The sequence below is a fragment of the Agrobacterium rosae genome (genome assembly GCF_002915175.1).
Lineage (GTDB): Bacteria > Pseudomonadota > Alphaproteobacteria > Rhizobiales > Rhizobiaceae > Agrobacterium > Agrobacterium rosae.
Genome location: NZ_NXEJ01000006.1, coordinates 56,678 through 113,192 on the forward strand (window position 1 = coordinate 56,678; position 56,515 = coordinate 113,192).

51 protein-coding genes and 1 tRNA gene (2 of these 52 cut by a window edge) are annotated in these 56,515 nt (G+C 57.2%); 28 read left to right on the forward strand and 24 right to left on the reverse strand.

The features are described 5' to 3' along the window. Both CPJ18_RS11405 and CPJ18_RS27455 read left to right on the forward strand, forming a co-directional pair. Positions 1-975, forward strand: partial view of a BaiN/RdsA family NAD(P)/FAD-dependent oxidoreductase gene (locus tag CPJ18_RS11405; protein ID WP_103658377.1) — the 3' portion only. Its footprint begins 210 nt before the window's first position; the window shows 975 of its 1,185 coding nt (coding positions 211-1,185); its start codon lies beyond the left edge, outside the window; its stop codon occupies positions 973-975. A gap of 142 nt (positions 976-1,117) precedes the next feature. Next, complete coding sequence (locus CPJ18_RS27455; RefSeq protein ID WP_281063040.1) at positions 1,118-1,249, forward strand: hypothetical protein; 132 nt, start codon at positions 1,118-1,120, stop codon at positions 1,247-1,249. A gap of 213 nt (positions 1,250-1,462) precedes the next feature. Here the strand turns inward: CPJ18_RS27455 and CPJ18_RS11415 are convergent, their stop codons facing one another. Beyond that, positions 1,463-1,708 (reverse strand): SMc00767 family acetate metabolism repressor, encoded by a 246-nt coding sequence (locus CPJ18_RS11415; protein WP_045229770.1) that lies wholly within the window; start codon positions 1,706-1,708, stop codon positions 1,463-1,465. Positions 1,709-1,739: 31 nt separating this feature from the next. After that, the gene (gene aceA / locus CPJ18_RS11420; RefSeq protein ID WP_103658381.1) at positions 1,740-3,029 is read right to left on the reverse strand and encodes an isocitrate lyase; all 1,290 of its coding nucleotides are present in this window, start codon (positions 3,027-3,029) and stop codon (positions 1,740-1,742) included. 227 nt (positions 3,030-3,256) lie between these two features. Here aceA and CPJ18_RS11425 point away from each other — a divergent pair, with 227 nt between their 5' ends. From CPJ18_RS11425 to CPJ18_RS11445, 5 genes are all read left to right on the forward strand, one after another. Beyond that, complete coding sequence (locus CPJ18_RS11425; RefSeq protein WP_103658383.1) at positions 3,257-4,675, forward strand: helix-turn-helix domain-containing protein; 1,419 nt, start codon at positions 3,257-3,259, stop codon at positions 4,673-4,675. A 135-nt stretch (positions 4,676-4,810) separates the two neighbouring features. Then, entirely contained in the window at positions 4,811-5,911 is a 1,101-nt protein-coding gene (locus tag CPJ18_RS11430) for a polyamine ABC transporter substrate-binding protein (RefSeq protein ID WP_103658385.1), read from the forward strand. Between the two features lie 79 nt (positions 5,912-5,990). Next, positions 5,991-7,133: an ABC transporter ATP-binding protein gene (locus CPJ18_RS11435; protein WP_103658387.1), complete on the forward strand. Its 1,143-nt coding sequence runs from the start codon at positions 5,991-5,993 to the stop codon at positions 7,131-7,133. An 11-nt stretch (positions 7,134-7,144) separates the two neighbouring features. Beyond that, on the forward strand, positions 7,145-8,053 hold the full coding sequence (locus CPJ18_RS11440; protein WP_077118798.1) for an ABC transporter permease subunit: 909 nt from the start codon (positions 7,145-7,147) through the stop codon (positions 8,051-8,053). A gap of 2 nt (positions 8,054-8,055) precedes the next feature. Then, a complete protein-coding gene (locus CPJ18_RS11445) occupies positions 8,056-8,868 on the forward strand; it encodes an ABC transporter permease (RefSeq protein ID WP_103584987.1) in 813 nt (270 codons plus the stop codon). Positions 8,869-9,092: 224 nt separating this feature from the next. On the opposite strand, the gene CPJ18_RS11450 is transcribed toward CPJ18_RS11445, so the two are convergent. The 4 genes from CPJ18_RS11450 to CPJ18_RS11465 form a co-directional block, all read right to left on the reverse strand. Continuing rightward, positions 9,093-9,812, reverse strand: a complete 720-nt coding sequence (locus tag CPJ18_RS11450; protein ID WP_103658389.1) for a hypothetical protein — start codon at positions 9,810-9,812, stop codon at positions 9,093-9,095. Continuing rightward, the gene (locus tag CPJ18_RS11455) at positions 9,805-10,902 is read right to left on the reverse strand and encodes a GSCFA domain-containing protein (RefSeq protein ID WP_103658391.1); all 1,098 of its coding nucleotides are present in this window, start codon (positions 10,900-10,902) and stop codon (positions 9,805-9,807) included. The genes CPJ18_RS11450 and CPJ18_RS11455 overlap by 8 nt, the downstream gene beginning before the upstream one ends. Positions 10,903-11,020: 118 nt before the next feature. Then, the gene (locus CPJ18_RS11460; RefSeq protein ID WP_103658393.1) at positions 11,021-12,607 is read right to left on the reverse strand and encodes an ABC transporter permease; all 1,587 of its coding nucleotides are present in this window, start codon (positions 12,605-12,607) and stop codon (positions 11,021-11,023) included. A gap of 194 nt (positions 12,608-12,801) precedes the next feature. After that, positions 12,802-16,410, reverse strand: coding sequence for an ATP-binding protein (locus tag CPJ18_RS11465; RefSeq protein ID WP_103658395.1), 3,609 nt, complete (start codon positions 16,408-16,410; stop codon positions 12,802-12,804). Between the two features lie 399 nt (positions 16,411-16,809). Here CPJ18_RS11465 and CPJ18_RS11475 point away from each other — a divergent pair. From CPJ18_RS11475 to CPJ18_RS11485, 3 genes are all read left to right on the forward strand, one after another. Then, positions 16,810-16,886: transfer RNA gene (locus CPJ18_RS11475), tRNA-His, on the forward strand. Between the two features lie 199 nt (positions 16,887-17,085). Beyond that, complete coding sequence (locus CPJ18_RS11480; protein WP_245445395.1) at positions 17,086-18,615, forward strand: Ppx/GppA phosphatase family protein; 1,530 nt, start codon at positions 17,086-17,088, stop codon at positions 18,613-18,615. A gap of 1 nt (position 18,616) precedes the next feature. Further along, positions 18,617-19,342: an RlmE family RNA methyltransferase gene (locus CPJ18_RS11485; RefSeq protein WP_103658399.1), complete on the forward strand. Its 726-nt coding sequence runs from the start codon at positions 18,617-18,619 to the stop codon at positions 19,340-19,342. Positions 19,343-19,391: 49 nt separating this feature from the next. On the opposite strand, the gene CPJ18_RS11490 is transcribed toward CPJ18_RS11485, so the two are convergent. Further along, positions 19,392-20,789: a DHA2 family efflux MFS transporter permease subunit gene (locus CPJ18_RS11490; RefSeq protein ID WP_103584983.1), complete on the reverse strand. Its 1,398-nt coding sequence runs from the start codon at positions 20,787-20,789 to the stop codon at positions 19,392-19,394. 214 nt (positions 20,790-21,003) lie between these two features. On the opposite strand from CPJ18_RS11490, the gene CPJ18_RS11495 reads away from it, so the two are divergent. From CPJ18_RS11495 to CPJ18_RS11510, 4 genes are all read left to right on the forward strand, one after another. Continuing rightward, positions 21,004-21,987: an MBL fold metallo-hydrolase gene (locus CPJ18_RS11495; RefSeq protein WP_103659076.1), complete on the forward strand. Its 984-nt coding sequence runs from the start codon at positions 21,004-21,006 to the stop codon at positions 21,985-21,987. Between the two features lie 174 nt (positions 21,988-22,161). Continuing rightward, a complete protein-coding gene (guaB, locus tag CPJ18_RS11500) occupies positions 22,162-23,667 on the forward strand; it encodes an IMP dehydrogenase (protein ID WP_077118806.1) in 1,506 nt (501 codons plus the stop codon). Between the two features lie 89 nt (positions 23,668-23,756). Further along, positions 23,757-24,176 (forward strand): MAPEG family protein, encoded by a 420-nt coding sequence (locus tag CPJ18_RS11505; protein ID WP_103658401.1) that lies wholly within the window; start codon positions 23,757-23,759, stop codon positions 24,174-24,176. A gap of 97 nt (positions 24,177-24,273) precedes the next feature. Next, positions 24,274-25,152, forward strand: a complete 879-nt coding sequence (locus CPJ18_RS11510) for a dienelactone hydrolase family protein (protein ID WP_103658403.1) — start codon at positions 24,274-24,276, stop codon at positions 25,150-25,152. Between the two features lie 222 nt (positions 25,153-25,374). On the opposite strand, the gene CPJ18_RS11515 is transcribed toward CPJ18_RS11510, so the two are convergent. Beyond that, on the reverse strand, positions 25,375-26,325 hold the full coding sequence (locus CPJ18_RS11515) for a LysR substrate-binding domain-containing protein (RefSeq protein WP_077101765.1): 951 nt from the start codon (positions 26,323-26,325) through the stop codon (positions 25,375-25,377). Between the two features lie 191 nt (positions 26,326-26,516). Here CPJ18_RS11515 and CPJ18_RS11520 point away from each other — a divergent pair, with 191 nt between their 5' ends. Next, positions 26,517-26,798: a DUF1127 domain-containing protein gene (locus tag CPJ18_RS11520; protein ID WP_103658404.1), complete on the forward strand. Its 282-nt coding sequence runs from the start codon at positions 26,517-26,519 to the stop codon at positions 26,796-26,798. 108 nt (positions 26,799-26,906) lie between these two features. On the opposite strand, the gene CPJ18_RS11525 is transcribed toward CPJ18_RS11520, so the two are convergent. The 6 genes from CPJ18_RS11525 to CPJ18_RS11550 all read right to left on the reverse strand — a co-directional run bounded on the left by CPJ18_RS11525 (position 26,907) and on the right by CPJ18_RS11550 (position 33,556). After that, positions 26,907-28,280, reverse strand: a complete 1,374-nt coding sequence (locus CPJ18_RS11525) for a glutamate--cysteine ligase (RefSeq protein WP_103658406.1) — start codon at positions 28,278-28,280, stop codon at positions 26,907-26,909. A 140-nt stretch (positions 28,281-28,420) separates the two neighbouring features. Continuing rightward, entirely contained in the window at positions 28,421-29,158 is a 738-nt protein-coding gene (locus tag CPJ18_RS11530) for a 16S rRNA (uracil(1498)-N(3))-methyltransferase (RefSeq protein WP_103658408.1), read from the reverse strand. Positions 29,159-29,198: 40 nt separating this feature from the next. After that, positions 29,199-30,707 (reverse strand): inorganic phosphate transporter, encoded by a 1,509-nt coding sequence (locus CPJ18_RS11535; RefSeq protein WP_103658410.1) that lies wholly within the window; start codon positions 30,705-30,707, stop codon positions 29,199-29,201. Positions 30,708-30,770: 63 nt separating this feature from the next. Beyond that, complete coding sequence (locus CPJ18_RS11540) at positions 30,771-31,274, reverse strand: NUDIX hydrolase (RefSeq protein WP_103584976.1); 504 nt, start codon at positions 31,272-31,274, stop codon at positions 30,771-30,773. A gap of 207 nt (positions 31,275-31,481) precedes the next feature. Further along, a complete protein-coding gene (locus CPJ18_RS11545; RefSeq protein ID WP_103658412.1) occupies positions 31,482-32,222 on the reverse strand; it encodes an HAD-IIB family hydrolase in 741 nt (246 codons plus the stop codon). After that, complete coding sequence (locus CPJ18_RS11550) at positions 32,219-33,556, reverse strand: glycosyltransferase family 4 protein (RefSeq protein ID WP_103658415.1); 1,338 nt, start codon at positions 33,554-33,556, stop codon at positions 32,219-32,221. Before CPJ18_RS11550 ends, CPJ18_RS11545 begins: the two co-directional genes overlap by 4 nt. A 215-nt stretch (positions 33,557-33,771) precedes the next feature. On the opposite strand from CPJ18_RS11550, the gene CPJ18_RS11555 reads away from it, so the two are divergent. From CPJ18_RS11555 to glcF, 3 genes are all read left to right on the forward strand, one after another. Then, on the forward strand, positions 33,772-35,211 hold the full coding sequence (locus CPJ18_RS11555; protein ID WP_103658417.1) for an FAD-binding oxidoreductase: 1,440 nt from the start codon (positions 33,772-33,774) through the stop codon (positions 35,209-35,211). 5 nt (positions 35,212-35,216) lie between these two features. Then, positions 35,217-36,416, forward strand: a complete 1,200-nt coding sequence (locus CPJ18_RS11560; RefSeq protein WP_103659077.1) for an FAD-binding protein — start codon at positions 35,217-35,219, stop codon at positions 36,414-36,416. A 208-nt stretch (positions 36,417-36,624) separates the two neighbouring features. Further along, positions 36,625-37,932 carry a glycolate oxidase subunit GlcF gene (glcF, locus tag CPJ18_RS11570; protein ID WP_103658418.1) on the forward strand — a complete coding sequence of 436 codons (1,308 nt, stop codon included), beginning with the start codon at positions 36,625-36,627 and terminating at the stop codon, positions 37,930-37,932. A 180-nt stretch (positions 37,933-38,112) separates the two neighbouring features. Here the strand turns inward: glcF and CPJ18_RS11575 are convergent, their stop codons facing one another. Then, positions 38,113-38,823, reverse strand: coding sequence for a L,D-transpeptidase (locus CPJ18_RS11575; protein WP_103658420.1), 711 nt, complete (start codon positions 38,821-38,823; stop codon positions 38,113-38,115). A 188-nt stretch (positions 38,824-39,011) separates the two neighbouring features. Between CPJ18_RS11575 and CPJ18_RS11580 the strand changes: the two genes are divergently transcribed. Next, a complete protein-coding gene (locus tag CPJ18_RS11580) occupies positions 39,012-39,641 on the forward strand; it encodes a DNA-3-methyladenine glycosylase I (protein WP_103658422.1) in 630 nt (209 codons plus the stop codon). Beyond that, entirely contained in the window at positions 39,638-40,081 is a 444-nt protein-coding gene (locus tag CPJ18_RS11585; protein ID WP_103658424.1) for an SH3 domain-containing protein, read from the forward strand. The genes CPJ18_RS11580 and CPJ18_RS11585 overlap by 4 nt, the downstream gene beginning before the upstream one ends. Before the next feature lie 22 nt (positions 40,082-40,103). Here CPJ18_RS11585 and copM read toward each other — a convergent pair whose 3' ends face one another. Genes copM through relB form a run of 5 tightly spaced genes read right to left on the reverse strand, consistent with a single transcriptional unit; the run spans position 40,104 to position 42,182 of the window. Then, positions 40,104-40,475, reverse strand: coding sequence for a CopM family metallochaperone (gene copM, locus CPJ18_RS11590; RefSeq protein WP_103658426.1), 372 nt, complete (start codon positions 40,473-40,475; stop codon positions 40,104-40,106). A gap of 55 nt (positions 40,476-40,530) precedes the next feature. Then, a complete protein-coding gene (locus CPJ18_RS11595; protein ID WP_188348515.1) occupies positions 40,531-40,872 on the reverse strand; it encodes a hypothetical protein in 342 nt (113 codons plus the stop codon). Between the two features lie 58 nt (positions 40,873-40,930). Then, positions 40,931-41,692, reverse strand: coding sequence for a hypothetical protein (locus tag CPJ18_RS11600; protein WP_103658430.1), 762 nt, complete (start codon positions 41,690-41,692; stop codon positions 40,931-40,933). A 3-nt stretch (positions 41,693-41,695) separates the two neighbouring features. Next, a complete protein-coding gene (locus CPJ18_RS11605; RefSeq protein ID WP_077118830.1) occupies positions 41,696-41,965 on the reverse strand; it encodes a type II toxin-antitoxin system RelE family toxin in 270 nt (89 codons plus the stop codon). Further along, a complete protein-coding gene (gene relB / locus CPJ18_RS11610) occupies positions 41,949-42,182 on the reverse strand; it encodes a type II toxin-antitoxin system RelB family antitoxin (protein WP_103658432.1) in 234 nt (77 codons plus the stop codon). The genes CPJ18_RS11605 and relB overlap by 17 nt, the downstream gene beginning before the upstream one ends. A 154-nt stretch (positions 42,183-42,336) precedes the next feature. Between relB and hisS the strand changes: the two genes are divergently transcribed. From hisS to CPJ18_RS11630, 4 genes are all read left to right on the forward strand, one after another. After that, entirely contained in the window at positions 42,337-43,857 is a 1,521-nt protein-coding gene (gene hisS, locus CPJ18_RS11615) for a histidine--tRNA ligase (RefSeq protein ID WP_103658434.1), read from the forward strand. Positions 43,858-44,058: 201 nt separating this feature from the next. Then, a complete protein-coding gene (locus CPJ18_RS11620) occupies positions 44,059-45,180 on the forward strand; it encodes an ATP phosphoribosyltransferase regulatory subunit (RefSeq protein ID WP_103658436.1) in 1,122 nt (373 codons plus the stop codon). After that, positions 45,177-45,872, forward strand: a complete 696-nt coding sequence (hisG, locus tag CPJ18_RS11625) for an ATP phosphoribosyltransferase (protein ID WP_103658438.1) — start codon at positions 45,177-45,179, stop codon at positions 45,870-45,872. The genes CPJ18_RS11620 and hisG overlap by 4 nt, the downstream gene beginning before the upstream one ends. A gap of 55 nt (positions 45,873-45,927) precedes the next feature. Continuing rightward, positions 45,928-46,341 (forward strand): GFA family protein, encoded by a 414-nt coding sequence (locus CPJ18_RS11630; protein ID WP_103659078.1) that lies wholly within the window; start codon positions 45,928-45,930, stop codon positions 46,339-46,341. A 53-nt stretch (positions 46,342-46,394) separates the two neighbouring features. Here the strand turns inward: CPJ18_RS11630 and CPJ18_RS11635 are convergent, their stop codons facing one another. From CPJ18_RS11635 to groES, 4 genes are all read right to left on the reverse strand, one after another. Further along, a complete protein-coding gene (locus tag CPJ18_RS11635) occupies positions 46,395-46,841 on the reverse strand; it encodes a DoxX family protein (protein WP_103658440.1) in 447 nt (148 codons plus the stop codon). Between the two features lie 145 nt (positions 46,842-46,986). After that, complete coding sequence (locus CPJ18_RS11640; RefSeq protein ID WP_146258681.1) at positions 46,987-47,730, reverse strand: hypothetical protein; 744 nt, start codon at positions 47,728-47,730, stop codon at positions 46,987-46,989. Between the two features lie 147 nt (positions 47,731-47,877). Then, positions 47,878-49,512, reverse strand: a complete 1,635-nt coding sequence (gene groL, locus CPJ18_RS11645) for a chaperonin GroEL (protein ID WP_077118844.1) — start codon at positions 49,510-49,512, stop codon at positions 47,878-47,880. Between the two features lie 64 nt (positions 49,513-49,576). Next, positions 49,577-49,873 (reverse strand): co-chaperone GroES, encoded by a 297-nt coding sequence (gene groES / locus CPJ18_RS11650; RefSeq protein WP_045229730.1) that lies wholly within the window; start codon positions 49,871-49,873, stop codon positions 49,577-49,579. 226 nt (positions 49,874-50,099) lie between these two features. Here groES and chrA point away from each other — a divergent pair, with 226 nt between their 5' ends. From chrA to ileS, 4 genes are all read left to right on the forward strand, one after another. Continuing rightward, positions 50,100-51,374 (forward strand): chromate efflux transporter, encoded by a 1,275-nt coding sequence (gene chrA, locus CPJ18_RS11655; protein WP_245445405.1) that lies wholly within the window; start codon positions 50,100-50,102, stop codon positions 51,372-51,374. Between the two features lie 90 nt (positions 51,375-51,464). After that, positions 51,465-52,313 (forward strand): TIGR01459 family HAD-type hydrolase, encoded by an 849-nt coding sequence (locus tag CPJ18_RS11660; RefSeq protein ID WP_103658444.1) that lies wholly within the window; start codon positions 51,465-51,467, stop codon positions 52,311-52,313. Between the two features lie 14 nt (positions 52,314-52,327). Next, positions 52,328-53,308 (forward strand): bifunctional riboflavin kinase/FAD synthetase, encoded by a 981-nt coding sequence (locus CPJ18_RS11665; RefSeq protein WP_103658445.1) that lies wholly within the window; start codon positions 52,328-52,330, stop codon positions 53,306-53,308. Between the two features lie 251 nt (positions 53,309-53,559). Beyond that, positions 53,560-56,515: the 5' portion of an isoleucine--tRNA ligase gene (gene ileS / locus CPJ18_RS11670; RefSeq protein WP_103659079.1), read on the forward strand. 80 nt of this gene lie beyond the right edge of the window; the window shows 2,956 of its 3,036 coding nt (coding positions 1-2,956); its start codon is at positions 53,560-53,562; its stop codon lies off the right edge, out of view.

Sequence of the window (56,515 nt, forward strand, 5' to 3'; positions counted from 1 at the left end):
GCCAAGTCTGCTTTGGCCCGCTACACGCCGCGCGATTTCATCGCCCTTGTAGAGAAGCATCGCATCCCCTGGCACGAAAAGACGCTCGGCCAACTCTTTTGTGATGACAGCGCCAAGGATATCATCCGTATGCTGCTGGCAGAAATGCAGGCGGTGGGTGTGAAGCTGAGGCTGCAAACGGAGATTTCCTCGGTGGAAGTAATTCCAACCGGTGGCTTCCGCGTTGCGACCTCATCTAGCATCATTGAGACCGATAGTCTGGTTCTGGCGACCGGTGGAAAATCCATTCCCAAAATGGGTGCGACGGGCTTTGCCTATCGTATCGCCGAACAGTTCGGCCTTGGCATTATCGAAACACGTCCCGGCCTTGTGCCGCTGACACTCGAGCCAACGCAGCTGGAAAAGCTCTCGGCCCTCTCCGGCATCGCCGTTCCCGCCGAAATTTCCCACGGCAAGACATCGTTCAACGAGGCGTTGCTGTTCACCCACAGAGGCTTGAGCGGCCCATCCATCCTGCAAATCTCGTCCTATTGGCGCGAGGGGGACGAGGTTCGCCTCAAGATGGAGCCTGATCTGGACATTGTCGGCCATCTGAAAGCGGCAAAAAAGACCAACGGTCGCCAGTCTGCCCAGACCGTGCTGGGCGAAATCCTGCCGAAGCGACTGGCGCAGCATGTGGTGGAGCGGGCAGGGGGTACCGGCACTCTCGGCGACATGTCTGACAAGACGTTGTCTGCGCTGACCGCTGCCGTGCAGGATTGGTCCATAAAACCTTCCGGATCGGAAGGGTACCGCACGGCTGAAGTCACGCTCGGCGGTGTCGATACCACCCATCTCGACTCCAAATCCATGCAGGCGAAAACCGTGTCGGGCCTTTATTTCATTGGTGAATGCGTGGATGTCACGGGCTGGCTGGGCGGCTATAATTTCCAGTGGGCATGGGCATCCGGCCACGCCGCCGGTGAATATGTGTAAAGCCTCGACATCTTAATGCCTTATTAAGAGACGCGGAGTCATGCTGATCGAATGCCAGCACAACGCAAGTTGATACATGATGTCCCGCTGGACGCCGGAACCCGGCATCGATCGGTTATGTTTCTCGTTCAGGAAGCCGCTCATGATGATGTCCAAAAAACCCGCCCGCGCCATCGCAATTGCTCGCACCGCCAATGATAATGCTGTTTATGCATTCCGTTTGAGCCTGATTTCGGCTGGTGCGATTGCTGCGTTTCTGGTGCTGCTGTTTTAATTGATCGGCATACCAAATGCTGACGGCATAGCTGAACGGGCTCGATTTCCTTGAAAGCTCTTCTTCGTCATGCTCGTGCTTGTCCCGAGTATCTGCAACGTCTCAATTTAATTCGACGTGATTGGATCCTTGGGACAAGCCCAAGGATGGCGTAAGGGCATGTCTGCGATCAAGTGAGCCGGACGGCACAACCGTCCGGCTTGAGACATTGGTTCAAGCCGCCGCCTTGCCCTGTGCAACGATGACAGGGATCAGCAGATCACCCCAATTTCCATCGCCACCGTGGTGGCGGGCGGAGCGGACGAGCTCGACGGATACACCGGCTTCGACCGCATTCATGACCGCCTGATTGAGGCGGTGCAGATCGTTGGCCAGCATGCGGATCGCGCTTTGCTGATCCTGGCTCATGGATGAGGATTGCTCCTCTGTGCGTTCCTTAACTCTCGAAATCGAAGCCATTGGTTTTCCTCCGTTCAATGGGCTGGTTTACTTATTCCGCAGCGGGGCGGAACTGGTCGTGTTCGGTCGATTCCTTCATCGCCGTAGTGGATGAGGTGCCGCCCGAAATCGCGACGGAGACCGCATCGAAATAGCCGGTGCCGACTTCGCGCTGGTGCTTGGTGGCGGTGTAGCCGTTGATTTCAGCCGCAAATTCCGCTTCCTGAAGCTCCGAATAGGCTGCCATCTGCCGGTCCTTGTAGCCGCGTGCCAGTTCGAACATGCCGTAGTTGAGTTGGTGGAAACCGGCAAGGGTGATGAACTGGAACTTGTAGCCCATGGCACCCAGTTCGCGCTGGAACTTGGCAATCGTCGCATCGTCGAGATGCTTCTTCCAGTTGAACGACGGCGAGCAATTGTAAGCCAGCTTCTTGTCCGGATGCACCTTGTGCACGCCTTCCGCAAAGCGCTTGGCCTGCTCTAGATCCGGTTTGGAGGTTTCGCACCAGATGAGATCGCAAAAAGGCGCATAGGCGTTGGCGCGGGCGATGCAGGGTTCCAGACCGTTCTTGACCTGATAAAAGCCCTCGACCGTACGGCCTGCATCATAATCCACGAAGGGCCGGTCGCGCTCGTCGATATCTGAGGTCAGAAGCTTGGCGGCTTCGGCATCCGTGCGGGCGATGACCAGCGTCGGCGTTCCCATGACGTCTGCGGCAAGGCGCGCCGCCGTCAAGTTGCGGATGTGCGCCGCTGTCGGGATCAGAACCTTGCCGCCCAGATGGCCGCATTTCTTTTCAGACGCCAACTGGTCTTCATAATGAACACCCGCAGCCCCAGCCTCGATAAAAGCCTTCATGATTTCGAACGCATTGAGCGGCCCGCCGAAACCCGCCTCGGCATCGGCAACGATGGGCGCAAACCATGTGTCGACGGACAGACCCTTGCCTTCGGCGGTCTCGATCTGGTCGGCGCGCTGCAAGTTCTTGTTGATGCGCTTTGCCAGTTCAGGTGCTGCATTGGCCGGGTAAAGCGACTGGTCGGGATACATGGCGGATGCCGTGTTCGCATCCGCCGCAACCTGCCAGCCGGAGAGATAGATCGCCTTCAGGCCGGCACGAACCATCTGCATGGCCTGATTGCCGGAGAGCGCGCCAAGCGCATTGATGTAGCTCTCTTCATTGATCAGCTTCCATAACCGGTTCGCACCCATTTCCGCCAGCGAGTGCTGGATGGTTACGGAGCCGCGCAGTTTTTCCACATCCGTTGCCGTATAGGTGCGCTCGATACCGTCGAAACGACCCTTTGGCGCGTTTGGAACCAGTTTGTAAAAATCAGTCATCTCTCTCCCTTGTCAAATAATCCGCACATCCTTACTCCATTGAGATGTGCGATCCGATGTGACTGAATTTACAGTTTCGAGAATTTTCGCGCCAGATAAAAAGGAAAATCAGTGACTTGAAAGAGGTCATGCTGTATCGTCTTTGACAGGATGGAGTTGTAAAACTGTAAAAATTGTAAAAACCGCAAGCGCCTTGCGTTGTGTGGATTTTGTAAAGAGAGGAGGTTTTGGTGGAGGCCAAGATTTTTGCAGGGCCGCGCGTTCGGCGCGTGCGCAACGGGTTGGGTCTGACGCAGACGGCCATGGCCGAGGCGCTGTCGATCTCGCCGTCCTATCTCAATCTCATCGAGCGCAATCAGCGTCCGCTGACGGTGCAACTGCTGTTGAAACTCAGCTCCGTCTATAAGGTCGATCTGGACGACTTGCAGGGCGAAAGCGGCGGCCTTACCAGCCAGTTGCGCGAAGTTTTCGCCGATCCGCTGCTGGCGGGCGAGGTGCCATCGGGGCAGGAACTGGTCGAGGTGGCGGAAGCTGCACCCAATGCAGCCAGCGGCATCACCAAGCTTTATCGTGCCTATAAGGAGCAGGCGCAGCGCCTCAGCGATCTCTCCGATCTGCTGGCGCGGGAAGGTCACCAGACCACGCTATCGGCCACGCGGCTACCTATCGACGAAGTCAGGGAAATCTTCGAGCGGCGTCCGGCGCATTTTGCGCAATTGGATGTAGCAGCGGAAGGTTTTCATGCCGCATTGTCTCCGGGTGATGATCTGGCGCAGGCGCTGAAAAGCTGGCTTCAGAAAAACCACGGCATCGTCGTGCGCTCCATGCCCGTCCACGCCATGCCCAACCTGCGCCGCCGTTATGACCGCCACTCCATGCGGCTGTTTCTCTCCGAGCGCCTGTCGCCGCAAGACCAGTTGCGGGAGATGGCGATGGAGGCCTGTCTTCTGGCCCTGACGGACGAGATCGGCACGGAGCTGCAAGCGCTGGCTCTCTCCGGCGAGGAGGCAAAGCGCATCGCCCGCTTCGAGCTTGCCCGTTACGCCGCCCACGCGCTGATGATGCCCTATGGCGCATATCTGGCTGCCGCCCAGCGCGCGCGCTACGATATCGATATCCTGCGCGGGCGCTTCAACGTGTCCTTCGAGCAGGCGGCAAACCGCATCGTCACGCTGGCGCGCCCCGGCGCATCAGGCATTCCATTTTTTCTGATGGAAATCGACAGCGCCGGGAACCGCTTCCGCAAGGCCGGTGCGCAAGGCTTTCCGCAGGCGCGGTTCGGTGGTCTCTGTGTAAAGCTCAATGTCCACGCCGCCTTTGCGCATCCGGGGCAGGTGCTGGCCGAGCAGGTGGAGATGCCGGACGGCGGGGCGTATCTCACCATCGCCCGCTCTCTGGATGGACCGCAGGCGGGGTTCGGAGAACGCATTCGTCGCACGGCTGTCATGGTGGCCTGCGATGCATCGTTGGCGAAAGAGACGGTTTATGGCGATGTCGTCGGCATCAAGGCGGGCAGCATTGCCATCGGCCCGTCCTGTCGGCTGTGTGAGCGGCAGGGCTGTCTTTCGCGGGCGGAGGCGCCGCTGACGCGTCCGCTGGGGCTGGATGAAATGGTGACGGGCCTTAGCGTTTTCGATTTTCAGTAGTGGCTTTCAAACACAATTGTTTGAAATTGCCGCGCTGCACATTTCCCGCTTGCCGACACAACTTTTCCTTTCTAGTCTCTGGCAAAACAAGGGGTTCACGCGCTTCTCCCGCTGCGCGTTCAAACAGGAGATATCATGAAACATCGTTCGCTTCGTTTCAGCCTCGCCGTTGCTGCCGCCGTTCTGGCCGCTGGCACGGCATTCGCGCAGGAAAAGGTCGTCCACGTTTACAACTGGTCGGACTATATCGATCCCGCTCTTCTGGAAGAATTCACCAAGGAAACCGGCATCAAGGTCGTCTACGACGTTTATGACGGCAATGAGGTTCTGGAAACCAAGCTGCTGGCCGGAAACTCCGGTTATGACGTTGTCGCGCCGACATCGCCGTTTTTGGCGCGTCAGATTAAGGCTGGCGTTTACCAGAAGCTGGACAAGTCCAAGCTGCCGAACCTCAAGAACATGTGGCCGGAAATCACCAAGCGCCTGTCGCAGTACGATCCGGGCAATGAATATGCCGTCAACTATATGTGGGGCACTACCGGCATCGGCTACAACGTGGCCAAGATCAAGGCTGCACTCGGCGATGATGTTAAAGTTGACAGCTGGGATATTCTCTTCAAGCCGGAAAATGCGGCCAAGCTGAAGTCTTGCGGCATCAATATTCTCGATGCATCGGATGAAACCTTCGCCATAGCTATGAATTACATTGGCAAGAATCCGGACAGCAAGGAAACGGCTGATCTGGAAGCGGGCGGAGATGTCTATAAGGCGATCCGTCCTTCGGTCAAAACCTTCAATTCCTCTGCCTATATCGATGAACTCGCCAATGGCGACAGCTGCATCACCATCGGCTGGTCCGGCGATATTCTTCAGGCCAAGACCCGCGCCGAAGAAGCCAAGAACGGTGTTGAAGTGAACTACGTCATTCCCAAGGAAGGCACCTATATCTGGATGGATTCCTTTGCCATCCCGAAAGATGCCAAGAATGTCGATGCTGCTCACGCCTTCATCAACTTCATGATGAAGCCAGATGTGGCCGCCAAGGCTTCGGATTACGTGCAATATGCCAACGGCAACCTGGCCTCACAGGCGCTGATGGACGAGGCCGTGTCCAAGAACCCCGGCGTTTACCCGGATGCGGAGACGATGAAGAAGCTCTTCACCATCTCGCCCTATGGACCGAAAGAACAGCGCGTTCTCAATCGCGTCTGGACCCAGATAAAAACCGGCAGCTGACCGGATTGTTATAAGGGGCAGGTGGAAACGCCTGCCCCTTTCTCGTTCAGCCCTCTTCATAAAACAAATGGGATAGTTCATGGCGAAATCTCTTGGTCCGGTAAAACGCAAATTCTCACCATGGGAAGATCCCGCCGCAGTCCCCTTCATCCGATTTGAAAACATCACCAAACGCTTCGGCGATTTCGTCGCCGTGGATAATCTGACGCTAGATATTTATGAGCGCGAATTCTTTTCGCTGCTCGGCCCATCCGGCTGCGGCAAGACGACCCTGATGCGCATGCTGGCGGGTTTCGAGGAGCCGACGGAAGGTCGCATCCTGTTGCAAGGCAAGGATATTTCCGGCGTGCCGCCCTATAAGCGGCCAACCAACATGATGTTCCAGTCCTACGCGCTTTTCCCGCATATGTCGGTGGAGAAGAACATCGCCTTCGGGCTGGAGCAGGATGGCTTACCCAAGGCCGATATCAAGGTTCGCGTCGAGGAAATGTTACGTATGGTGAAGCTCACCGAGTTTGCCAAGCGCAAGCCAAGCCAACTCTCGGGCGGGCAGCGGCAGCGTGTGGCATTGGCGCGCTCGCTGGCAAAGCGGCCAAAGGTGCTGCTGCTGGATGAGCCGCTTGGCGCGCTGGACAAGAAGCTGCGCGAAGAAACGCAGTTCGAACTGATGGACCTCCAGCAAACGCTCGGCACCACCTTCCTCATCGTGACGCATGATCAGGAGGAAGCGATGACGGTATCCGACCGCATTGCCGTGATGGACAAGGGTATTGTCGCACAGGTGGCAACCCCGGCTGAAATTTACGAAGCACCCAACAGCCGCTACGTGGCGGATTTCATAGGCGACATCAATATTTTCGACGCGACGGTCACCTCCAAGACAGGCCCTGCCGTGCAGTTGGATTGCGATGGTCTGGCGGTCACGGTTGAGCAGGACTGCGCCGCTGCATCCGGGGACAGGGTGGCCTTTGCCGTTCGCCCGGAAAAGGTCCGCATTTCACTGGATGCACCCGCTGAGACTTCACCCAATGTCGCGCATGGCGAGGTCTGGGATATCGGCTATCTCGGAGATTTCTCGGTCTTCATCGTCAAGCTGGACGATGGTCGGGTCATCCGTGCTGCGCAGGCCAATGTCTCGCGCCTCGTTGATCGACCCATCACCTTCGGGGATATGGTCTGGCTCAGCTGGAAAGCCGATTCCGGTCTGGTTCTCACACGCTGAGGGAGGGTTAAATGGCGATTTCGTCTCCGGAAAACCGGCAAAGTCCCACCCGCTGGCTGGTGGTTATTCTCCCCTATCTCTGGCTGCTGCTGTTCTTCGCTGCGCCGTTCCTCATCATTCTGAAAATCTCCTTTTCAGATACCGCTATCGCCATGCCGCCCTATACTCCGGTCTTCGAAGGCTTTGCTAGGATCGGTGATTTCTTTTCGCAGCTGGATTTCGAAAACTATCTGTTTCTGACGGAAGACCCGCTTTATATCGAAGCCTATCTGTCGTCGCTGCGCATCGCTTTCATCTCGACCTTTCTGCTGCTGCTGATCGGTTATCCCATGGCGCTTGCCATGGCCCGCGCGCCCGGCACCATCCGCCCCACGCTGGTCATGCTGGTCATCCTGCCGTTCTGGACGTCATTTCTCATCCGCGTCTACGCATGGATCGGCATTCTGAAGCCGGAGGGACTGTTGACCCTGCTGTTCCAGACCATCGGGTTTTTGGGGCCGGACGAACAGGTCAACATCTTCCGCACCGATACTGCCGTCTTCATCGGCATCGTCTATTCCTATCTGCCCTTCATGGTGCTACCGCTCTATTCTGCGCTGGAAAAGCTGGATGGTACGCTGCTGGAAGCGGCCAACGATCTCGGTTGCCCGCCATGGAAAGCCTTCTGGAAAATTACATTTCCATTGTCGCTGCCGGGCGTTATTGCAGGCTCCATGATCTGTTTCATTCCGATCACCGGAGAGTTCGTCATTCCCGATCTGCTGGGCGGGGCAGAAACGCTGATGATCGGCAAGACGCTCTGGACGGAGTTCTTCGGCAATCGCGACTGGCCCTTAGCATCTGCCGTTGCCGTGCTGTTGCTGTTATTGCTGGTGGTGCCCATTGCCATCTTCCAGAACCAGCAGAAGAAGGTGGCATAGCGATGAAGCGCGGCAAGTTCGATACGACCATCCTCACCTTCTGTTTTGCCTTTCTCTATATCCCCATCATCATTCTGGTGATCTATTCCTTCAATGCTTCCAAGCTCGTCACGGTCTGGGGCGGCTTTTCGCTGCAATGGTACAGCTCCATGTGGTCCAATCAGGGCTTGATGGATGCGGCATGGATCACCGCGCGCGTGGCCGTTCTCAGCGCCACCATCGGCACCATTCTCGGCACGCTTGCGGCTTTGTCGCTCACAAGGTTCTCCCGTTTTCCCGGCCGGATCCTGTTTTCGGGAATGATTTACGCACCTTTGGTCATGCCGGAGGTGATCACCGGCCTGTCCCTGTTGCTGCTGTTCGTGGCCGTGGGTGTTGACCGCAGTTTCTGGACCGTTGTCATCGCCCATACCACTTTCACCATGTGCTACGTCGCCATCGTCGTGCAGTCACGCCTGCTGACCTTCGACCGCAGTCTGGAGGAAGCGGCACTCGATCTCGGCTGCCCGCCGGTCAAGACGTTTTTCCGCATCACGCTGCCGCTCATCATGCCGGCTGTCGTTGCCGGATGGATGCTGGCTTTCTCCCTGTCGCTGGACGATCTGGTGATTGCCAGCTTCACCACAGGACCGGGTGCGACCACGCTGCCAATCAAGATCTATTCGCAGGTGCGCCTTGGCGTGACGCCTGAGATCAACGCCATCTGCACGATCCTGATTGCGCTGGTAACGGTCGGCGTCATCTGCGCTTCGATTGCCTCGAAACGCACGGAGCTTCAGCGGATGCGTGATGAACATGCCGCCGCGACGCCCTGACCTGGATTAGGATTTTTTGCCCCTAAATGGTTTAGTGCTGTTTTAACTGTTTATTAAATGGCACCGTTACAAATGTAACTCAACGTGGGTGCACTCAATGAGAGGGTGACCGGGCCGGTGGCCCAAAGACATGATGTTGTTTTATTCCTACTCTCGTTATAAGCACAAACTTTCAAGGCAGCCTAGGCTGCCTTTTTTCTTGAACTAAGAAGGCAGGGTTCAACTCATGCCAGCGCATCTGTCTCGCGCAGGACCTTTTCCAGCATCAGGCGACCATATTGGGAGTTGGCATGGTAGTCGCCTGGCTGCTTGGCAAAGAGGTCATGCATCGCACCATGCTCGTCATAGGCCTCTGCGGGTGGATGATGGCAGGCGATACCCATGGCTTCGAGCCTTTCCGTCGCCCGGTCGCGAAAGCGATTATAGATGAAGGCGATCTCGCCATCCGCAAAGTTGAGCTTGTTTGCGAGTCTCTGATAGCTTGCGGGAACAGGGCAGCAGGATGCAACGGAAAACCCGACGTTCATGTCATGCAGCGTGTGAAAGAACGCCATCGGCTGTTTCAATGTTTCATCGATAATGACGTCGAAAGCGCGTTTCGAGACGAAGTGGCGATCGCGGGACCACATTGCCGCAGTGTGGGTCGTCCAGTGCTTCTGGTCGAAACCGAAGCTCGGATACAATCCGAACATAAAGACGAAGCGCCGGGGATCGTCCCGATGAATGAGGCTGGGCCCGTTCGGATTGATTGTCTCGAATATCGTCTTTGCCGGAGGCTGGGTGAAAGACACCGCATCATTTTCCACCGCGAAGAAAGGCTCCAGAAAATTGTAGCCATGGCCCATCTGGGCAATGCGGATTTCTCCGTGGCGGCTGGAAACAGGGCCCTGCCTGATGGCTTCCGACAGCGCGATGATGTGAGAATCGCCGATGATTTCAAGCATAGCCGAGTTCCTGCGCCTGCATCATTTCCTCGCAAACGGCTTCGTGATCTTCAATCGAAACTGACTTCCTCTCGGTGGCAGGTTGAGCGCGGTGCCCCCCGCGGTGCTCCTTGAAGAAATGGGACATCACATAATCCACGCCTGCGGGTGTGACAGTTCGAAGATTTGGATCGTAGAAGATGCCGCGCATGCTTGGTGCTGCAATGATCTCATAGGATGGGAAATAATCGACGAAGTCGGCCTCATCCGCAATATGGCCGGCTACGGCGCGCAGCACGGATTTCGAATAGAGCGAGGCGGCAAGGACGTGATGGTCGCTTTTCGTCGCCGTCAAAGGAACGGGTGATACCGTAAACACGAATTTCACGTCGCCATTAAGCTCTCGCATTCGGGTGATGAAGGCAACGAGGTCTTCAAAGATTTCGAAATAATTGAAATTCTTGAAGGCGTATTCGGCCTCATCGAACTGCCCGCCCACCGTTCCCGGGCAGAGAGGGAAAACGGCCCCGTCTCGTTTGGAAATCCATGCCTCTGTCAGGCCCAGCGTGAAAACGAACACTTCCGTATTTTCGAAAAGCGCTCGTGTAGCGGCCAGATGTGACTGGCGCGAGCGTTCCATTTCAGCCACGCTGCCAAATGGTTCGGGTTCGAGAAGCGGGCGGAACGGATCAACGACACCACCGCGTTTTCCCCAAGCCGGTTCATAGGGCGTAAACGTCCCGAATGCCCGGTCGAATGTCTGCAATAGCTGCCGTGCGCTGTAGATGTTGCAATAGCGGGCGGAGTATACACCATAATTGTATTCTTGAGCCCGCGCTTCCGGGAAAAGCGATGGGGCAGGTTCGAAATCCTTGAATGCGAACCCGTTCTTTTGCAGCGATTTGGCAATGTGCTGCGCAAAGCAGCTACCCGCTGTCGAGATTGCCATGTCTGCGGAAATCTCGAATTTCTTGCGATAGAGGCTGTCGAGTTGCAAGGCATGTGTTTCGGCTACAGCCTTGCGCCAGATGGCGCGGTCGGGCAGGGCGCTGTAAGGATGAACGTCGTTACGATCGATAACGGGTTCCGCTTCAGACTTCACAACACCCATTCACATCCTCCAAGCCGCTTTCGTTTTCACAATGGAAAGGAAGCGCTTTTTGGTTTGAACGACATTTACTTTCCCGCCCGAGAGTATTGACCAGAGCTTTCTTCAGGCTGACGTTCCGCTACCGCCCGTCGTCTGCCCTATGGTCCAGGGACCGCGACACGAGCAGCACCGGAATAAGCCCTGCCATGATGATGATCAAAGCAGGGATCGAGGCATCCTGTACTTTGGAACGGGACGCGTCCTCGTAGACAAGCGTTGCCAGCGTGTTGAAATTGAACGGGCGCAGCATGATGGTTGCGGGAAGTTCTTTTAGCGATTCAATGAAGACCAGCAAGGCCGCGGTAATCGCTGCCGGGCGAATGTTTGGCAACAGCACGGTGATCAGCGTCTGAAAGCGGTTGCGCCCAAGCGTTCGCGCCGCCATGTCCAGATGCGGCGAAAGCTTCTGGAAGCCTGCGTCGATGGTGCCTTCTGCAAGTGTCATGAACCGTACGCTGTGGGCGTAGATGATGGCGAATGCCGTTCCAGACAGCAGGAGCCCCGTCGAGTAGTTGAGATGACGCCGCAAAAACCCATCCAGTGCATTGTCCAAAGCAGCCAGCGGTAGCAATACGCCGATGGCCAGCACCGTGCCGGGGATGCCGTAACCAAGTGAGCCGATGCGGCTTGCGCAGCGCGCAGTCGATGACGCGTTGACGCGCTGGACATAGGCGAAGATGAAGCCGCAGACGAGCGTTATCAGTGCTGCCGAAAGGGACACTTCCAGACTATGCGCGAGTGCCTTGACGAGCTTGGGATCTGCCAGCGCGCCAAGGCGTTTGACGGCGTAGCCCCCGAGCACGAGAACCGGAATGGCGAAGCCGGACAGGACGGGGAGCAAGCAGAAAACCGTTGCTGCCAGTCCGCGACCAGCGGGTAGCGGCTTCAGCCCGAAGCGCTGGCTCATGGCCGTGGATTTGGCGGCGGCAAAACGTTGACGGCTGCGCGCCTTGCGCTCGATGAAGATGAGAGCCGCCACGATGATGACCAGCACCGATGCAATCTGTGTCGCTCCGGCAAGATTCCCGCGATTAAGCCAGGTTTCGTAGATGGCGAAAGTCAGAGTGCGAACGCCGAGATATTCGACCGCACCAATATCGTTCAATGTTTCCATCATGACCAAAGCGAGCCCGATGATGATTGCGGGTCTTGCCATGGGTAATTGCACGGACAGGAATATCCGCACCGGGCCAGCGCCCAGCGTCCTTGCCGCTTCCGCGGCAAAACGGCCCTGAAGACCAAACGCCGCTCTGACGGACAAGTAGACATAGGGATAAAGAACCGAACTCAAGACCAGCACGGCACCACCAAGCGAGCGGATATCGGGAAACCAGTAATCCCGAACCGTGTGGTAGCCAAACAGGGTACGAACAGCCGTTTGCACCGGCCCGGTGAAATCCAGAAACTCGCCGAAGGCATAGGCCGCCAAGTAAGATGGAATGGCGAGGGGTAACACCAGCGCAAAAGACAGGATGCGGCGCAGGGGAAACTGAAACGTGCTGACGAGCCATGCCGTCAAAATGCCGAAACATGCGGTCACCAACCCGGTCATGACGAGGAGCATCAATGTTTGCGCGCCTGCGCGTGGCAGCACGTTGACCAGCAGATGCCGCCAGCCATCCGTTCCGCCCGTGGCTGCGATGCAGAAGATGGCAATCAGTGGCATGGCGACTGCTAATGCGAGCACGACGGTCCAAAGCGACAGTCCCGAAGGTCTAAGTCTTGGGATCACCCAACCGGCAGACGAATGTGGGGACAGCGACAATGCTCTTATCCTTCCGACATCGGTGGGCCCGATGCGTAGACGTAAAATATCCGAGAGCGGTTGACGCTCTCAGATATTGCTAATCCCGGAAGTGCTTAGTTCGCAAGCACGCGCTGCGAGGGAAAGCTGATTTCTACCAGCGTTCCTTCGTTGGGAGCCGACGTGATGGAGAAATTGGCGCGGTTGGCATCGACCATCGCCTTGGTCAAAGGCAGGCCCAAGCCGGTACCGTCACCACGCACCCGGTTGCTGGAGGAGGAGACCTGCCGGAAAGGCTTCATGGCCTGTTCTAGCTCCGAACGGTTCATGCCGATGCCGGTATCACGAATGCGCAGCACGACACTGCCGTTGGCCTCATAGGCCGTGGACACCACGATCTGCCCACCGGATGGGGTGAACTTGATGGCGTTCGAGAGAATATTGAGCATAATCTGCTTGATCGAACGCAGATCGGCAACGATCTGCGGCACGGATTGCGACAACGCCGTACGGACGATGACGCGCTGATTATTCGCCTGCGGCTGCACGATGGAAACGGCTTCCGCGATCGTATCGTTCAAGGCAACCGCCTTGAAGTCCACGTCCATCTGCCCTGCTTCGATCTTCGAGATATCCAGAAGATCATTGACGATATCCAGAACGTGGCGACCGGAGCGCACGATGTCGTTGGAATATTCGATGTAACGCGAGTGCCCGATCGGTCCGAAACGTTCCGTGGCCATGATGTCGCCAAAGCCGATGATGGCATTGAGCGGTGTGCGAATTTCATGGCTGACGCGTGCCAGGAAATCCGTCTTGTGCGCATTTGCGGTTTCGGCGGCGCGCTTGGCGTTGCGCAAATCCTCTTCGGTGCGCTTCCATTGCGTGATGTCGCGGATGACGGCGCAATATCCATTCGAGGACTTCAGCTTGCCAATGGTCATGAACAGCGGCAGGAAACCGCCGGATGCTTCACGGCCGATCACTTCGCGGCCATCGTTCAGAACACTGGCGACGCCGTTATTGGCAAGCCCGGAGAGATAATCCAGCACCGCCCGTTGGCTTTCATGGGCAAACAGCGTGACAAAGGGTTTTGACGATATTTCGTCATTGTCATAGTTGAAAAGCGCGCTGGCGGATCGGTTCAATGAGCGAATGGTCCCGTCTTCGCCCAGCAGAACGACACCATCCGTTGCCGTTTCAAGAATGGAGTGCAGCTCCTCGACCTGACCTTTCAGGCCGGTTAGTTCCCTGTCCGTTTCGGTCTCGACCGGGTCGACATGCATATTTTCATTGGCGGCCAGATGGCTCGTGCTTTTTTCCTCGGTCGGGATGATGGACAGCATCAGTACGCTGGTCTCGTCCCAACGAACCGATTGCAGCCTTGCTTTGACGGGAATGAGGTCGTTGTCGGCGCTGACGGCAACCATGCCGCCGGACCGCTCCGAAACCGCGTCGAGCTCGTCACGTTGTAGCAGTGCGTCGAGACCGCCCACTTCGACCAGTTCGTCCACCGTTGCATAACCCGTCAACCGCAGGAATTCCGGGTTGGCATGGATCAGCCGATCTCCATTGTGGATCAGAAGTGCAATCGGCATCTGGTCCACGGTTTCTGCGTTCAAGGCAGCGTGTGGACGAAGAGGTGCATCGGGACCTGCTTCGACGGAGCTCTCCGCATCAGCGATACGAACCGGATTTTGCGGAGCCACGAAGCTGACCGCCGCATCGCCGCGCGTATAATCGGCGAAGTCATCGTCATCCTGCGTTATCGAAACAGCGGGTGCAGTTTCCAGTGAAACAGCTTCCTCAGACGGTGATACATTTTCTTCGGTGGGCACATCATCCAGCGGCGGGGCGATATCAGCCGCCTCAAGCGTATCCGCCACATGCTCCTCATCCGTGATAACGGGCTTTAAGGTGCGCGCAATCTCATCGAAAGCGGCTTGCTCGGTCGCGCTCAGCTGGTCCCTGTTTTTGCTGCGACGCTCTTCGAGCTGGACAACCTTATCGGAGTGACGCCTGCTTGGCGTCTCCGTGATTTTGAGAGCGGGCACTTCGCTCTCGGGTGGGACATAGGTGCGGGTATCGTCTTCTGGACGATCACCGTCAGCGACATTTTCGTTCACAGCGTCCGGGATGGAGGATGACGAGATGTCTGTCTCTTCGTCTGGATCCGGTAGCGAAAACAGCGTGTCTTCATCGACATGTGTTTCTTCTGCCGTCTCGGATTGTGACGGTGCAGAAGGTTGCGTTTCGCCGGTCAGCGAAAGGCCAACAGCGTTTGGATCTTCCACCGCATCGGCAATGCGCACGATGCCGAAGCCACGGAAACCATCGAATTCACGGGCACGCGTGTATGTCGGCAAGGCTGCAAGATCGATCGGAACGGTAAGTGACGTACCTTCCACCGGCCAGTGAATGGTCTTGCCGGACCACGTATCGCGCTTGTTCAAAAGTTCGGTAATCTTGCCATCCGGGTCTAGGCTGAACAGGGCAGCAAGGTCGGTAAAGCTCATGCCTTCGACATTGGCAGCCTTTGGCCCTACCGCTTCGGCAAATTCATGCGAAATGGAGCTGAAGCGGCCAGCAGCATCGATCTTCCAAACGAAACGGGAGGCACGTCGATGCGGATCGAAAACAAAGGGCTTGTCTTCTCCGGCAGGTATGATTGCCTGCTCAACCTGCTCAACCTGCTCAACCTGCTCAACCTCAATGGCTGAATGCTGTTCGGTCAATGGAAGTTCGGGTTCTATCTCGGCCTGCTGCGGCTGTGGTTCGTCAAGGACGATCTCGTCCTGATTGTCCGCTGAAACCGGCTCATTGTCCTCTTCAGGCTGAACGTCCGCCGTGGTGGCGGTTTCAGCAACGATGTCGGTATCTTCGCTCGCGTCCGGCGGTTCTGGAATCTCTTCTATATCGGCAATCGCCTCCAGTACGGGGGCGAACTCGTGACGCGCCGTTTCCACATGATCGTCTTTCGCGACCGCAACGGGCGGGCTAACCTCTGGCTGAGGTTCCGCCTTCGCCTGGGTAAACTCGGCGGATGGGTCGAGCGTGCCGATGACGGTTTCGACGACAAAAAGCAGGTTCAGTTCCGGATCTTGTGATAGTTGTCCGGCTGCGGCGGGAAGATAGCCTTTGCCAGCAGGCACAGGTCGTTTTACTAGCTTGCCCGGCTGGCCGGATGCCATCGAAATCAGTGTGCGTGTCGTGACCGGAGTGATGCCGAGACCGGCGAAACCCTGGGACGCCACCAAAATCTTGCTGTCGGCATCCAGCACCGCCATGTGAATGTCGGGATCGTCGAAACCCTCGATCATCCGGCGTGCGCGCTCTTGCAGCGATGGGGTTGTCTGGTCGATGGGTGCGGTAAACAGAATGGCCGGCTGGCCCGGCTCGGCTTCGATGATTTCGGCTGTTGCGACAACCGAAACGCTTTTGAAGCCTGAGTGAATGCGGATCGAAAACTGCGCGCTGTCGCCGGTCGTTTTCATCCGAGCGACGGTTGCAGAAAGCTGGCGGAAGGTCACATCCTGCTGTTTCGGCCCGCGCTCCAGAAAATCATAGATCATCGGCGTGCCGAACAAAGCCGCACCGCGGCCATTTGCCCAGAGTGCGCTTTGAAGGTCCATCGAGAACAGCGCCATGGCTTCGCCGCGACCGAAATGGTCTCGAACACGCTCATGTACTGCAATGTCTATAAACGGATATTGAACGGCGGGCATGTGGGGACCTATTCTGGGCACGACCTGACCTCAAACAACCGCAAGACCTCATCATGAGGTACCATACAGCCTGCATCGGCTCGATGTTAACAGAATCTTAAATAACTTCACAGGGCGGATTGGTCCATCATCTGCGGCGGGAATTGCCAATTACAGTTAATTTACCAAACGCCTGGACAAGATGTGCACATCACCTGAAATGTGGGTTGGTCAGCCACTTTTTGCAATCGACAATGTCTCGGTAGTCACCTCAATCCAAAGACTTTTTGCCAGCCGCTGGCCGACCGTGAAAACCCTCTTGCTTTCCAAAGCTTTTTTCGCAAAAATTGCCGAAGGACTTGCAAAACGGAAAAACTCCCCGTATGTGAGCCCCCGTGACGCCGACGCGGCGTTTGATGTGCGGTTGTAGCTCAGTTGGTTAGAGCGCAGGTTTGTGGATCCTGAGGTCGCTGGTTCGATTCCAGCCAACCGTACCATTTCTCCACTTTATCGATAGTCTTATCGCCGCCGTACCCCCTGTTGCGATTGATATCGTTGGCAGCTCATATCTCCCGCATTTTTGCCCTGCAAAAACTGGTTGGCTAAAATGATGGGCGCTGATATGCTGGGCGCAACGTAACTTATGGACGCCAGCAGCATTGCTTTCAGCTTTCGCGCGGCGGAATGGATAAAACAGTGACAGACCCCGGCAACGGCACAACGCCGTCGGAATCAGGGGCGTCGGCGGTGGAAAAAGGGGACGCGAAGCGTTCCCGTCGTGGCAAAAGCAGGCGTAACGGGAAGCCCCGAAACGTTGCTGCTCCGTCACAGCTACGCAATGCCGATTCCCCACCGGATTCCTTATCCAATGGCCATGTCGAGCCAGATGCGGAGCCGCGAAAGCGCAAGCGCCGCAGGCGTTCGCGCGGGCAGGGCGGGGGGCAGACGACACCTGCTGTCACTGCAAAGGTCGAGCAGGGATCGCAGACCCCTCCATCTCAAGGTAAGCGTAGTTCTCGTGGCGGGAAGCGTAATCACCGCGGCCCGCAAGGCAGGCCGTTGGTGCCAACGCATGCGCCCAAGCCGGCCGCACGGCAAAACGGCGTTGCCTCGCCCGCTCATACGGCTTTGTCGGAAGATCAGCGCGGCCATGTTCATTCCCGTCCGCAGGGCTCTCATCGGGACGCCGGGTTTGATGGCAGCGCGGACATGTATGCCGCGCTCGATCTCGGCACCAACAATTGCCGCCTTCTGATCGCACAGCCGACACGACCCGGACAATTCCGCGTCGTGGATGCTTTTTCGCGTATCGTGCGGCTGGGGGAAGGCCTGGTATCCACCGGTCGCCTGTCCGATGATGCCATGGACCGTGCGGTCGAGGCCTTGCGTGTCTGCGCATCGAAACTGTCCGGACGCTCCATTCGCCGCATGCGGTTGATTGCAACCGAAGCCTGCCGCGCGGCAGTCAACGGCGAGGAGTTTCTGGAGCGCGTTACCCGCGAAACGGGCCTTCAACTGGAAATCATCAGCCGCGAGACCGAAGCCCGTCTGGCGGTGTCCGGCTGCGCATCGCTTGTCGGTCGCGAAGCGCGTTCCGTCGTGCTGTTTGATATTGGCGGCGGCTCTTCCGAGATCGCCGTCATTCATGTCGGCGAAAATCGGTCCAACCGGCTTGCCAACCATATCACGCATTGGACGTCGCTGCCGGTTGGTGTCGTGACGCTGTCCGAACGGCACGGTGGACGAGACGTAACACCCGAAGTCTTTGCGGCTATGGTCGGCGAGGTCGAGGGACTGCTGGACGGGTTCCATTGCCCACCTCTCGGTGAGGTCGCGCACGAGGACTTCCACCTGATCGGAACCTCGGGAACCGTCACCACGCTTGCAGGCGTGCATCTCGATCTGCCACGGTATGATCGTCGCAAGGTCGACGGTCTGTGGTTGTCGGATGACGAAGTGACGGCCATGCAGGACAAATTGCTGGCCTGGGATTTTGCAGGCCGTGCAGCGAACGCCTGCATCGGGCCGGATCGTGCCGATCTGGTGCTGGCTGGTTGCGCCATTCTCGAGGCCATTCGCAAGCGTTGGCCTTCACGGCGCATGCGGGTTGCCGACAGGGGGCTTCGCGAGGGGCTTTTGACGGATATGATGGCAGATGATGGCGCATGGCGTCGCACACGAATTCGCCGGGCACAGATGCAAGGCAAACCGGAATGGAAAGTTTGATATGACCAAGGCGCCCATTAGTACCAATCGTACCGGACGCAAGATCGGCCAGAAGGTGAAGAAGGCGAAGTTGAAGCCGTCTTCTCGCCGCTGGATCGAGCGTCACATCAACGACCCCTATGTGCAGCGCGCAAAGCTGGAGGGCTACCGTGCCCGCGCGGCGTTCAAGCTGCTGGAAATCAACGATAAGCATCAGATTCTGAAGGATGCACGCCGCATCATCGACCTTGGTGCCGCACCCGGAAGCTGGTCGCAGATTGCCGCCAAGGTCACAGACTCGACCGAAGATGATATCCGCGTCGCCGCCATCGACTTCCTCGAGCTCGACCCGATTCCCGGCGTCAAGATTCTGCACCTCGACTTCCTTGATCCGAGCGCACCTGACCTTCTGATTGAATCTGTCGGTGGTACGCCGGATCTGGTTTTGTCGGATATGGCGGCACCGACCACCGGCCATCAGAAGACCGACCACATCAGAACCATGCATCTGTGCGAAGTGGCGGCGGATTTTGCCGTGCAGGTGCTGGCCGAAGGCGGTCACTTCCTGGCCAAGACCTTCCAGGGCGGCACGGAAAAAACATTGCTGGATATGCTGAAACAGAACTTCAAGCAGGTCATCCACATTAAGCCAGCGTCTTCGCGCTCAGAGTCGGTGGAAATGTTCCTGCTGGCCAAGCACTTCAAAGGCCGCAAGCCTGTTGAACCGGTTGCTCAAGACAACGAATAGAGTGAGTGACGTGGAATAGAGCTTTTGTGCGGAAGACTGCGCAACGGTTCTATTCTGCTGGTTGTGATGCCTTGCCACGGTGGCCAGAAACCGCTGCTCCTGCGCTGCGGTCCATGGCAATCAGCGGCAGGATGGCGATAAGCGAAATCACGGCCACCACCGTAAAGGCCGTGTGGAAATCGGACAGCTGCAAATGCGCCCCGGACACGTAGCTGCTGACTTCGAGGATGGTGGCGGCAAATGCCACACCCAGCGCCAGGCTGATCTGCTGTAGCACTGATGCCATCGACGTCGCCTGGCTGGCTTGCGAGTCTTCAATGTCAGAATAGCCGAGCGCATTGGTACCGGTGAAGAAGAACGAGCGGGCAAAGCCTGCCGTCACCAAGAAGATCATAATCAGCGGATAAGGCGTATCGGGCGTGAAGAACGCATTAGCCGCCGTGGTGCAGGCACCGACGATGCCAGCGCCGATCAATATGCTTCTAAAGCCGGTTGCCGCAAAAACCCGCCGCGCCATGAACTTTGTGGTGATAGCGCCGATCGCGCCGGCAAAGGTGATCATGCCGGATTGGAACGGGTTCAACCCAAAGCCGATTTGCAGCATCAGCGGCATGAGGAATGGAATGGCACCCGTTGACACACGGAAGATCGTGCCGCTTATCGATGCTGCCCTGAAGGTCGCATTGCGGAAAATTTTGAAGTCGAGGATCGGTGCCGGGTGTCGTTTTGCATGGTGCCAGTACCAGAAGCCGCAGATGAAGCCGATGATGGTCGCTGCGATGCCGACAATGGGTGGCAGAGCGGGCAGGCTGACCACCGAAACGCCAAAGACGACGCCGGATGCGGCGATGCCCGACAGGATGAAACCCTTAGTATCCATCGGCGGCGGATTGGTGGTTTCGATCTCCGGCAGAAAGATCGTTGCCAGCCATATGCCGATAACGCCGATCGGCACGTTGATGAGGAAGATCCAGTGCCATGAGAAATAGGTGGTGATGAAGCCACCGATGGGCGGGCCGGTCAGTGGCCCGACGAGACCGGGTATCGTCAAGAGTGCCATGGCAGAGACGAGCTCGGTGCGCTTCGTCGTGCGCAGCAGAACAAGTCTCCCGACCGGTGTCATCATCGCTCCACCCATGCCTTGCAGAAAGCGCGAGACGACGAATTCCACCACTGACGAAGATACAGCACAGCAGATAGAGCCGATGACGAAAATGGCGATAGCAATACGGAAGATTTTCTTTGCGCCGAACTTATCCGCCATCCAGCCGCTGATGGGAATGAAGATTGCCAAGGCCACCATGTAGGAGGTCAGTGCGAGCTTCAGCGTGATCGGCCCGACATTCAGGTCGGCGGCAATCGCGGGCAGGGATGTCGCGATGACGGTCGAATCCATCTGCTCCATAAAAAGGGCGACGGCGAGTATCAACGGAATGATGCGGTTCATGGGGTGATTGCGGCAGGCCGCATCCTGAGAAAGTCGTTAAATCCTACCTACGCCCCTGCGCGCGGTTTGCCAACTAAACATTCTGCAACATTACGCTTTCCATCACGTCTGTGTGAAATTGGTTTTTTCTACACATTCTCGGCACTTTACCGATGATAGTGCGTTGGGGTGTAGAGACATAATGCTGGAGGATTTCATGAGCAGTTTTTTAAAGATGAATAGGCGCAGTTTGTTTGCTGCTGCGGGGATGGGGGCCATTGCCGCGCCCTTCGTGCTGCGCAGCACCGCGTTTGCACAGTCAACCCAGCCACAAACATCCATGAAGGTCGATCACGCCATGCCACCAGAAACAAACCGCTTCAAACTTGGAAAATTCGAGGTTCTGGTCGTCAAGGACGGCGCACGACCATCCGGCAAGCCGAATGAAACCTTTGGCCTGAACCAGAGCGCCGAGACAGTCGGTGAATTGCTGGACAAGAATTTCCTGCCGAAGGACCAGTTCGTCAACAGCTTCTCGCCCGTGTTGATCAACACCGGGTCCGATCTCGTCCTGTTTGATACGGGCTTTGGCGAAAGCGGGCGCGAAGCCGGTAACGGTCGTCTGCTCGAAGGCCTTGCCGCTGCTGGCTACAAGCCAGAGGACGTAACCGTGGTCGTGCTCACGCATATGCACGGCGACCACATCGGCGGCTTGATGGAAAAGGGCACGCCGGCATTTTCCAAGGCACGTTACGTCATGGGCCAGGTTGAGTATGATTTCTGGACGGATGCCAAGCGCGTCGGCACACCGGCGGAAGGCGGACAGAAAGGCGTGCTGGCCAATGTGAAGCCGCTTGCCGAAAAAGCGACCTTCATCGGAGACGGCGCAACCGTCGTATCAGGCATTACCAGCGCTGCTGCATTCGGCCATTCCCCCGGCCATATGACATTCCACGTCGAATCGGAAGGAAAGCAGCTGGTTCTGACGGCCGATACTGCCAACCACTTCGTGCTGTCGCTTCAGCGCCCGGACTGGGAAGTGAAGTTCGACATGGACAAGGCCGCAGCCGCTGCCAGCCGCAAGAAGGTGTTCGACATGATCGCCACCGACCGCGTCGCGTTCCTCGGTTATCACATGCCGTTCCCTGCAGTTGGTTATGCCGAGAAGCAGAGTGAGGGTTATCGTTTCGTGCCGAAGTCGTACCAGTTCGACATTTGACACTGCTGCATAGCTGCAACAACAAGACCCGGAACGTGTTTCCGGGTTTTTTCTATTCCCTTCCTGTCATGAACGTGTTACCAGCCCTCGCCAACTTCCAAGCAATCCTTTGCAGGGCCGCCGGTGGACTTTTCCTTCCGGGACGGCTTGCATTTTCAATACAGGAATTTGGCCATGGCACGTATTATACAAACTCCCACCGGTCTCGACGCTCTGACATTCGATGATGTGCTGCTTCAGCCTGGGCACTCCGAAGTCATGCCGGGCCAGACCAATATCGCAACACGCATTGCCCGCGATATCGAACTCAACCTGCCGATCCTGTCGTCTGCCATGGATACCGTGACCGAAGGTCGTCTCGCCATTGCCATGGCGCAGGCCGGTGGCATCGGCGTCATCCACCGCAACCTTTCCCCGGTCGAACAGGCCGAAGAGGTCCGTCAGGTCAAGAAATTCGAAAGCGGCATGGTCGTCAACCCTGTCACGATCGGCCCGGATGCGACGCTTGCCGAAGCGCAGGCGCTGATGAAGACCTACAGCATTTCCGGTATCCCGGTCGTCGAAAATGGCGGCTCCGGCGGTCATAAGTCTGGACGACTGGTGGGCATTCTCACCAACCGCGACGTGCGCTTCGCGTCTGATCCTGCCCAGAAAATCTATGAACTGATGACCCGCGAAAACCTCGTGACGGTCAAGGAAAGCAGCGTCGATCAGCAGGAAGCCCGCCGTCTGCTGCACAAGCACCGCATCGAAAAGCTGGTGGTTGTCGATGCCGCTGGCAATTGCGTCGGCCTTATCACCGTCAAGGACATCGAAAAGTCGCAGCTCAACCCCAACGCCACGAAAGATGCGCAAGGCCGTCTTCGTGCCGCTGCTGCCATCAGCGTCGGTGCAGATGCCATCGAACGCGCAGAGCGTCTGATTGCGGCCGGTGTCGATCTTCTGGTGGTGGATACCGCCCATGGTCACTCGCAGCGCGTTCTCGATGCCGTGACGCAGGTGAAGAAGATGTCGAACTCGGTTCGCATCATCGCTGGCAACGTCGCGACGGCTGATGGCACCAAGGCATTGATCGATGCCGGTGCGGACGCCGTGAAGGTCGGTATCGGCCCAGGTTCGATCTGCACCACACGTATCGTGGCTGGCGTTGGCGTTCCGCAACTCGCAGCCATCATGTCGGCTGTTGAGGCTGCCCGCGACGCCGATATTCCTGTTATTGCAGACGGTGGCATTAAGTTCTCCGGCGACTTCGCAAAGGCCATCGCTGCCGGTGCATCCGCCGTCATGATCGGCTCGCTGCTGGCTGGCACGGATGAAAGCCCGGGCGAAGTGTTCCTCTATCAGGGCCGCTCCTTCAAGGCCTATCGCGGCATGGGTTCCGTCGGTGCCATGGCACGCGGCTCGGCAGACCGTTACTTCCAGGCGGAGGTGCGCGACACGCTGAAGCTGGTTCCTGAAGGCATCGAAGGTCAGGTGCCTTACAAGGGCCCGGTATCCGGCGTTCTCCACCAACTGGCTGGCGGTCTCAAGGCTGCCATGGGTTACGTCGGTGGTGGCACCATCCCGGAATTCCAGGAGCGCGCCACCTTCGTTCGCATTTCTGGTGCGGGCCTGCGCGAAAGCCACGCCCATGACGTGACGATCACCCGCGAAAGCCCGAACTATCCCGGCGCGGTTTGATCTTTAAACCACGCGATAATATGATCATGAAGACGCGCTCCCCGAACCGAACCGTTCGGGGAGCGTCTTGCTAAAAAGGATGCAAATAGATGTCACCGACGACCGCAATGTTCTGGCCCATGATCGCCCACGCCTTTCTGGTCTTTGGTCTCTATGTCCTGCTTTTCATTCGCCGTAAAAAGTTTACCTTCACGAACAAGGATGCGTTCAAACGCTTCCGCGATGAGGGCGAAGAGGCGCAGCAAAGCCTGCTGGTCAACAAGAACATCGCCAACCAGTTCGAAATGCCCATGCTGTTTCATGCGGTGTGTCTGCTTCTTTACATCACCGATGCGGACAACATCGCCACCATCATCCTCGCCTGGATATTCGTGGTCGGCCGTTACGCGCATTCCTATGTGCATGTGACCAGCAACAGGCTGCGTTACCGCGCCCCTGCCTTTGCCGTCAGTTTTGCAGCGCTCGTGCTGATGTGGGGCTGGATGGTCGTCTGGCTGGCGTTCGAGTAATCGCGAAAAGTTGTTTCGCCGATCTCCGGTCGTCGCACCAATCGTGATGCTTTTCGGTTATGTATGATTTTCCAGCTATGTGTGATGGGAGCATACGATGACTGAAGGCCCGAAGATTTCGCAGGCGATGATCGATGCCTATGATGAATATACGCATTTAAGCCTCGACCGCCGCAAGTTCATGGAAAAGCTGACGTTGCTGGCAGGCTCCGGTGCTGCGGCTGCGGCCATTGCTCCTCTGCTAGCGGCCAGTGGCGCGCAAGCTGCCATCGTCCCTGAAACGGATGATCGTCTCGTGGCCGAGGATGTCACCTATCCCGGCTCAAATGGCGAGATGAAGGGCTATCTCGTCACCCCCAAGGACGTGTCCAAGCCATTGGGCTCCGTCATCGTCATTCACGAGAACCGTGGTCTCAACGCACATATCCGCGACGTCGCCCGCCGTATGGCACTGGAAGGCTTCGTTGCCCTCGCTCCCGACTTTCTATCACCACAGGGCGGTACGCCGTCTGACGAAGACAAAGCCCGCGAGATGTTCAGCGGTCTGGACATGAACGCCACCGTTGCCAATGCGGAAGCCACCCGTCTCTGGCTGACGAAACGCGATGGCTCCAACGGCAAAGTGGGCGCTGTCGGCTTTTGCTGGGGCGGTGGCCTCGTCAATCGTTTTGCCACCAAGTCGCAAGGGTTGAATGCCGGTGTCGCCTATTACGGCGCGCAGCCGCCGGCCGAGGACGTTCCCGCCATCAAAGCGCCGCTGATGTTGCACTATGGCGGTCTGGATGAGCGTATCAATGCTGGCATCGATGCTTACCGCAAAGCGCTGGAAGCCAATGGCAAGACATTTGAAATCTTCGTCTATGATGGCGTTAATCACGCGTTCAACAATGACACGTCGAGTGCGCGTTATGACAAGGCCGCGGCAGATCTTGCGTGGAGCCGGACAGTCGAGTTCTTCCGGAAGAATTTGGGGTGATATAGTTCAGGGCAGCGCGTGTGGCTTACCCCCCTCTGTCCTGCCGGACATCTCCCCCACAAGGAGGGAGATTGGCAAGGCGCATGCTCCACGCCATCCGCAGCCTTAGAAATGGGCGAGAGGTTTCAACGAGTCGATCTCCCCACCTGTGGGGGAGATGTCCGGCAGGACAGAGGGGGGTAAGCCACACCCACTGCCCTAGCTACTATATCAAAAACCCCATCACCACCCCGGTGCCAACTGCCCCGTGCGCACGCGCGCCAATTTCGGAAACGCCTTGATATCATCGTCCAGCTCATCTGGCGGGGATGCCAGAGAGATGTTGTCGAGGCAGGCGGTAATGTGATCGGTAATGGCGTTGATGAGCGATGGCGACAGGCCGGGGCGTTTCATCAGACCGATCTGTACTGGCGGAAGAGGCGGGAAGCCGTCTGCCGCCGTCAGCACCTTCATGCCGGTTCTGAGCGTTGATTCCGGCAGGACCGAAACGGCCATGCCGGCGAGAACGGCAGCGGCGATGACGGTTGAGGACCAGCTTGTGAACAGAACCTGATAATCGCGGCCATCGGCATCGAGCGCCGAAGCGGCCAGTTGTCGCCATTGGCAATCCCGACGTCCAACGGCCAGTGGCACAGGCACGTCGTCGCGCAGCGGATGGTTGGCAGAGGCCACCCAGCAAAGTGGCTCGGTGCGCACGATATCTGACGCGCGGGCACGGGGATTGTGGGTAACGAGCGCGATGTCCAGCTCTCCGCGTGCCATCTTTTCGGCAAGGCTGACCGATGGTTCGCACACGATGTAAAGCTCAACATTCGGATGCGTCTTTGCAAACCGCCCGATGATCTCGGGCATGTAACGGTCCGCGTAGTCATCCGGCGTGCCAATGCGTAACGTGCCTTCTAGACGGTTGTCATCGAAAGCGGCAACGGCCTCGTTGTTGAGACGGATGATGCGGCGCGCATAATGCATCAGCTTTTCGCCCTCAGCCGTCAGCCTGTTGCCACGCCCATCCTTGGCGAAAAGCTGCTTTCCCAGTCGCTCTTCCAGCCGCCGCATCTGCATGGAAACAGCCGACTGCGTTTTGAACACGCGGTCTGCTGCCTTCGTGAAACTTCCGGCATCAACAATGGCGATGAAGGTGTGCAACTGGTCTATGTCGAGAGGTGCGGACATGAGCGGCCATCCATAAGAATGATTGATGGCTCACATTAGAAACATTCGTTGGACTGATCAATGGTCTTGCGACATTTTGACGCCAGAAGCAGCAAATAACCAATTGGTCATCCGAAGGTGACCAGACCGGCGGCCTTCACGCATGGGTGTGAAGGCAGTGCCTCATCGTGCCTAAATGAAGGGATTGTGTCATGCGCACGGCAGAACGGAAAATGGAACTGGGTTTGATCGCACCACGCGCCGCGTCTTTCGAGCAGGCGGCAGCAGGCGTGGGCAAAGGTTTCGTGACGTTTCTGCGCCGCATTGCCAATCGCGTTGCCGCCAATCGCCTCGTGGAGATGGACGACCATCAGCTCGCTGATATCGGTCTGACCCGCAGTGATTTGAGGAGCGCGCTCGACACGGGGATCATGGAAGACCCCACGACCCGGCTTGCGCGCATTGCCAGAATGGCTGCGGCGAAGGCGTTGTAACTCAACGCAAGCCTTCAATCAGTTTCCCCGCAGGGTGATTTGCCAATAAGCCCTGCCTTTGCCCGGTGTCTGCCCTCGAGCTGCACCGGGCTTTTTTATATCCGGCCCTCAGTATTGGTATTCGTCGAAAACCGGCAGAACCGACTGGCCCCAACGGCCATTATAAAGCGCCAGCAAGTCCTCGGCCAACGTCGCCTTCTTTGCCAGAACCTCATCCAAAGTCGTCAGGAAGACACTCTCATCCTGCCCGTCATCGTTCAGGCGCTTGCGATTGCGTAGGCCTTCACGGGAAATAGAGACGGTCTCGCGGGCGATGTCGAGAAGATCATGGCCTGCGACCTTGGCCTTGAGACCGAGAGCCGGAACGGTGTCGCGCATGGCGATGACGTCGTCGACGGTCCAGTCCTTGGTCAATTCATCAGCAGCGGACAATGCGCTGTCGTCATAGAGAAGACCCACCCAGAACGCAGGCAACGCGCAGATACGGCGCCACGGACCGCCGTCCGCGCCGCGCATTTCCAGAAAGCGCTTCATGCGAACATCGGGAAACAGAGTGGAAAGATGGTTCGTCCAGTCACCGAGATTGGGCTCCCATTCGGCAATCTGGCCCTTCAGTGCGCCGTTCATGAACTGGCGGAAGGTGATGTCGGTACAGTCGCGATATTTATCGTCACGAACGATGAAATACATCGGTGCGTCCAGTGCCCACTCCACATAATCCTTGAAACCGAAATCAGCTTCGAAAGTGAACGGCAACACGCCGGAGCGGCGGTTGTCGGTGTCACGCCAGATATCGCCACGCCAGGACAGAAGTCCGTTCGGCTTGCCCTCGGTAAAGGGCGAAGACGCAAACAGCGCCGTTGCCAGCGATTGCAGCTTCATCGAGACGCGCATCTTGCGGCGCATGTCGTCTTCCGAGGAAAAGTCGAGATTAACCTGGATTGTGCAGGTCCGGTACATCATGTCCAGCCCCTGTGTGCCGACTTTTGGCATGTAACGGGTCATGATCGCATAGCGCGACTTCGGCATCTGCGGTGTTTCTTCATAGGTCCACAGCGGGCTGCCGCCTATGCCGAGGAAGCGAATGCCCATGGGCTCGGCAACCTCACGCACGGTCGCCAGATGCCGGTTGGATTCCTTGCAGGTCTCATGCAGATTTTCCAGCGGCGCGCCAGAAAGTTCGAACTGACCGCCGGGCTCGATGGAGATGGCGCCCATGCCGCTCTGTTCGCTGAGGCCGATGATGTTGCCCTCATCGATGATCGGTTCCCAGCCGAGTTTCTCCTGCATGCCTTTCAGCAGAGCAGAAATGCTGGCATCGCCAAAATAAGGGACTGGCGTGTTGTCTTCGCGAAAGAAGGCGAACTTCTCGTGCTCGGTGCCAATGCGGAATTTCTCAACGGGTTTGCAGCCGCCCGCCAGATAGTCGGTCAAATCCTGTACGGAGGAAATGGGTGTCTGGTCGGTCGTGTCGCGGGCCATGGAGTTACCTTATGGTCGATGTTTGGCTTTTAGGCTTGTTGAATTCGCTGATAGGGTGCGGCACTGGCTTACGCAAATGAATTTCTTTCAAGCATGGCCAAAGGCAATTGTTTTGCTCCATCGCCGTGCCTCGTAGGCCTCTATTTCCAATCGCCCACGGTTGCCTGGATCACTGCAAGCGCTGCGACGGCCGCAGTATCGGCGCGCAGAATACGGGGTCCAAGTGGAATGGGTGTGACAGACGGGTGGTCGCGCAGCAATTGGCGCTCCTCTTCCGAAAAGCCACCTTCAGGGCCAACCAGCAGAGCGAGTTGCTTCTCCTCGATGCGGCTCAGAATCGATAAAGGGTTCTGCCCCTCATCGCCTTCATCACAATAGATGATGCGACGGGATGCGTCCCAACTTTCCAGCAGGTCCTTCAGCTTTATCGGCTCCAGAACCTGCGGCACGGCCAGAATGCCGCATTGTTCAGCTGCTTCGATGACGTTTGCACGTAGTTTGTCGAGATTGGTGATCTTGCCTTGAACATGTTGCGTCATGACCGGCTGGAGCACGCCTGCGCCCATTTCCACCGCCTTTTGCACCAGATAATCCATGCGGCCAGTTTTGAGAGGCGCAAACAGATAGTGCAAGTCTGGCGTCTCCGGTTGCGGTCTCGTTTGTTCGCTGGCCGTCAGCAGGATTTTCTTGCGGGTGGGGTAGGAGAGCGTCGTCTTCCACTCGCCATCCCGTCCATTGAACAAGAGAATTTCGGCACCATCCGTCAGGCGCAATACATTGGCGAGATAGTTGAACTGGTCGCTATTGGCTTCGATAGCCTCGCTCTGGCTAAGCGGCTGGCTGACGAAGAGCCGTTGCATTCGAAAATTGGCGCGCATGTTTCTCTTTGATTTCGGTTTGGATCGTCGTCACTCGAGCCTAGATAAACACAATATACATGATTCCATAGAGCGCTGCCGCCAGTACCGCACTTGTGGGCACGGTAATGATCCAAGCGGCGACGATTGTCATGAAGTGTGAACGGCGAACCAGATATCGGCGGCGAACCTCGGAGGAGTTTTCATTATCCTCATCGCTTGTGTCGCTGTTATCGGTGACATCTGCACGCACCGTATCCTGACGAGTTCGCATCCGGTGGGTGTACCATTCGCGGAAGAAACCAACGCCGAAGATGGCACCAATGGCCGTATGCGTGGTGCTGACCGGTAATCCCAGCCGGGATGCGACCAGCACCGTCAGCGCTGTCGACACCGATACGCAAAAGGCCCGCACCGGGTTGAGTTTGGTGATTTGTTCACCGACCAGCCGGATGAGGCGCGGACCGAACAGCAGGATGCCGCAGGACAGGCCGAAAGCACCGATCAGCATGACCCATTCCGGTGCGCGGGCGGTATCGCCAACGAATTGACCTTGAGTGGCGCGCACAATCGCCACCACCGGGCCAATCGCGTTGGAGACATCATTCGCACCATGGGCAAAGGACATCAGTCCTGCGGCTAGAATGAGGGGCCAATGAAACATCTTGCGCAAGGACTGATTGCGATTTTCCAGCCCCTCGGATTGCTTGCGGATGAGCGGAACGCACAGACGCCAGCTGAGAAGGCCAATCGCCAATCCCAGCAGGCTGGCCGTTCCGAGCGAAACCAGCACGACATTATGTAGCCCGACCCAGATGAGATAGGCGGTGAAAATGCCGCTCATGACGCCGATGAGAACCGGAACCCAAAGCCGTGCCGCCTCAATCTTGTCGTCGCGGTAGATGATGAATTCCTTGATGAAGGCAAGGAGCACAATGGCGAAAAAGGCGCTGATGAAAGGGGTCGTCATCCAGGCCAGCGCAATCTTTGACAGGGAGAACCAGTCGACTGCGCTAAATCCATAGGCCGCCGTACCGGCACCTGCGACACCGCCGACGATCGTATGGGTGGTCGAGATCGGTGCCTTGACGAAATTTGAGAGGTTGACCAGCAGGCCCGCCGTTATCAATGCAGCCAGCATCGCCAAGGTAAAGATTTCGGTGTTGGGAATGGTTTCGACGCTGATGATGCCGCGGGAGATGGTTTCGACCACGTTGCCGCCGGTGATCAACGCGCCCAATACCTCGAAGACCGCAGCCATCAAAAGTGCAGCCGTCAATGGCAGCGCTTTCGCACCCACGGCAGGCCCGACATTGTTGGCCACGTCCTTGGCACCGATGTTCAGCGCCATATAGGCACCGATGATCGCCGCAGCCACGATAATGATCGCGCCGGGTTTACCGACGACATATGCGCTGGCAAAAAGCGCTGTCATGATCAGAAAAAGCAGGCCGACGCCCGGTGCCGTCAAGCGGTCGGTGATGTGAAAGGTAGCCTCTTCTACACGCGTAACCCGATCAAGATCCTTGTCCAGCGTCGGCTTCATGCGGTTGGGAGGTGGTCGCGCCATCAATCTGCTTTCATCTGCGGCTTTAGCCGCGTGTGCAGGCGTTTTAGCGGCTTTGGAGTGGGCTTATAAATTTACGTTTTTTTGAGCGGGTCGCTGTTGTGTTTGCGCCATTTGTTGATCGAAGGAAAGGAAAAGTTCCTTCAACTCAGGCTCATTCACACGGTGCGATGCTTCCACAGGCGTGACCCATTCAAGGGTACGGCTTTCGCGCTCTGGAAAGTTTTTGACCAGATCTGTAACCTCGAGCAAATGCACCTGCACCCGGCACATCACCTTCACGCCATTGCGGAGTTTTTTGTCGTAGTCGAAAAAACCGAAATGATTTTTATCGACGTTGCCACGAACCCCGGCTTCCTCGAAAGCTTCCTGTGCGGCAACCGCATGGGCCTTCTTGCCGTCCATCGGCCAGCCTTTGGGAATGACCCAGCGACCCGTGTCCCGGCTCGTCAGCAACAGAACTTCCGTCACGCCCTTCTTCCTGCGATAGCAAAGCGCCGCGTATTGCTGGCGCGGAGGGCGGCGCAGCATCAAGCAGACGTCAGTTGCCAATCGGGTGAGCACGTTCAATGGGGTTCATGTCCTTCAAGTTACAGTCATTTTATATACAATAATTCTAATGTTATGACCAGATAGGTCACGCCATACTGCCGTACAGGATATGGAATGATTCGCTTGATTGTCCGGCGGTTACTGACCAACGTCAATGAGCCGGAAGCAAAAGCTTCAGCATATTTGATGTTCAACACATATCTTATGTGATCGAAACTTGCGTCTTTATAAAGACAGCCAGTATCTCAGGCCCGACATGACCCCATCTGCCTCTGCTTCTGAGGCAGAAAAGACACGGGTTTTGTCCTTCGCCAAGGCCTTCAACTCCGGCAAGGCGTTGGAAACGACGATGCCACGCACGTCAGGCAGTTCAAACATGGCGCGGTCATTGCCCGTATCTCCGGCGACCACCACCTCGTCGAGTCCAATGTCTAGGTGGTTACACAACCATGAGATTGCGGCACCCTTGTCGGCGGCGCGGGGGAGAATATCCAGATCACGATTGCTGGAATAAACGATGCGGGCATCGATATCATTGTCCGCCAGGCGTTGCTCGATAGCGGAAATCTCGGCGTCGCTGGCATCATGCAGATACCAACTGGACTTCAACGGATGCTGATACCGTTCAGGTTGAACACGCGCGCCTGATACGGTTGAGAGGAGAGATACAATCTTATCCGTATCAAATGCCTGCCCGAGAGAGGTGGCGTAAGCCTGTCGCAATGATGGCTGGTCGCGACAGGACAGCATGGTGCCGACCCCACCGATGACATAATCGGGGGAAGGGAGTGGCACCTCTTCCATCAGTTCGAACTGGTCGTCCAGAAGGCGACCGCTGTTGAACACCAGCAACGGACGCGTTTCTTTCGGCAAACCTTGCCAAAAATCCCTGAAACGGGCCGTTGCGTCATTGTTACCAACAACGGTCCCGTCGAGGTCTGTGAAGAATATACGGACCTGTTTCAATCGCCATCATTCCATGGTTCAGCCCAATCGGCTTCTTCTAGGACAGGCATCATGGTACGGCCTTCAACCAAGGCAAGAAGCTGCTGTGCGATGCCGGTCCAGGTGAACAGGCTACGGGCCTTGTGCGCGCCCATGCGTGACAGACGACCATAGAGCCTGTCGTGCTTGAACGGCTTCATCATGGTGATGCCGAGGTCTTCCTTGTCGAAAGGATCGGCAAACAAGGCATGTCGTCCGTAGCTGATTGCGCGGAACAAGCCGCCATGGATCGTTACCACGGTTGGCGTACCGCTAGCCATCGCTTCGATGGCTGTCATGCCGAAGGGTTCATACCGACTTGACAGCACGAAAAGGTCGGCTGCGCGATAGATGTCCGGCAAGTCCTCATCTTCCACGTAACCGGAAAAGACGACTTTATCCTCAAGGTTGAGGGACTTCACTCTATCCTTGAGTTGGTTGAGGATCGTCGTTTCCTGCTCGTCCATATTCTCGCCGCCGACGGCCAGATGAAGACGGGCCTCCGGCTCTCTCGCTGCCAGAACAGAGAAACCATCAATCAGCAGGTCATAACCTTTGTTTGTGGCGAGACGCCCCAAGGCCAGAACGGTCTTGCCTTCAAAGCCGAAACGCTGACGCAGCATCTGCCGCGAGCCTTCGGACACAGGGAAAAACCTGTTGTCGTCATAGCCCGGCGGGATCATGTGAATGTGTTTGCGCTTCAGGCCATAATCTTCAATCAGCACATCCAGCTGCACCGGCGTGGTCGCAATGACCATGTCGCAGCTGCGATAGACAATTAGTTCGTGCTGGATGCGTTCCTTGAAATTGAACTCCAGCTCGAACGTATCGGCTTTTTCCGGATAGTCGGTTTCCATCTGGCGTTTCTTCCAGATGCCTATGGAGTGCGGCGTGTGCAGATGCGGGATTTTCAGCGCTTCGGAAAGTCGTTGTCCGGCGACTCCGGCATCCCAATAGTGGCTGTTGATAAACGTGTAATTCAGATCGTTTTTCTTGATGAAACGAAGCGCATTTTCGCACCATTCCATCATATGGCGGTGGAGGTATTCCTTCGGAATGAAATTCTTGCCACCGCAGGGAATGCGAACGACCCGCACACGCTCATCGACTTCGTCGATTTCTGGCTGGTCTTCAAATTGGCGGGTATAGAGATCGACAGTATATCCTAGCTGGCCAAGTTTACGGGCTAGTTCGAGCACGTAAACGACCTGTCCTCCGGTGTCAGCAGCGCCCAATGGCGGCTGTGCGGCTACGTAGCCATGTGTCGATATGAGTGCTATCCTTGGATAGCGTTCAGTTTCGCTCGTGGTAATCATAGCGTCCCATCGTAATAAAAATTTCCAGGCAACCTGTTGAAAAGCACACGCTGCGGAAAAAGTTCCATCAAAACGAGATAAAATTTCTCAAATGTTGTTTTGTACGAGCTTCAGGCTGTATCGCTTTCGGCTCCGCGAGCAGAGCTTGCGTCGAGGCACCAAAGACCCGTAACATCACGGCACGCATCGCAAGGAGGGAGGCCTGTGGAGCTACCATGTCGCAAACCATAGAGTTTCTAAAGCCGCGCGCATCCGTTCTCGCCAGCCGAGATAGAATCGTGGCTGATCTTGCCGATCTTCTACCGCCGGAATGTCTGGTGCATGAAGCGCGAGAGCTCGTTCCGTTCGAAACGGATGCCTTCGTCTCCTACCGAAGACTGCCTCTGGCTGTCGCCTTGCCGAAAACGACGGCGCAGGTTGCTGCTGTCATGAAGTATTGTCATCGCTACGGCATTCCCATCGTGCCGCGCGGTGCAGGCACGTCGCTGTCCGGTGGAGCGATACCGCAGGAAGATGCCGTTGTGATCGGTCTCTCCAAAATGTCGGAAATCCTCGAGCTGGACTTCTTCAACCGCACCGCGACCGTGCAGGCGGGCGTCACCAATCTGTCGATTTCCGATGTCGCAGGCCCGCAGGGTTTCTTTTACGCGCCTGATCCCAGTTCCCAACTGGCCTGCACCATCGGCGGCAATATCGGCATGAATTCCGGCGGCGCGCATTGTCTGAAATACGGCGTAACCACCAACAATCTGCTCGGCGTGAAAATGGTGCTGGTGGATGGCACGGTGCTGGAACTGGGTGGCAAGCATCTGGATGCCAGCGGCTACGATCTGCTCGGCCTCGTCTGCGGTTCAGAGGGCCAACTCGGCATCGTGACGGAAGCGACGGTGCGGCTGATTGCAAAGCCGGAAGGCGCACGGCCGGTTTTGTTTGGGTTCGAAACGTCCGAGGAGGCGGGTTCCTGCGTGGCTGATATCATCGGTTCGGGCATCATTCCCGTGGCCATCGAATTCATGGATAAACCGGCCATCGAAATCTGCGAGGCCTTCGCCAAGGCCGGGTATCCGCTGGATGTCGGCGCGCTGCTGATTGTCGAAGTTGAGGGATCGGAAGACGAGATGGACGCCATGCTGGCGGATATCGTTGCCATCGCCCGCAAACACGGCGTCAAGAAAGTGCGCGAATGCCAATCTGCCATGGAAGCCGCCGCCATCTGGAAAGGCCGCAAATCCGCCTTCGGTGCGACGGGCCGCATCTCCGATTATATCTGTATGGATGGCACGGTGCCGCTCAGCCAGCTTTCCTATGTGCTGCAAAAGACGGGCGAAATTGTCGATAGTCTCGGCCTTCGCGTCGCCAATGTCTTCCACGCGGGCGATGGCAATATGCATCCGCTCATTCTTTTCAACGCCAACGACCCGGAAGAAGCCGCAAAAGCAGAAGAGGCGGGCAATCAAATCCTGCGTCTCTGCGTCGATGCGGGCGGCTGTCTCACCGGAGAGCATGGCGTCGGCATCGAAAAACGCGACCTGATGCGGCATCAATATTCTGACGCCGATCTGGCGCAGCAAATGGCGGTGCGCTCTGCCTTCGATGAGGGCTGGATATTGAACCCTTCCAAAGTCTTCCCGCTGGATGGGCGGCCTGGGTCATGAGAGACATGCTTCTGCCCACTGGTGAAACCGAAGCTGCCGATATCATCCGCGACCATGCGGAGGCCCGCCGGGCGTTGGCGATCTTTGGCGGAAACACACGCTCTGGCTTCGGCAACCGCGTCGGGGCCGAGGCGTCGCTGTCATCGCGAGCGATCACCGGCATCGTCGCCTATAATCCCGCCGAAATGGTTATGACCGTCAAAGCCGGAACGCCGGTGGCGGAGGTTGAAGCAGCATTGTCATCTGCCAATCAGATGATGTGCTTCGAGCCCATGGACCACCGCGCCGTGATGGGCACGGCAGGAGAGCCGACCATCGGCGGTATCTTTGCTGCCAATGTGTCCGGCCCGCGCCGTTATGTGGCGGGTGCGGCGCGCGATAGCCTTCTCGGCATCCGCTTCGTCAATGGTCAGGGAGAGCCGATCAAGGTAGGCGGGCGGGTGATGAAGAATGTCACCGGGCTCGATCTGGTAAAACTGCTGGCGGGCTCTTACGGAACGCTCGGCTTCCTGACGGAAGTTACCTTCCGTGTCCTGCCGGTGCCGCCTGCGCAGACCACGCTCGTCATATCCGGCCTCGAAGACGAAGCCGCCACCCATGCCATGGCCGCCGCTATGGCAACCAGTGTCGAAGTCTCAGGTGCCGCGCATCTGCCGGAGAGTGTCAAGTCACGCTTCCTGAGCGGATCACTGCCGGATGGCGCGGCAACGGTGTTGCGGCTGGAGGGGCTTGGTGCTTCGGTCGAGGCGCGGTCGCAGAAATTGCAGACCATCCTATCTCGGCTCGGGCATTCGGTGTTTCTTGGTGAGGACGACAGCAAGACACTATGGCGGGAGATCCGCGATGTGACGCCCTACGCCGCCAATCCAGCCAAACCGCTCTGGCGCGTGTCCGTTGCACCCTCGCAAGGCCACAAGCTGGTGGCGGCGCTGCGGCTGGAAGCCGGTATCGATGCGTTTTATGACTGGCAGGGCGGGTTGGTCTGGATGCAGATGGAACACGATCCAGAGGCGGATTTGATAAGCCGCCACATCAGAGCTTTGGGTGGTGGCCATTCGACTTTGATACGGGCGTTGCCTGCGTCTCGCTATGGCCTCGCAGGCTTCGAGCCACTTCTGATTGCTGAGCACGAACTTTCTAAGCGCATCAAGGCAAAGCTTGATCCGGCGGGGATTTTTAATCCGGGGAAGATGGGAATATCATGATGGTCGAATTCGCGGCTCACCCCCCTCTGTCCTGCCGGACATCTCCCCCACAAGGAGGGAGATCGATTTGCGGTGACCTCCCGCCCATCTCTGACGTCGAAATTGAAGCGATGTTCGTACGCCCAGCCGATCTCCCCACCTGTGGGGGAGATGTCCGGCAGGACAGAGGGGGGCGCATCCGCACCTACGTCCAACGAGGCCTCCTCTAATGCAAACCTCCTTTACCCCCCAGCAACTTGCCGATCCCAACGTCGCAGAATCCGAAAAAATCCTGCGCAAATGTGTGCATTGCGGTTTTTGCACGGCGACCTGTCCTACTTATGTGACACTGGGCAACGAGTTGGATAGCCCGCGCGGACGCATCTATCTCATCAAGGACATGCTGGAAAACGACCGCCCGGCGGACGCCCAAGTGGTAACGCATATCGACCGCTGTCTGTCTTGTCTTGCTTGCGTAACCACCTGTCCCTCCGGCGTGGACTACATGCATCTGGTCGATCACGCCCGTATCCACATCGAAAAGACCTACCAGCGGCCCATCATGGACCGCCTCATCCGCAGCCTTCTGGCCTCTGTGCTGCCGTACCCGAACCGGTTTCGCCTGGCACTCAAGCTCGCTCGCCTTGGCCAACCCTTTACAGGATTGTTTCGCAAGACCAAAGCGCTGAGACCTTTGGCATCGATGCTCGATCTGGCCCCGAAAACCACTCCTGCACCGTCGGCTTTCGCAAATCCCGGCACCCAAGCCCCGCAAGTAGAAAAGCGTGGTCGGGTCGCCATTCTCACCGGCTGCGCCCAACCGGTGCTCGACCCTGATATTAACGACGCGACCATCCGGCTTTTGACCCGCCTTGGCGTCGAGGTGGTGTTGCCGGAAGGAGAGGGCTGTTGCGGCGCGCTGGTGCATCATATGGGCCGGGAAGAGCAGGCGCTGGCCTCGGCGCGGCGCAATGTCGATGTGTGGATGCGCGAGATCGAACGTGGTGGCCTGGATGCCATCATCATCACCGCATCGGGCTGCGGCACCACTATCAAGGACTATGGCCACATGCTGCGGCTGGATGCAGCCTATGCAGACAAGGCGCAAAAGGTCTCAGCGCTGGCCAAGGATATAACCGAATATCTCGTCGGTCTCGACCTGCCGCCGCTGGAGCGAAACGGCCTGACGGTTGCATATCATTCCGCCTGCTCTATGCAGCATGGCCAGAAGATTACGGCGGCACCAAAACTGCTGCTGAAAGCGGCAGGCTTCACCGTGCGTGATCCAGCAGAGGGGCATCTCTGTTGCGGTTCGGCTGGAACCTACAATATTCTTCAGCCTGAAATATCGGACGAACTGAAAGCGCGGAAGGTGAGGAATATCGAGGCGACGAAGGCCGATATCATCGCCACCGGCAATATAGGCTGCATGACACAGATCGCGAGCGGCACCCAGATTCCCATTCTGCACACGGCGCAATTGCTGGAGTGGGCCTATGGCGGCAATAGACCGAACAAGATTGAAGCACTAAAATAAAAAACGGGCGGTTTGACCCGCCCGTTCTTTAATATCCGGCTTGCAGCTGGAAAGCGCTTCCGGCCCTTGACGTCCCCCGCCAAAGTTTATGCGCGGAATTTAACGCATTCCTGCCATCCGGCAAGCACGTTTAGTTCATTTCACAACTCTTCGACGCGAAGAATGACTTGAGCGTTGCTATCAGATCACAATCACGCGGGTGCCGACATTTACGCGCTCGTAAAGATCGGTCACATCTTCATTGCGCATGCGGATGCAGCCTGACGAGTTGTTGCTGCCGATGGTCCACGGCTGGTTGGTGCCGTGAATGCGGTAAAGCGTGGAGCCAAGATACATGGCGCGCGCGCCCATGGGGTTCTGCGGGCCACCCTCCATGAAGGCTGGCAGGTAATGACCCTTGGCGGCTTCGCGGGTGATCATTTCCTGCGGCGGCGTCCAGCTTGGCCATTCGTTTTTGCGGGTGATCTTGTGCGTACCGGCCCATTCGAAGCCCGGCTTGCCAACGCCCACGCCGTAACGCCGGGCTTTTCCATCCGCCATGACGAGATAAAGAAAGCGGTTGGGCGTATCGATGACGATGGTGCCGGGTGCTTCCTTGCCCTGGTACTGTACCATCTGCGGCAGGAATTGCGGGTCGATCCGCAGACGTGGCGCATTCGGCCTTGCAGCCACGGCCTGCGCACGCGGCTGCTGAAACAGCGACGGACGGACGGGGCGCTGCGGGTAAACGACCGGGCGAACCTGCGCACCGCCAAGCTGCATGACCCACGGGGCTGTCAAATCGGGGCTGACGACCACAGGCGGGCGCTCCCGGTAGCGATCATTGGCAAGCGCTGGCATTGACATGGCGGAGAGGATACTCAGCGCCAGAAAAACGGATTTCATCGACATCGGGTGGACTCTCTACATGACACCGGAAAATAATCACCACGTTCGCACCTCAGCGACAGCGAATGGTAAATGGCGCTTCATGAAAAGCCGCGATTTGGCCGAAACCTTTTAATAAGGTTAGCGTACGGTTTTGAAACAAAGTGAATCAATGGTAATCACCGGCAGACGACGAAAAAGGCATTGTCTCCATGACTGAAACCGGACTTTCGACGGGTGAAGACGGCGTTATCCGCTGTTCCTGGCAGCAGGGGCTGACGAACTACGCGCTATATCACGATGAGGAGTGGGGCCGTCCAGTCAAGGATGACACGCGCCTGTTCGAAAAGATTTGCCTCGAGGGCTTTCAATCCGGCCTCTCCTGGCTGACGGTACTGCGAAAGCGCGAGGCGTTTCGCGCTGCGTTCTGCGGCTTCGATTTCGACAAGGTGGCAGATTTCGATGAGGCGGATATAGAGCGCTGCGTCACGGATAAGGGTATTATCCGCCATCGCGGAAAGATCGTTTCCACCATTAACAATGCCCGACGGGCCATTGAAATGCGCGATGAGTTTGGTTCGCTTGCTCGCTATTTCTGGAGTTTCGAGCCGAAGCCGGAAGAGCGCCCGCCCGTATTCGATTACGCAACCCTGCGCGCAAACCCTATCACGCCCGCCTCCACGCGCCTGTCGAAAGACCTGAAAAAACGCGGCTGGACCTTTGTTGGCCCCACCACCGTTTACGCATTCATGCAGGCCATGGGCATGGTCAACGACCACATTGAAGGTTGCCATTGCCGCTCGCGCATAGACACGCAAAGGCTGGAGTTTTCACGCCCGTGACCCGATTTTCACACATTCTTCTGGCGTCTCTTCTGACGGTATCGGTTGCCGCTCCCGCCCATGCGGAGCCCCGCAATGTCGATGGCATATGGCTGGACGATGGTGAAAGCCTGAAGTCAGCCGCGATGCCGGCATCCGGCCCGCTGGTCCTGAACGGCTGGACACGGCAGGGCCGGGGAGATGTCTACCGCCTCAAGGTCAAAGCTGGGGAAACGCTGAAGGTCACCCTCACCAGTCGTAGCGAATTCGTGGTGATGGCGATTTTTGACTTCGCCAAGCCGGATGACGATGCGATCTTTTTCAGCGAGGCGGGCAAGAACACGGCGGTGCTGACGCCTAAGGCGGATACGGAATGGCTGATCCGCCCCATCCTCGTGCTCAGCTCTTCACGCCGCGGCCTTGGCGCAAACTACACGGTCACGGTGGAGAGGCAGCCGTAAGCCGCCTCTCCACCGTCTCTCGTTAGTGGCCCTTGGATTTCAGCCAATCTTTCATCATGGCAATTTCCGCTTCCTGCGCCGCGATGACCTCTTGCGCGAGTTTGCGGATGCCCGGGTCCTTGCCATATTGCAATTCCACCTTCGCCATATCGATTGCGCCCTGATGATGCGGGATCATGCCGCGCACGAAATCCACATCGGCATCGCCCGTGTACTCCATTGACATATCGCCATGCATCTTCTCGCTGGCTTCCATGAAGGCCTTGGTAGAAGCGCTTTCGGCCGCAGCATCCTTGGACATGTCGTGGCCCGCATGGCTGCCATCCTGCGCGTAAGCTGGCATCATTAAAGCGGTGAGAAGAGCTGCGGTGAGGGTCATGGTTTTGATAGGCATGGATTATCCTTCCTGTGTCTGACAGAATCTGTTCGTGAATGTCTGAATTTGCCTGTCAGGCACGGGGAGGAGGCAGCGGCGGCGGCGGAACATTACCGATGAAAACCCGCTGCAAGTCGGGCTTAGGATAAGCGTGTGGTGCGCGTCCTTTTTCGGCAAAACGTAGATCGGGGATCAAAACAAGGCACGCCGCACAGAACGGCGCATGCGTCATGCTGCCCCGATGTGGGCACGGATCGCCTTTTTCGGCATTGTCAGACGAAGCCATCGGCATGGCATGGTCGCCATGCTCCATCTCTGAAACATGCATTTTTACGGCGTTCACTGGCATCGACATGCTGAGCGCTGCCTGTGCGGGCATCGCGCTGTACAGCACGCAGGTCAAAAACATCAACATGTGAACGAAAGAGCGCATGCACCAACTTAGCTGCTGAAAAGCGACAGGAAAATGGCGCTCAGGTGAGGTCGCTGGCAATCACTTTGTGGATGATCTGATAATCCCGGCTTTCCTCGCCAAAGGGCACGACCGGCCAGTCCCACTCTCTCGCGATTTTGGGCACCGTCAAGCCGTGCAACAAATCCTCTTTTTGATGTAGCGCGCCGTTTTTATCGATCACCTCGAACGCCGTGTCTGTCACGAGGCAGGCCTTGCAGGGCAGGCCGGAGAGGCTTTCGATATGGGCATGGATGAGGCGTGGCAATGTATTCTCCGGCATCGCATTTGCCGGTTCTTTCTCGAGCCGTTTGCGCACGCCGGTTCCGATCTGCGACAGCAGATTGGCGGAGATGACGAAGTCGAGATAAGGCACCTGCCGCAGGAAGTTTAGGGGTTCCAGCGGTTGGCCTGCTTGCAACTGGTCGTACCCGGACAGATCGCGGCTGGAGAGCACAGTGCTTCTTGCGTGTCGCCAAAGCCCGGCGCGGACACTTGCAAGATGCACGAGATCCACCAAAACAACGGTATCGAAGGCCGCTGCCAATTGTTTCAACGGTACATCTCGCAAAAGGCCGGAACCGAGCACGACAGCGGTGCGGCGTTGCCGAAGTTTCGCAGCCGCAGTTAAAATGAACCGCTGGCTGTTCTCCTCATGCTCCGCCCAAGCCTGCCTACAACGGTTCGCCCGCGCCCAGAGATTGACGGAATAGCGGATGTAGGGGCGAAATTCCGGCGGTGTCTTGCGATATGTCGCGGCATAATTGATGGCTTCGAGGATCATGGTTCAGCGATAGACTTCTTTGCGATGGCCGATTTCGATGACGAGAACCACCAGCTTGTTATCCTGGATGTCGCAGAGAATGCGGTAATCACCAACGCGGTAGCGCCAGTAATTGCCGAGTTCGGAACCTTGCAGCGCCTGCCCGGTTCGGCGTGGATTGCCGTCCATCGCAATGCGATCTGTCAGAAATGAAACGATGCGGGTTGCGTTAGTTTTCCCAAGCTTTTCGAGTTGCTTGAGAGGTTTTTCCTGAAACTCAATTGTCCAGACCAAGGCGGCGCTTCACTTCTTCCAGAGTGTAGTTGCGTTCGTTGTTCTCGCGTTGACGTCGCGTCGCCTCTTCCGCCAGATACAAATCCTCCATATCTTCGATGTGCTTTTCAATGGCCTCGCGGATGTAATAGGCGGATGTGCGGCCCGTGCGCTCGGAGAGAGCTTTTAGGCGCTCGAAGGTTTCATCGGGCAGGCGGATGGCGGTCTGTTTGCTCATGGCTTAAGTCTCCCTGATGCGATTGGGATGCGTGTATCCCACATAGCATCGTTTCGTCAGCCGCGCCAGCAAAACCCACGCTGGCGGCCTTGCCGCACAGGGCTTCATCCTCTAATACACCGGCTTGATTTCAAGAGATAATTGGACTGGCATCATGAGCGAAAAAGCAAAAAAGCCTCAGAAACTAAAAGCCCGCCTGCCGCGCGGCTTCGTGGATCGCTCGAGCGCCGATATTCATGCCACCAATGAGATGATCGAGAAAATTCGTGGGGTCTATGAACTCTACGGCTTCGACCCCATCGAAACGCCACTGTTCGAATACACAGATGCGCTGGGCAAATTCCTGCCCGATAGCGACCGCCCCAATGAAGGCGTGTTTTCGCTGACTGACGATGACGACCAGTGGATGAGCTTGCGCTACGATCTCACCGCCCCGCTCGCCCGCCACGTCGCAGAAAACTTCAACGAAATCCAGTTGCCGTTCCGCACCTACCGCGCTGGCTACGTCTTCCGCAACGAAAAGCCAGGCCCCGGCCGCTTCCGCCAGTTCATGCAGTTCGATGCCGATACCATCGGCGCGTTCGGCGTCCAGGCCGATGCCGAGATGTGCATGATGATGGCGGATACGCTGGAAGCGCTGGGCATTAAGCGCGGCGATTATGTGATCCGCGTGAATAACCGCAAGGTTCTGGATGGCGTAATGGAAGCCATCCGTCTTGGTGGCGAAGAAAATGCCGCCCGCCGCCTGAATGTTTTGCGCGCCATCGACAAGCTCGACAAATTTGGCCCGGAAGGCGTGAAATTGCTGCTTGGCCCCGGTCGGAAGGATGAATCGGGGGATTTTACAAAGGGCGTGGGACTGGATGAGGAACAGATTGAAAAAGTTCTGTTTTTTGTCGGCATCAAGGATTATGCGGCGAGCGCTGATGAACTTGCCCAGCTCGTTGCAGGCACGTCTAAAGGCGAAGAGGGCGTTGATGAATTGAACACGATCAGCGCACTCGTTTCGAGTGCCGGTTATGACGCAACGCGCATCAAGATCGACCCATCCGTCGTACGTGGCCTCGAATATTACACCGGCCCGGTCTACGAAGCCGAACTCACCTTCGATGTCACAAATGAAAAGGGCGAAAAGGTCGTCTTCGGCTCTGTCGGCGGCGGTGGTCGTTACGATGGTCTGGTGTCGCGCTTCATGGGCCAGCCGGTTCCGGCCACGGGCTTTTCCATCGGCGTTTCGCGCCTGATGACGGCGCTCAAGAACCTTGGAAAGCTCGGTCAGAAAAAGCCGCTCGCGCCGGTTCTCGTCACCGTCATGGATGGCGATGTGGAGAGCATGGGCCGCTACCAGCGCTTCACGCAGGCGCTGCGCAATGAAGGCATTCGCGCTGAAATGTATCAGGGCAACTGGAAGAAATTCGGCAACCAGCTGAAATATGCCGACCGCATGGACGCACCCATCGCCATCATTCAGGGCAGTGACGAGCGCGCGGCCGGGATTGTGCAGATCAAGGACCTGATCGAAGGCAAGCGCCTGTCCGGCGAGATCGAGGACAACGCTGCGTGGCGTGAGGCCCGCGTGGCGCAGGAAACGGTGCCGGAAGCGGAGCTCGTTGCCAAGGTGAGGGAAATTCTGGCAGCGCAGGCCGAGGATCGACGTCGAGCAGAGAGCAACTGAAGCGATGAGCCCAGCCAGCCCCCCTCTGCCCTGCCGGGCATCTCCCCCACAGGTGGGGAGATCGAATCGTATCACCGTCTCGGCTATCTTTAACGCTGCGGAAGAGGCAAGGAGCTTACGCCCAGCCGATCTCCCTCCTTGTGGGGGAGATGCCCGGCAGGGCAGAGGGGGGTATCCCGCACTCCAAGCAGGAGATAGTCAATGCCTCTGATCGATATGCCAGACTTCTCCGCAGAGCTTCTGGATGAATTCGCGGCCCGCAAGACGGCGCGGGTGAATACGCCTGTCATTCAACCGGCAGAACCTTTCCTTGATATGGCCGGGGAAGACCTGCGCCGCCGCATTTTCATGACGGAGAGCGAGACGGGTGAGAGCCTGTGCCTGCGCCCGGAATTCACCATTCCCGTCTGCCTTCGTCATATCGAAACTGCGACCGGAACGCCCAAGCGCTATTCCTACCTCGGCGAAGTCTTCCGCCAGCGTCGTGATGGCGCGAACGAATTTTATCAGGCCGGTATCGAGGATCTCGGTGATACGAATGTCGCCGCAGCCGATGCCCGCGCCATCAGCGATGCCACCGCTATTTTGAAGCGTTTGTTGCCGGGGCGCAGGCTCGTCGTCACGCTGGGCGACCAGCAGGTGTTCGAGGCTGTTGTCGCCGCACTTGGCCTGCCATCCGGCTGGCAAAAGCGGCTGGTGCAAGCCTTTGGCGACACAAAGCAATTGGATGCGCTGCTGCAAAGCCTCGTCAGTCCCAAGCCGATGACCGGACTCGATGCACGGGTCGCGGGTCTGCTGGCCACCGGCGAGGAAAAGGTGCTGGTCGATTATATCGACAGCGTCATGCAGGACACGGGTTACTCCACCAATGCCAGCCGCGCGCCGCAGGAAATTGCCCGGCGTCTGCGCGAAAAGCTGGCGCTGGCTGCCACGCGCCTGCCGGATGAGAGTTTTGAACTGCTGAAGCAGTTCCTCTCCCTGCAAGCGCCGTTGTCGCAGGCATCACAGACTTTGTCCGACTTTGCCGATAAGGCGAAGCTGAAACTGGATGGCGCACTGTCAGCTTTCGATGCCCGCGTCGCAGCACTCGCTAATGGCGGTCTTGATCTTGATGCTATCAGCTATGGAGCAGCCTTCGGGCGTCCTCTGGATTATTACACAGGCCTCGTTTTCGAAGTCGGCGTGGAAGGTGAGGGGGCTGTGCTGGCTGGCGGCGGGCGGTTTGACCGGCTGATGACGTTGCTCGGCGCGAAGGACAAAATACCGGCGGTCGGTTTCTCGCTATGGCTGGATCGTATCGAAGCCGTGAGGGCCAAGCCATGACCACTACCATCGCTTTGCCCTCCAAGGGCCGCATGAAGGAAGACGCCTCCGCCATTCTGGAACGCGCAGGCCTTAAGGTTCTCGCCATCGGCAATGACCGCTCCTATCGCGGTCGGGTCGAAGGTCGCGACGATATCGAGATAGCCTATCTCTCGGCCTCCGAAATCGCCCGCGAAATCGGCAACGGCACGGTGGATTTCGGCGTGACCGGCGAAGATTTGGTGCGCGAAGATTTGAGCGATGTCGAAAATCGCGTCGAATTCTGTGCACGTCTCGGTTTCGGCCACGCCGATGTCGTGGTGGCCGTGCCGGAGATTTGGCTGGATGTCGACAGCATGGCCGATCTGGGCGATGTCGCCTCCGAATTCCGCGCCCGCCATGGCCGCCGCCTCGCCATCGCCACCAAATACTGGCGGCTAACGCAGCAGTTCTTCTCCCGCCAGCACGGCATCCAGCTTTACCGCATCGTGGAAAGCCTGGGTGCCACCGAAGGCGCACCGGCGGCAGGGCAGGCGGATATCATCGTCGATATCACGTCCACCGGTTCGACGCTGACGGCAAATCATCTGAAAGTTCTCACCGACGGCATCATTCTGCGCTCGGAAGCCTGTTTCGTGCGGGCGCGCAAGCCGGAACATGAGGGCGATGCGGCGGTTAAGGACATCATAGCGCGCGTGCAATCCGCCCTGTAATTTTGGTTTATCGAGTGGTTGCTCTAAGATGAGCTCCTTGGAGAAGGAGTTCATCATGCATATCACAGGCCAGTGTCAGTGCGGCCATATCACGTTTGAGGCGGAGACAGATTCGAGCCGCGTCGGCATTTGCCACTGCACGGATTGCCAGCGGCTGACCGGCTCGCCCTTCCGCGTCACGCTGTTGGTCCAGCGCTCAGCACTCAAAATCGGTGATAACGAGCCGAAGGTCTATCGCAAGACGGCTGACAATGGTCGTGTGCGCAATCAGCATTTCTGCCCGGAATGTGGTTCGCCTTTGTTTACCAGCGGCGAAGGTGATGACGCCAAGGAATGGGGTATCCGCTGGGGCAGCATCAATGAGCGCGACGCGCTGGTTCCCAAAGCGCAGATATGGACGCGTTTTGCCGTGGACTGGTTATCAGATATCGAGCATCTACCGGCTTACGAGAAAGACTACAAAGGATGAAGAAAAGGCCGCCGGAGCAATCCAGCGACCTTTTTTATGAATAGAAAAGCAGCTTATGCGCGGGCGAGGCTGAGGCCACGGCGTGCGTCGAGCGAATAGGCACCGGCACCGAAAGCGGCAAGCAGGATGTAGGCACCAGCCAGCGTGATGTTCTTCATCAGCATGATGCCGTTCAATGTGTTGATCCAGCCGAGAGCGGCGTCAGGCCAGCCGGGAACGGCAACTGTGCCGCTGTGGAAAACGAGGCCGGTAAACACGCAGAATACGGCCAGCGACCAAGCGGCGATCTTCGTCTGGAAACCAACGAGAATGGCAAGACCGGTGACCAGTTCGAAAGCGCCAGCGAGGTAAGCAAGAGCGGTCGCGGCAGGAAGGCCAGCGCCGGTGATCATGCCAGCCGTGCCAGCGGGATCAGTCAGTTTGCCGAAGCCGGAGAAGATGAAGATGAAGGAGAGAAGGATACGTGCGATTAGCACAAGTGCGTTCTGGCTGCTGGACATGGAGGTCTCCGAAAATGGTGCCGGACGGCATGAATTTATGCCCGACATATGCGCCAAATTGTCGCTCTCGAACAGATGAACAAGCGGAGACTATTTGTTCACTATTTGAAGACAGTGGTCTTAATTCGAAGCATCTTAATTACGATCAATCAAAAAGATTGAACTCTGAACGCAGCGATCTATGCACGGCGCGTAGCTCGTCTCTCGCTTCGGATGTCAGGTCGGCCAGAGGCAAGAAAATGGAAGATTGGTCATGCCTGATGATGAAGCCGTTTGCGTCGCCGACAAACATGAACTCTGAGCAGGGCAGCTTTTCCCCCGAGCGAAGTAAGAAGTTCGTTTCGTTCCTGCACTCTTCAACAGTGAAGGAAACAGGAAGCAGCGCAGCAAGCCCCACTCCTCCGAGAAAACATAACATCAAGAGTGCTGCTATTCCTATAGCTCCTTTCGCTAGTAATCTCGGCGTATTGTAGAGCAAAAGCCCAAAACTCAGCAGATAGGCAATTCCAGATAATCCAATAATGACCTGTATGGGCAGGCTAAATATGAAAACGCCAATCACAACACCGTTGAAGGGTCGGTTTAGCAGCCACCACGGAAAAATGGGTCTTTGCATTTGAGGCGGGCTAGGCGGTGGTTCAAGTATTCGTCCGACATAGAGAAGACCACTAAATAGAGTTAGGGCCTGTGGGCTGGAGATGCCGGGATGCAACATAGCTCGGATGAGGCTGCTCGTATTTAAAGGAACCGATAAGGGCAAGTTGCTGAGGAAATAAGCTATAGATCCGAGTGTAAATATCAAAACCGCTAAGCATAGCAGTATCATACGCGCAAACGTGAGAAGTGTTGAATGCTGCGGAAATTCCACTCGTGCGTCTGCGTCCGACACCTAGAATCCTTGACGTATGGTTGAATACGACATCTCAGTTCTATCTATACGATGTTGCTATCCCAAAACCACTCGAAACATACTTAACCACAACAAAAAAGGCGGCCCGCAAGGACCGCCTTTTCGTATTCCAGAGGGTAAGACTTCTTAGAAGTCCATACCACCCATTCCGCCGCCAGGCATCTGTGGCATTGCAGATTCCTTCTTAGGAAGTTCTGCAATCATGGCTTCCGTCGTGATCAGCAGGGAAGCAACCGAAGCTGCGTTCTGCAGAGCTGTACGAACAACCTTGACCGGGTCAACGATACCCATGGCAATCATATCGCCATATTCAGAGGTCTGAGCGTTGTAGCCCCAGTTCTCTTCGTTCTTCTCAAGGATCTTGCCAACAACGATGGAGGCTTCGTCACCTGCGTTTTCAGCGATCTGGCGAACCAGCGACTGAAGAGCGCGGCGAACGATGTTGATGCCGGCTTCCTGGTCGTCGTTTGCACCCTTGACGGTGATCTTCGTGGAAGAGCGCAGAAGTGCAGTACCGCCGCCTGGGACGATGCCTTCCTGGACAGCAGCGCGCGTCGCGTTCAGAGCGTCGTCGATGCGGTCCTTGCGTTCCTTGACTTCGATTTCCGTGGAGCCGCCAACGCGGATAACGGCAACGCCGCCAGCGAGCTTGGCAAGACGTTCCTGCAGCTTTTCGCGGTCGTAATCAGAAGATGTTTCTTCGATCTGAGCCTTGATCTGCGCAACGCGGCCTTCGATGTCGGACTTCTGGCCCGAACCGTCAACGATCGTTGTGTTTTCTTTGGTGATCGAAACTTTCTTCGCCTTGCCGAGCATGTCGAGCGTTACGTTTTCAAGCTTGATGCCGATATCTTCGGAGATAACGGTACCGCCGGTCAGGATCGCGATGTCTTCGAGCATGGCCTTACGGCGATCGCCGAAACCAGGAGCCTTGACAGCAGCAATCTTCAGACCGCCACGCAGCTTGTTGACGACGAGCGTTGCAAGAGCTTCGCCTTCGACGTCTTCAGCGATGATGACGAGTGGCTTGCCGGTCTGAACGACAGCTTCGAGAACAGGCAGCATGGCCTGAAGGTTCGAAAGCTTCTTCTCGTGGAGAAGAATATAAGCGTCTTCCAGGTCAGCAACCATCTTTTCAGGGTTGGTGACGAAGTAAGGCGACAGGTAGCCGCGGTCGAACTGCATGCCTTCAACGACTTCAAGTTCGGTTTCAGCGGTCTTGGCTTCTTCGACGGTGATAACGCCTTCGTTGCCAACCTTCTGCATGGCTTCAGCAATGTCCTTGCCGACCTGCGTGTCGCCGTTTGCAGAGATCGTACCGACCTGTGCAACTTCTTCCGAAGTGGAGATCTTCTTGGCCTTGGACTGAAGGTCCTTGACGACTTCGGACACAGCGAGGTCGATACCGCGCTTGAGATCCATTGGGTTCATGCCGGCTGCAACAGCCTTGTTGCCTTCGCGAACGATGGCCTGTGCAAGAACGGTCGCAGTCGTCGTGCCGTCACCAGCAATGTCGTTGGTCTTCGAAGCAACTTCGCGGACCATCTGTGCGCCCATGTTTTCGAACTTGTCTTCAAGTTCGATTTCCTTGGCGACAGAAACGCCGTCCTTGGTGATGCGCGGTGCGCCGAAGGACTTGTCGATGATGACGTTACGGCCCTTAGGACCAAGCGTTACCTTCACTGCGTCTGCGAGAACGTCGACGCCCTTGAGCATCTTTTCGCGCGCTGTGCGGCCGAATTTAATTTCTTTAGCTGCCATTGTAGCAAACTCCCGGGCTCATTGCCCATTGGTTGTCATGGAAAGGTGAGAAGAACCGGCTAAATCAGCCGATAACGCCCATGATGTCGGATTCCTTCATGATCAGAAGGTCTTCGCCGTCGAGCTTGACTTCGGTGCCGGACCACTTGCCGAACAGAACGCGGTCGCCAGCCTTGACGTCCAGAGGAACGAGCTTGCCGCTATCGTCGCGAGCGCCGGTGCCAACAGCGACGATTTCGCCTTCCTGTGGCTTTTCCTTGGCGGTATCAGGAATGATGATGCCGCCCTTTGTCTTTGCTTCAGACTCAACGCGACGAACAACGACGCGGTCATGCAGCGGACGGAATGTTGTGCTTGTCATTAGTCTAATCCCTCGATCAAATGACCTGAACGAACCTCACAAAAAGGTCCGAGTGATGATTGTTAGCACTCCCTGTTGTGGAGTGCCAGCGAGACGGAGATAAGCAGGCTATGGGACTGAGTCAAGGACGGGCTGTCGGAAAAATTTCATGTAAAATGGTTACTACCGCCGTATGACAGAATTTTTACGCGACGATATTTCACCTCCACGCCCTTCCTTTTTGGAGATGACTGCCGTGTTCGGTCGCATCGGCTTGCTGAGCTTCGGCGGACCTGCCGGACAGATTGGCCTGATGCACCGCGTGCTGGTGGATGAGAAGGGCTGGCTATCGGAGGAGCGTTTCCTCCATGCATTGAACTACTGCATGCTGCTACCGGGCCCAGAGGCGCAACAACTTGCGACCTATTCCGGCTGGCTGCTGCATGGCCGGCGGGGCGGCATCGTCGCCGGAACCCTGTTCATTCTGCCGGGTTTTCTGGTCATCGTCGCACTGGCATCGGCCTATGCGCTTTATCAGGATACGCGCTGGTTGCCGGCCCTTCTGTCGGGCCTGAAAGCGGGTGTTCTTGCCATCGTGCTAGAGGCATTGCTGCGGGTTGCGAGACGCGCTTTGACCAGCCGGTCGCTGGTCGTCATCGCGGCTGCGGCCTTTATCGCCCTGTTTTTCTTTGGCATCCCTTTTCCGCTGGTCATTCTCGCAGCCGGGGTCGTCGGCTTTGCCACGGCCAGAGGACGTGCATTGCCGCCACTGGAAACAAATGGTGAGACGACAGCGGCACCCTCATGGAAAAAACTGGTTCGAGGCCTGCTTTTCGGCTTCGTGATCTGGCAATTGCCATTGCTGCTTCTATGGATAAGTGCAGGTCCCGGCACGCTCGTCGATCTACAAATATTCTTTTCCAAAATGGCCGTGGTGACATTCGGAGGGGCCTATGCGGTGCTGGCCTATGTCGCGCAGGTGGCTGTCGATACACATGGCTGGATGATGCCGGGCGAAATGCTGGATGGGCTGGCACTAGCGGAGGCGACGCCGGGTCCGCTGGTGCTGGTCCTTTCCTACATCGGGTTCCTTGCCGCCTTCCGCCACCCCGGATTGTTCGACCCTATGACGGCAGGCATCTTGGGTGCCAGCGTTGCAGCATGGGCAACCTTCGTGCCGAGCTTCATGTTTATTTTCGCAGGTGCGCCCTACATGGAAAAGCTGCGTCACAACCGCCTTTTGTCGGCAGCGCTTTCGGCGATTACGGCAGCGGTTGTCGGGGTCATTCTCAATCTGTCCGTCTGGTTCGGCCTGCATGTGCTGTTCGGCGAAGTCGAGCGCATTCCGCTTCTGCCCGCCGTTAATCTCCATATGTCGTGGCCAGTCTGGCAGACGCTTGATCTGTTTTCGCTTTGCCTGTTCATCGTCTCGGCCATCATGCTTTTCCGGTTGAAACTGGGCATGCTGCCGGTTTTGGGATTGTGTGTCGCAGCCGGTTTCGTGAGGCTCTGGTTGACATAACCGGGCGGGAGCGCTGCTTTTTCGCTTGCCATCGCCATCCCGCTTTGCGATGTCACAGCGTGAATTCATGGAACGTTTGGAATCTTTTACATGGCCCATCGCATTGCCACGCTTGGCGACATCACCGCTCAGTTCGACGTTATTCTGTCTGATGTGTGGGGTGTGTTGCACAATGGTGTATCTGTTTTTCCGGATGCGGCGATTGCACTGGAAGCGGCGCGCAAGGCAGGCAAGACCGTGGTGCTCATCACCAATTCACCGCGCCCGGCACCCGGTGTCATCGCGCAATTGCGGGCTTTCGGCGTGCCTGATAGTGCCTATGACCGCATCATCACATCCGGCGATGTGACGCGCGAACTGATTGCCGAAGGGCCGAAAAAAGTGTTTCTCCTTGGCCCGGAGCGCGATTTGCCGCTGCTGGAAGGTCTGGATGTGGAGATTGCGTCCGAAGCGGAAGCGACGGCCGTCGTCTGCACCGGCTTTTTCGATGACGAGACGGAAACGCCGGAAGATTACACCGACATGCTCAAGGGTTTCATTGCCCGTTTGGTGCCGATGATCTGCGCCAATCCCGATCTGGTGGTGGAACGAGGCGAGCGCATCATTCCCTGCGCCGGTGCCATGGCCGCCTATTACGAGCAACTTGGTGGTGAAGTGCGTATCGCAGGCAAGCCGCATTCGCCGATCTATGAGGCCTGTCTTGCGGCAGCAAAAGAGGTCCGTGGCGAGTTTTCCAAGGATCGCGTGCTGGCGATCGGTGACGGTATGCCGACGGATGTGAAGGGTGCGATAGCCGCGGGCCTTCAGCTTCTTTACGTCAGCGACGGTATTCACGCGGCGGAATACACGCTGAACGGTGAAACCGACGAGGCATTGATGAATGCCTATCTGAAAAGCCAGAATGCCGCTCCCGGCTGGTGGATGCCGCGTCTGGCTTAAATGCAGGGTTGCCCATGACCGTATTTCATCGCAATGAGCAGAAAGAACCGCTGCCGGACAGTCTGAAGAGCGGCGTTGTCGCCATCGGCAATTTCGACGGCGTGCATCGCGGCCACCGCGCTGTGCTGGACCGCGCGCTGGAACTGGCGCGGGCTCGTAACATTCCGGTTTTGGCCCTGACATTCGAGCCGCATCCCAGAACGGTGTTTCGCCCGGAAACACCGGTGTTCCGCCTGACGCCCGGCCCGGTCAAGGCGCGGTTGCTGGCTGCCGAAGGCTTTCAATCCGTCATCGAATACCCGTTCGACCGTGATTTCGCCCAGCGTTCCGCAGAGGATTTCGTCGAATCCATTTTGGTTGACTGGCTGGGTGCCAGCGCCGTCATCACCGGCTTCGATTTCCATTTCGGCAAGGGCCGTGAGGGTGGTCCGGCTTTCCTGATGGAAGCCGGTCGTCGCCACGGTTTCGATGTGACACTGGTGGATGCTTTCCGTGACGAAGGTGCCGAGGTCGTGTCGTCCAGTCGCATCCGAGAGTTGCTGGCGCAAGGCGATGTCGTCGGCGCTGCTGGCCTGCTCGGTTATCGCTACACCGTCGAGGCAGAAGTGATCGGCGGGCAGAAGCTTGGTCGCACATTGGGGTATCCTACTGCCAACATGGCTCTGCCACCGGAAACCGAACTGAAGCCCGGTATTTACGCGGTGCGGTTCCGCCGGATGGATGGCAGGCTTTATGACGGCGTTGCCAGCTTCGGCTATCGACCGACCGTGACAGATAACGGCGCAGCCCTTCTGGAAACCTTCGTTTTCGACTTTTCTGGCGACCTTTATGGTGAGCTGTGCTCCGTATCCTTTTTCGGCCATCTGCGTGATGAGCTGAAATTCGACGGGCTGGAAGCGCTGGTTGCGCAAATCAAACGCGACGAGGAAGAGGCGAGGGCGTTGCTTGCAGGCGTCAAGCCGCTGGGTGAACTGGATGCGTTGATTGCTTTTTGAAACCGATAGCACTTGCGCAGCATCTATTCCCTTTTCAAACGCGGGAAAAACACATAAACAAACGCCATGTACCAATTTCGGTTGACGTTCATATCCCGAATTATTGGCCCGGCCTTTCGCGCGCAGTAAGCAGCCGAAAGGTCCGGGATTTCGGCGCTTGCCTTGAGCGCCTTCCGCTTTAGCCCTCTTGCACTCAAGACGGCGTGACCCTGAGATTGTTCTCATTCGGGGCGCCGCATAACGGTATGATCATGAACGACACCGCACAAACCATCGACTATTCCAAAACGCTGTACCTGCCGCAGACGGATTTTCCGATGCGCGCCGGTCTGCCGCAGAAGGAGCCTGAGACGGTTGCCCGCTGGCAGCAGATGGGGCTTTACAAAAAGCTGCGCGCTTCCGCCGCTGGCCGCGAAAAATTCGTGCTGCATGATGGCCCTCCCTATGCCAACGGAAACATCCACATCGGCCACGCGCTGAACAAGATCCTGAAAGACGTCATCACCCGCTCTTTCCAGATGCGCGGTTTCGATGCCAACTACGTCCCCGGCTGGGATTGCCATGGCCTTCCCATCGAGTGGAAGATCGAGGAAGCCTACCGCGCCAAGGGCAAGAACAAGGACGAGGTTCCGATCAACGAATTCCGCCAGGAATGCCGTGAGTTCGCCGCTGGCTGGATCGAGAAGCAATCTGCCGAATTCAAGCGTCTCGGCATCGAGGGCGATTTCGAACAACCCTACACGACCATGAACTTCCACTCGGAAGCCCGCATCGCTGGCGAATTGCTGAAGATCGCCAAGAGCGGCCAGCTTTATCGCGGCTCGAAGCCGGTCATGTGGTCGGTTGTGGAGCGCACGGCTTTGGCCGAGGCTGAGGTTGAGTATGCGGATGTCGAGAGCGACATGATCTGGGTGAAGTTCCCGGTGACCCAGATACTCGCAGATAACAAGCAACTTGATGCGATTGCGGAGCGTCAAGGTTCTGTGCCTAGTGATGACAAAGAACCCGGCGATGTCGACAGCCTAGATCAACAGGCGGAGATGATCCGTCGTGAGGTCAAGCTTGATCTTCAGAAGTTTATTGGTGTGTCTGTCGTTATTTGGACAACGACACCTTGGACAATTCCCGGTAATCGCGCAATCTCTTATTCATCACGGGTTGCCTATGCCATGTATCAGGTGCTCTCAGCTGAAAATGCCTTTGGTCCACAGCCAGGAGAGAAACTGATTCTTGCCAAGGGTTTGGTGGAACAGTGTGAAGCAAAAGCCAAAATCGAGCTGGATGAGCTCCAAGACGTCCATGGAGATGAACTCGAAGTTCTAATTTGCGCCCATCCTTTGCTGGAACTTGGCTATGACTTTCCCGTCCCGCTTCTCGATGGCGATCACGTCACCGACGATACGGGTACCGGCTTCGTTCACACTGCCCCTAGTCATGGTCGCGAGGACTTTGATGCATGGACTTCAAACCTTCGCGAACTTGAAAGGCGCAAGATACCGTCGAAAATCCCGTTCCCCGTCGATGACGCAGGCTTCTACACCGAGGACGCTCCCGGTTTCGGCCCCTCCGCCGAAGGCGGTGCTGCCCGCGTCATGGACGACAACGGCAAGAAGGGTGATGCCAATGAGCGCGTCATACAGGCTTTAAAAGACGCCAGCAACCTGTTTGCCCGTGGTCGTCTGAAGCACAGCTATCCCCATAGCTGGCGCTCCAAGAAGCCGGTCATCTTCCGCAACACGCCGCAATGGTTCGTTTATATGGACAAGGAACTGGGCGATGGCACCACGCTGCGCTCGCGCTCCCTGTCGGCCATCGATGAGACCCGTTTCGTGCCAGCCGCTGGCCAGAACCGCCTGCGCGCCATGATCGAGAACCGCCCGGATTGGGTGTTGTCGCGTCAGCGCGCATGGGGCGTACCAATCGTCGTGTTCGCCGATGAGCATGGCGAAGTGTTGCTGGATGAAGCCGTCAATGCCCGCATTCTGGAGGCCTTCGAGGCAGAAGGTGCGGATGCATGGTTTGCTGAGGGTGCCAAGGAGCGTTTCCTCGGCAACGATCACGATCACACCAAGTGGCATCAGGTGCGCGATATCCTCGACGTCTGGTTCGACTCGGGCTGCACGCATACCTTCACGCTGGAAGACCGCCCGGACCTGAAATGGCCAGCCGACGTTTATCTGGAAGGCTCCGACCAGCATCGCGGCTGGTTCCACTCGTCGCTGCTGGAAAGCTGCGCGACGCGTGGCCGTGCGCCTTACAACGCCGTCGTCACCCATGGTTTCACCATGGATGAGCAGGGTCGCAAGCAGTCCAAGTCTCTCGGCAACGTGGTCGCTCCGCAGGATGTGATGAAGGAATCCGGCGCAGATATCCTGCGTCTGTGGGTCATGACTACGGATTATTGGGAAGACCAGCGTCTGGGCAAGGCCATCATCCAGACCAATGTCGATTCCTATCGCAAGCTGCGCAACACCATCCGCTGGATGCTGGGCACGCTGGCGCACGACAAGGGCGAAGAGATTGCCTATGCCGATCTGCCGGAGCTGGAAAAGCTGGTGCTGCACCGCTTGTCAGAACTGGATACGGTCGTGCGCGAAGGCTATGACGCTTTCGAGTTCAAGAAGATCACCCGCGCGCTGATCGACTTCGCCAATGTCGAGCTGTCGGCTTTCTACTTCGATATCCGCAAGGATGCGCTCTACTGTGACGCCCCGTCGTCGCTGAAGCGCCGCGCATCGCTATCGGTCATCGCAAAGCTGTTCGATTGCCTCGTCACGTGGCTTGCCCCGATGCTGCCATTCACGACGGAAGAAGCGTGGCTTTCGCGCTATTCCGACGCGGAATCGGTCCATCTCGTGCAGTTCCCCGAAATTCCAGCCGAATGGAAAAACGAGGCGCTGGAAGCCAAGTGGGACAAAATCCGCAAGGTGCGCACGGTGGTAACAGGCGCGCTGGAAGTCGAGCGCCGTGAAAAGCGTATCGGCTCGTCGTTGGAAGCGGCTCCCGTTGTGTATGTTGCCGATCCCGAACTTCTGGCCGCACTCGAAGGTCAGGATTTTGCGGAAATCTGCATCACTTCGGACATCTCGGTGTCATCGGGTGAAGGCCCGGCAGAGGCCTTCCGTCTGGGCGAAGTGCAGAATGTTTCCGTCGAGCAGAAGCTTGCTGAAGGCCGCAAATGCGCCCGTTCATGGCGCATCACCACCG

Excerpts from the sequence above, each read along its gene's own strand:
- CPJ18_RS11630 (WP_103659078.1), top strand. The coding sequence starts at position 45,928 with ATGCATATCACAGGCCAGTGTCAGTGCGGCCATATCACGTTTGAGGCG.
- CPJ18_RS11495 (WP_103659076.1), top strand. The coding sequence starts at position 21,004 with ATGAATAGGCGCAGTTTGTTTGCTGCTGCGGGGATGGGGGCCATTGCC.
- copM (WP_103658426.1), bottom strand. The coding sequence starts at position 40,475 with ATGCCTATCAAAACCATGACCCTCACCGCAGCTCTTCTCACCGCTTTA.
- CPJ18_RS11450 (WP_103658389.1), bottom strand. The coding sequence starts at position 9,812 with ATGCTTGAAATCATCGGCGATTCTCACATCATCGCGCTGTCGGAAGCC.
- aceA (WP_103658381.1), bottom strand. The coding sequence starts at position 3,029 with ATGACTGATTTTTACAAACTGGTTCCAAACGCGCCAAAGGGTCGTTTC.
- hisG (WP_103658438.1), top strand. The coding sequence starts at position 45,177 with ATGACCACTACCATCGCTTTGCCCTCCAAGGGCCGCATGAAGGAAGAC.
- CPJ18_RS11520 (WP_103658404.1), top strand. The coding sequence starts at position 26,517 with ATGCGCACGGCAGAACGGAAAATGGAACTGGGTTTGATCGCACCACGC.
- CPJ18_RS11510 (WP_103658403.1), top strand. The coding sequence starts at position 24,274 with ATGACTGAAGGCCCGAAGATTTCGCAGGCGATGATCGATGCCTATGAT.
- CPJ18_RS11535 (WP_103658410.1), bottom strand. The coding sequence starts at position 30,707 with ATGGCGCGACCACCTCCCAACCGCATGAAGCCGACGCTGGACAAGGAT.
- groL (WP_077118844.1), bottom strand. The coding sequence starts at position 49,512 with ATGGCAGCTAAAGAAATTAAATTCGGCCGCACAGCGCGCGAAAAGATG.
- CPJ18_RS11485 (WP_103658399.1), top strand. The coding sequence starts at position 18,617 with ATGACCAAGGCGCCCATTAGTACCAATCGTACCGGACGCAAGATCGGC.
- CPJ18_RS11530 (WP_103658408.1), bottom strand. The coding sequence starts at position 29,158 with ATGCGCGCCAATTTTCGAATGCAACGGCTCTTCGTCAGCCAGCCGCTT.
- CPJ18_RS27455 (WP_281063040.1), top strand. The coding sequence starts at position 1,118 with ATGATGATGTCCAAAAAACCCGCCCGCGCCATCGCAATTGCTCGCACC.
- CPJ18_RS11435 (WP_103658387.1), top strand. The coding sequence starts at position 5,991 with ATGGCGAAATCTCTTGGTCCGGTAAAACGCAAATTCTCACCATGGGAA.
- CPJ18_RS11660 (WP_103658444.1), top strand. The coding sequence starts at position 51,465 with ATGGCCCATCGCATTGCCACGCTTGGCGACATCACCGCTCAGTTCGAC.
- groES (WP_045229730.1), bottom strand. The coding sequence starts at position 49,873 with ATGACAAGCACAACATTCCGTCCGCTGCATGACCGCGTCGTTGTTCGT.
- CPJ18_RS11460 (WP_103658393.1), bottom strand. The coding sequence starts at position 12,607 with ATGCCACTGATTGCCATCTTCTGCATCGCAGCCACGGGCGGAACGGAT.
- CPJ18_RS11430 (WP_103658385.1), top strand. The coding sequence starts at position 4,811 with ATGAAACATCGTTCGCTTCGTTTCAGCCTCGCCGTTGCTGCCGCCGTT.
- CPJ18_RS11515 (WP_077101765.1), bottom strand. The coding sequence starts at position 26,325 with ATGTCCGCACCTCTCGACATAGACCAGTTGCACACCTTCATCGCCATT.
- CPJ18_RS11635 (WP_103658440.1), bottom strand. The coding sequence starts at position 46,841 with ATGTCCAGCAGCCAGAACGCACTTGTGCTAATCGCACGTATCCTTCTC.
- hisS (WP_103658434.1), top strand. The coding sequence starts at position 42,337 with ATGAGCGAAAAAGCAAAAAAGCCTCAGAAACTAAAAGCCCGCCTGCCG.
- CPJ18_RS11525 (WP_103658406.1), bottom strand. The coding sequence starts at position 28,280 with ATGGCCCGCGACACGACCGACCAGACACCCATTTCCTCCGTACAGGAT.
- CPJ18_RS11465 (WP_103658395.1), bottom strand. The coding sequence starts at position 16,410 with ATGCCCGCCGTTCAATATCCGTTTATAGACATTGCAGTACATGAGCGT.
- relB (WP_103658432.1), bottom strand. The coding sequence starts at position 42,182 with ATGAGCAAACAGACCGCCATCCGCCTGCCCGATGAAACCTTCGAGCGC.
- CPJ18_RS11550 (WP_103658415.1), bottom strand. The coding sequence starts at position 33,556 with ATGATTACCACGAGCGAAACTGAACGCTATCCAAGGATAGCACTCATA.
- CPJ18_RS11575 (WP_103658420.1), bottom strand. The coding sequence starts at position 38,823 with ATGTCGATGAAATCCGTTTTTCTGGCGCTGAGTATCCTCTCCGCCATG.
- CPJ18_RS11505 (WP_103658401.1), top strand. The coding sequence starts at position 23,757 with ATGTCACCGACGACCGCAATGTTCTGGCCCATGATCGCCCACGCCTTT.
- CPJ18_RS11555 (WP_103658417.1), top strand. The coding sequence starts at position 33,772 with ATGTCGCAAACCATAGAGTTTCTAAAGCCGCGCGCATCCGTTCTCGCC.
- guaB (WP_077118806.1), top strand. The coding sequence starts at position 22,162 with ATGGCACGTATTATACAAACTCCCACCGGTCTCGACGCTCTGACATTC.
- CPJ18_RS11560 (WP_103659077.1), top strand. The coding sequence starts at position 35,217 with ATGCTTCTGCCCACTGGTGAAACCGAAGCTGCCGATATCATCCGCGAC.
- CPJ18_RS11580 (WP_103658422.1), top strand. The coding sequence starts at position 39,012 with ATGACTGAAACCGGACTTTCGACGGGTGAAGACGGCGTTATCCGCTGT.
- CPJ18_RS11455 (WP_103658391.1), bottom strand. The coding sequence starts at position 10,902 with ATGGGTGTTGTGAAGTCTGAAGCGGAACCCGTTATCGATCGTAACGAC.
- CPJ18_RS11600 (WP_103658430.1), bottom strand. The coding sequence starts at position 41,692 with ATGATCCTCGAAGCCATCAATTATGCCGCGACATATCGCAAGACACCG.
- CPJ18_RS11665 (WP_103658445.1), top strand. The coding sequence starts at position 52,328 with ATGACCGTATTTCATCGCAATGAGCAGAAAGAACCGCTGCCGGACAGT.
- CPJ18_RS11595 (WP_188348515.1), bottom strand. The coding sequence starts at position 40,872 with ATGTTGATGTTTTTGACCTGCGTGCTGTACAGCGCGATGCCCGCACAG.
- CPJ18_RS11490 (WP_103584983.1), bottom strand. The coding sequence starts at position 20,789 with ATGAACCGCATCATTCCGTTGATACTCGCCGTCGCCCTTTTTATGGAG.
- glcF (WP_103658418.1), top strand. The coding sequence starts at position 36,625 with ATGCAAACCTCCTTTACCCCCCAGCAACTTGCCGATCCCAACGTCGCA.
- CPJ18_RS11620 (WP_103658436.1), top strand. The coding sequence starts at position 44,059 with ATGCCTCTGATCGATATGCCAGACTTCTCCGCAGAGCTTCTGGATGAA.
- CPJ18_RS11415 (WP_045229770.1), bottom strand. The coding sequence starts at position 1,708 with ATGGCTTCGATTTCGAGAGTTAAGGAACGCACAGAGGAGCAATCCTCA.
- CPJ18_RS11440 (WP_077118798.1), top strand. The coding sequence starts at position 7,145 with ATGGCGATTTCGTCTCCGGAAAACCGGCAAAGTCCCACCCGCTGGCTG.
- CPJ18_RS11445 (WP_103584987.1), top strand. The coding sequence starts at position 8,056 with ATGAAGCGCGGCAAGTTCGATACGACCATCCTCACCTTCTGTTTTGCC.
- chrA (WP_245445405.1), top strand. The coding sequence starts at position 50,100 with ATGACTGCCGTGTTCGGTCGCATCGGCTTGCTGAGCTTCGGCGGACCT.